Origin of the sequence: Parabacteroides goldsteinii (assembly GCF_020091425.1) — a bacterium.
GTDB lineage: Bacteria > Bacteroidota > Bacteroidia > Bacteroidales > Tannerellaceae > Parabacteroides > Parabacteroides goldsteinii.
In genome coordinates this window covers 2,768,228-2,825,898 of record NZ_CP081906.1, presented here as the reverse complement: position 1 = coordinate 2,825,898, position 57,671 = coordinate 2,768,228, and the positions used below count along the sequence as shown (strand labels likewise).

The following is a 57,671-nucleotide window of genomic DNA, read 5'->3' as shown; positions in this document are numbered from 1 at the left end:
CACAGTCGCCTGTAGAAAAAGGACTGAACACTATCAATAAGGAAAATGCGGAAGCCTATATCGGTTTCTTGGCCAGTGACGAACTGGAAGGGCGTGAAGCCGGTTTCCAGGGAGGACGGATTGCTGCCGAGTATATCGTCTCCAACCTGAAGACAATGGGCATCGCTCCCTTGAATGAGTCTTATTACCAACCTTTCGAGGCTTATAATAAGGAACGCCAGAAGAGGGGACGTTTCCAGGTGCATCCTGATTCGATCGCCCAACTGAAGCAAGGTGTACATCAGAAGTTATCCATGCGTAATATCCTGGGTAGGATAGAAGGGAAGAATCCGAATGAATATGTTATCATCGGAGCTCATTATGATCATCTGGGATTCGATCCGATGCTGGACGGTGACCAGATCTATAACGGGGCAGATGATAATGCTTCGGGCGTATCGGCTGTCCTTCAGGTTGCAAAAGCATTCCTGGCCTCCGGTGAGCAACCGGAACGTACGGTTATTTTTGCTTTCTGGGACGGTGAAGAAAAAGGATTGCTAGGCTCTGAATATTTTGTGCAGAACTGTCCGTTCCTGAAAGATGTAAAGGGATATTTGAATTATGATATGATCGGCCGCAATTCGAACGAAGCGGTTCCCGAGCAGGTCGATTATTTCTATACGGAAGCAAACAAGGCTTTCGGTGACTGGCTAAAGAATGATATCAAGAAATACAATCTGAACCTGAAACCGATTTATCACCCCTGGGACAAGCCGGTAGGAGGGAGTGACAACGGCTCTTTTGCCAAACGTGGTATTCCCATTATCTGGTATCACACCAACGGTCATCCGGACTACCATATGCCGGGCGACCATGTCGAAAAGATCAACTGGGATAAGATCGTAGATATTACAAAAGCCTCTTTCCTGAATATGTGGAACTTGGCGAATGAGAAGAAATATTAGTGTTGAATATAAAAAGGAGAGGATCTTTCAATTTTTGAAGTGAAACAACCTCTCCTTTTTAAAAGCTTAATCAAAACTTTTTACAGTAAAAGTAAACTGCAACGTTGAGCATAATGGAATATACGGATTGGAGTAATTACGATCCCCATATCCCAACTGATAAGGAATTATAGCATCCACCCTTTCTCCTTTACGGATTTTCGGCAAAAGAGCAGCCAGGCCCTTAATCAGATTCGGACTGTCCAATTTTAAAGTCTGATCTATCGGATTACCATCTTTATTACCTACGATAACCGTTTGGGAAACCGGAATTACTCCTAACATAGAAACTTTTACATCAGCATCTATCTTAGGGAAAGAATCTATTTGACTCGTTTCCAGTACACGATACAAAAGCGTATCTTCATCCACGACTAATCGCTGATACAGCAATTGTCCGTCATCCTCTACATCTTCCTTTTTTTCCTGAAAATATTTCTGGTTATCGGCAATCCATATTTTCTCCTCTTCTGTATGAGCCGGTATCGTCTTTTCATCGTCATCACCACAAGCCGATAGGCCGATCACCATCACTATTACCCAATACAGGATCACATTAATCGATTTCATTTTTACTCATTTTGTTAAATTATGCAGTACATTTTATAGTGAATAAAGGCTGTCGAAAAAGTTCCTCGACAGCCTTTGTGTTTATGTAGCATTAAGCTAATGTTTATTACAATGCATTACCATTATGGTTTTCTGCAGGAGTTGTACGTCCTGTCCACCAAACTGGTGTGTCGTATGTATTCTTATGAGCAACTTTTGCAAAGTTATCACCGTTGTTAGTCAACTCGCTGGACGGATAGAACATACGTTCCTGGAATACCACATTAGGAGTGGAGACAAACGGCAGTTCTCCGTCGAAGTCTTTTACCAAACGACGAGCTTCGTTGTAAATTTCATACGGATTCATGATATTCATGTGGCAGAACTTCTGGTCGAAAATGAATTTCAGTTTATCTTTTGTTGAGGCCAGACTAGCAAACTTGTTAGCAGCTAGTTCTTCATAATCAGCCAGATGATCTTCGTCCAATTCCGGAGCTTTAGCCTTTGCCTGAACATACAGAATACTCGGCAGAGAAGATTCATTATAACTCATTGTTTTATTCACATTATAATAGAAGCGAGTAGAAGCATCAATGGCCTTCTTAATACAGCTTTTAACATCGATATTACCTAACTCGCCCGGCCAACGTACAGCGGCTTCAGCCAATAACAAGTTTGTTTCTGTTGAACCCATTACCGGAAATTTCATATCGAAATTGAAGTAAGTACGACGGTTATACATTGTAGGAATACGTTCCGGATTCCACGGATTAGTAACCACATCATTAAAATTATACATATCAGTCAATTCCTTTTCTGTATAATAGTTAGGAAGTTCCGCTTCAGCTTCTTCTATTGTTAATGGCAAACCAATATAGCGTCCGTGGATATCCGGTTGGAACATGGCATACAAACGTGGGTCAAAATCGTGACGAGTGATACCATTTTCATCACCTGGCTGATATTCATAATTCATGATATCTTCAATGATCGTTGCCGGTGCACCTGATTCATATCCACGTTCATCCAAACCACGGAAGAATGTCAGTTCGAAGGCATGTGTTTTATCCTGTTCTTCAAAACCAAGATCATGTGAATATTCTGTCAACATGCGGTTTTCGGCAATCAACTCTTTAATAGTCGAAAGAGCTGCATCCGGTTTCACATGGCAGAGACGCATTGCCATACGCAAACGTAAAGAATTAGCCATACGAATCCATTTGTCCAAATCACCGTTACACAAAATATCTACAGAAGAGAATTTTGACTCTTGTGCATCTGTTTGAAATTGATATTCACTTAATTCAGCAGCCGCATTTTTCAGAGTTTCCATGATATTCATGTAAATCTCTTCTTGTGTATCATATTTAGGATAAAACAGTTCCTGGAAAGCACCTCCGGCTTCTGAATAAGGCATATCATCGTATAAGTCTGTTGCACGTTGGAATGCATAAGAACGGATAATATCACTACAAAGCATATACACTTTGTTTTGTTCTTGCTCTTCTTCTGTCATGTCGGCATACAGCAATTTCATGCCACTGAGTTCCTTGCTGTAATTGGTACAAGTTTGTGTGAATATAAACTCATTAAACGGAGTACCTGACCAGCCATCCCATGGACGGACAATCGTATTGTTTTGAGTTCTATCCAGATACAATGGACTGACACCTAATCCTAACATCTTACCGAAACCTCTCATGTAATGGTAAGTCGCACCGTAATCATACCGGAACAAATGTCCTTTTGTCTGAGCAGAAGCAAACAGCAGACTGAAGTCAGCTTCCGTCAATTTATCCGGATTATAAAATTTCTCATCCAGTGTGTCACATGACACCATTGCTCCGGTTACGGCAACGCCTAAAGCTAAACTGGTTATATATTTTCTGATTGTATTCATACTTTGTTATACTGATTAGAATGAAACATTAAGCCCCAAACCAAAACTGCGGATACCCGGGATGCTACTAACCTCTGTAAATGAGTTAGTACCTTGTGTAGATTCCGGTGTTACATTCGGAATTGCCTTATAAATATAGCACAAGTTGTTTGCAAAGGCATTGATGCGTGCGCTTTGAATCTTGAACTTTGAGACGAAACTTTTTGGTAAATTGTAGTTGAACGACAAAGAACGCAAAGCTATGTAATCACTTTTATAGATTTGGTCTTCAGACAAATCCATGCCTCCCTGCCAATATAACTGACTGTAGTATTGTTCAGCAGAGATCACTTTTTCATTCTGTTTTCCATCACTTGTAACACCAGGAGTAATTACACCATCATGCAAAATAAATGGATAGAAAGAATCAGCAGGTACAGCAGCTGAATGGCTATCCAACTTGATACGTTCGCCAGCCGTATTCACATAATAAGGTAGACCACCCCGGGCTTCATCACGATATTTCAATGATTCAACGCCGGAACCATTACCTAACAAAAACATATTTGTCTGAGAAATCATGGTAGCACCGAACTGGAAGTCGAAGACTGCACTCAAAGAAAAGTCTTTATATGACAGACTTGTAGTCAAACCACCGACAACATCCGGCGTAATCTTACCAACTTTTATCATTTTCGTTTTATCAAAGTCCCAAACACCGGTTCCCTGGTTTACGATACGGTTACCCTGTTCGTCACGCTGATATGGATAAATATAGATTTCACCATATTCACCATTAGGAATACTCCGAACAGAAGCACCGGTAGCGCCCCACATATCCAACTGATTAATACCTTTACCCAATTTCTTTACTTTGGTTGAATAGTTCGCCAGATTGAATCCGACTTCCCATGTCCAATCTTTCGTCATGATCGGCTTTGTATTCACAGAAAATTCAATACCACTTTGGGCGATATCACCTGCATTCATACGAACTTCGGTTAAACCGGAAGAAGAAGGCACTGTTAACTTCGTGATCTGGTCGTATGTATTATTATGGAAGAAAGAGAAATCTACACCGATACGGTTACCCGGTAAGAATGCTCCTTCTAAGCCGATTTCATATTCACGTTTACGTTCAGGCTTCAAGTTCGGAACCGGGAATCCTCCAGTGGCTGAAGCAAAGTCTGCCGGTGGCAAATAATCAGGTAACGACATGGTAGGTTGTCCACCATAAGCACCTAACGAGAAGTCTACGTTACCATAATAACGAGGACCCGGACGACCTACGTCGGCCCAAGAAGCACGTACTTTACCAAAGTTCAAACTTGGAATATCGAATGCTTCCGTGAAGATCCATGACAAGCTGGCACCTGGGTAGAAGTAATGGTTATTTTCCGGAGGAAGGATGGAAGACCAGTCATTACGAGCCTGGATTTCCAAATACACCTGGTTGGCATAAGCTAACTGAGCAGAAGCGAACACACTCAACAATAAGTCATTTCCACGAGAACGGCTGGAACGAGGTCCGAAGTCTTCACGCGTATTACTCAAAGAAAACCAGTTTTCAATAGCGAATGTTTCCGCTACGTATTGTTCCTGATATTCCTCTTTATTATACTTAACAGCACCACCGACCATGGCTGACAAATCCCAAACGTCGTTGAATGTCTGATTGTAGTTGAAAGAAGACTGACCGTACATAATCATGTTACGTTTGTTCGCGATCTGATACCAACCTTGCTTATTTTCGTAAGACAGCGGTTTGCTGACATGTTGCTTAATTTCCTGATCGGATACTGTCCAGTCAATACCACCCAGCGTAGTCCAGGAGAACTTATCATTGAATGTTACATCAACGTTCAATGATTGAATCAAGTGGTTACGGTCAAAGTCATTCGAGTTACGCAACTGTGACCAATAATAACCAGAGAAATAACTGGTATAAGGAGCCATCTGCGTAACAGAATTGTTCATGCTGAAATAATTGTAACCTTCGTCTGTCAGATACATATCTTTGATCAAGTTGACATCCTGTTCACGAGGGAAACCGTAAGTTGCAAAACTTTGCATGGCATACGGAGCATTGTGATCTTTCGTGTTCGAGAAGTTGGTATTCATTTTCACCTTAATCCAGTCATTTGCTTTCAGATCCGCAGCAAAACTAAATGAGTGAGCTTTGTTATCGGCACCATAAGAGATAGCATTGTAATCACGATAGTTGTATGACAAACGGAAAGACCCCAACTCTCCCCCATTACTCAATGCAAAATTTACATTGGTTTGACCACCTGTGCGATATAAATCTCTTTGATTATTCTTTTGAGCAGAATAAGAATGATATTGACCGTCCCACCATAACAACTGACGGCCATCCAAACGTGGACCGAAGTTATAACTGGAACCTCTCCATAAAGACTCGACAGTTTGTCCGGTATGCGGGTCAGTCATTGTATAGAAACCATCTTTAGAGATTTCTTTTAAAGCGGCAGTACCGGCACTCGAACCTGTACCGAATTCATTCTGCAATTCAGGTAAGTACGCAGCCATATTCCAGGAATGGTTGATACCGAAATCAATACCTAATCCTTTTTTACCACCGGTTTTAGTCGTAATCAACATGACCCCGTTAGCACCTTCCGATCCATATAATACGGCCGCTTTCGCTCCTTTCAGGATTTCAATGGAAGCAATGTCCTCCGGATTAATGTCGTTCAAACCAGTACCATGGTCACCACCGGTACGGCTGTTGGTAGACTGTCCGGTATTTTCATCATGAATAGGAATACCATCTACTACAATCAATGGACGCGTAGAAGAATCTTCTGTCAACGAAATGGCATTACGAACCTTAATGTTCATACCGCCGGAAGGACCGGAAGCTGTAGATTGTAATTGTAAGCCTGAAGTTTTACCATACAGAGCTTGCATAGCATTCATCGGTGTACCGGCTTCAGTCAGTTCTTCTCCTTTTACACTACTTACCGAATAACCCAACGCTTTCTTTTCGCGTTTGATACCCAAAGCTGTTACAACGACTTCATCCAGTTTCTGAGCGTCTTCCGCCAGTTTTACTTGTAAAGCCGGTTGACCAGTGTACTTGATTTCCTGGGTTGAGTACCCTATAAAAGAAATCTGAATAATGTCACCGCTCTTCACACCTTCCAATGTAAAGTTACCGTCCATATCGGTAATCGATCCATTTGTGGTTCCTTTTACAACTACAGATGCTCCGGCTACAGGACCGAATTCATCTTCAACTACTCCCGTTACTTTCCCAGTCTGTTGGGAAATACTTGTTTTTGGCATTGCTGCAACCGTATCCGCAAATACATATCCGGGAATACCCAGTGTACCGGCCAACAGCAATAAGCCTACAGGCTTAAAGTTTTTCAACATAATTGATGGTTTTTATTTGAACATACAATAGCCATTGCTTTGGCGAAACAATGGTCTGTTCTAATTCTCATTAGATATAATTTTCAATAATTCTTTAGCACCAAGTGTTTTTTTAGTTGGCGTTGATAACTTAGTACTAAAAGGACTATAGTGTTTTTGGAATCAAATCGTATTGATAATCAATAAGTTATAATTTTAAACTACAATATTTAACTACTTGTGTCAGGGTAAAAACTATATTATTTAAAAGCTTTGGAAGCTTTTCTGATGGGTTAATATTGATTAATAGGAGGACAGAGTTCTGATTTGTGGGAGATTTCTCCTTATTTATATAAATTTTAGTAAATCCGGCGTCATATTTCGGTAGAGATATTTTAACAAGTTGTACCATAGGAATATGGGGGTGACGCCATGGCAGGAGGACGGCATCACCCCGCTTGTTTTATCAGATTTCAATTACATGGTAGTAATTGCCTGTTTTCGTATGTTTTTTGGTTACATTATTCTTTAGCAACAGCCGGCCGAACAGAGCCATGTTGCGGATACCGGATTTTATCTTGCTTCGTTGTTCGATCCGTCTCAATATTTCGGCGGCAGGGAGCAGTTCGCCCTGTTCTCCGGTTTCAGGCAAGCGGAAATATTGGAAGAAGAGTTGCTCTTCAACCGGAATCTAATAGATATAACGTTTTACGTCCCTGTCCCATAGCGGGATACCTTCTTCCTGCGCATTCAGGCTGATACTGTTGAGGACCTGTTCGTTAACAGGAAAGAAATTGAAATAGTACGATTTGCGTTCACGGTATTCCGCATCTCCCTTCATATTATTATATCTGAATTCATACCGGCGTTTCATAAATTCGTCGGCTTGAAAGGCGAGTACCTGCTCCGGACGGATACACGGTTTCCGGCCGAAACCGGAGGACAGGCAGTAGACATTGTGTACGGTTGTCCGTATCTCCGCTTCAAAAATCCGGAAATGGGTATGTACCGGCAACCACTTGACCACCTCTTCTTCCGGGATACCACTGCGGAAGCAATTCTCGACAAGACAAGTAAGGAAAGGCTTGATATCTTCATCCTCTTTTCGATAACCGGTCGCATCTATGGCTTGCCGTAATGAATTTTCGAAAAGTAACGAAACGATCCGGCTTCGTTCATAACCGGGAACGAGGCGTTGTAGCGGGTCTGTCACGGCTGGTGACGGTGCAGAAACCGGTAGCTTTTCCGGCGTCTCCCAAGGTTGTTCGATCCGGATAGGCAGGGCGTCCGGATTGTAGTAAATATCCGGATCGAATGAAAGCCGGCAGACCGCATCCAATTCGTTTTTTTCAACAGTGATCTGTTGTTGCAACTCTTCCCGGTAATAGGCTGCCGCTCTGTCATAGGCCCGGGCATGGAAAAAACGAATAAGCGTATCGTTCTGTGGAACAGTATAATCCGGCAGTGTGAAAGGAATTACAATTTTCACGCTTTTTCCGCTTGATCCGATAAAAGCTGCCATCGTCTGTAATGATCCGGCTGCTTGCCAGCGGACATTTTTTGCCTCGTTGCAGTTAGCGAGATTGTTTATTTTGAGCAGGACCAATCCGTTATATTGGTTTCTGACAAACGTCCCATCCTGCTTTTTTACGGTAGAACAGAAGTAGACGACCGGCAACCGGTTCGCCTCTTTTACCGAAACTCCGGGAATGGTGTAGCGCAATTCTTCACGCAGGGCTGCCACTTGCTTTTCTTTGTAACCGTCACGGATCAGTCCGACCAGTTTTTCCATCTCAATTGTCTTTTGTGCTTTCTGATTTGCACTGAATAAAGTTGCTTTCATTTGTCTTCTTTTTTTATTGATTTTTTCCAAAGGTAAGTATCTGAATGCCGGTTTACAGCATGTAAAGACCAATCATTATCAGGAAGGATACAACTATTTCATCTATTGAAAATAAAGGAGATAACTATTGTTTATCCACTTATATTTTATATCTTTGGTCGTATATTCTTAACCTTTCGACCTGGGTGAACCTTATAGTTGACCTAGGGCAAATTGAAGTTCGACCTGGGGCGAATATATGGTTGACCTGGGTCAAATACTTACTAAGTCCAGTCTTTAGCCATAAAAGTCTATAGGCCGGATGATAAAAACACACTGATATGACAGCAATTTACAAGATGGAGCAGAATCCGCCTAAAAAGGGTTCAGGTAAAAAAGTCGTATTGCATCCCCGTATAGTCCCTTGGGATACAGTGAGTACCGATCGTTTAATAGAGGAAGCGTCTTCGCGATCCACTTATACTAGTGGTGACCTGAAAGGGGCGGTCCGTCTGCTCTCCGACATGCTGAAAGAGAAACTACGCGATGGATATAATGTTTATCTCGACGGAATCGGCTATTTCAGTGTATCGTTGAAATCGCGCCCGGTAGAAGACAAGAAGGAGTTGCGTAGTGAATCCGTTCATTTCAAGAATGTGAATTTTCGTTGTTGTGCCGGACTGAAGCATGAACTGAAAACAATGCCGGTGGAACGTTATAAGGAGCCAAAGGTAACTGATTTTTCACAGGAGGAAAAAGAAAGCCGGTTGTTGCGGTTTCTGGAGCGACATGCATATATTACAACCTTGGCTTATCAGGGTTTGAACGGTTGTACCCAATATCTGGCACGCAAAGATCTCAAACAATTTGTGGCCGATGGCATCCTGGTGGAAGACGGGACGCGAAGAATGTGCATTTATGTGAAGCGTCCGGAACCGACGGAATTACCGGATAGCCTGGTGGTGGATTCGAATATGGGGAGGTAAAATGATTGGTGACGCCATTTGTTAATAATAGCGTCACCATTTAGTGATATGCAAATCAAGAGATAATAATGTCATAAATGAATGTGATACCGCGAGTCAGATATAATTTATAATCCCAGGCAGAAATTAACTAAAGTTATTACATCTTTAGGGGTATTCATATCTGTCTTTTGTTTCTTTATGAAATCTTCTATTTGTGTTTCTTTATTGGGGAAAAGTTTCAGGAGGGTTTTCTTGTTTTTGAATTTGAAAGGCTGACCATCGCGAAAAATACAGTATTCATTCTGGTTTGCTAATTTAAATACCTCCGTATATTGGTCTTCATAAACACCGTATTGCCATTCTGCGGTATTTATTGTTTCTACTTTAGCCTGTTGTACACCATAAGCACCTTTATAGCCTTGTGATTTATTTTTTAATAGCCAATTTATGCCGATAAGTCCGTTGGGAACTGGTATTATTTCATAAAAACTTTCTCTCTTTCCGGCAGGGATAAATTTGGAGTCACCGATATAAACAGTGTCAACCTGCGATAAATTAGTCAGAATCATTTCTTCTGCTCCGCTTTTAAACATCATGACTTGATTACCGCAATCATAATTGAGTTCGGCAGGGGTTTTTGATTTATTTTTCATCAATACGATACCCCTGTTATAGTTTTCAAATAACATCTGACGTTTTTTCTGTGCGTTGGCACTTATTATAGTGACTAAACAACAAATAAAGATAATTAACGAGTATGTTCTCATTGCAGTAGATTATAAAAAAGAGTAGTTGCTCATGGCAACTACTCTTTAGCGGTTATTAATTATATAAATTACTTCTTTGGCCCTTCACCCCATTGCGGAGCATTCTTATCCTGCCATGTACGCTCAGAGTTTAAGATGGTCTTGTTATTATCCCCTGCTGCTGTGACTGTATAGCCTTGTGCTGCGTAAGCATCCAATTCTATCTGATATAACTGGCTGGTTTCGTTAGGAACACCGGTATGGAAACGGCGTGGTATATTGGTAACAGGTATTGAACTATAGTTTTCGCGGCTGATAAATTCGGAATTGAATTTAGGTATACCTGAACGACGAGCTGTTACAAACTGGTCGTAAGGATACATCGTGAAGTGCAATAACTGCTGTAAGTAGACTTTTTCCAATTGTTCATCGACAGAACCTGTGAGTTTATAATCCTTGGATGCAAGCATTGCATCGATTTCTCCATCCTTCAGTTCGATAGAAACCTCGTTCGGATCATAATCATATGTAGTACCGTAATAAGCAATTTGGTTGAGTCCGGCTGCTTTATCATATTCCATAACAGATAGTTTTAATCCTTGTGTGTAATAAGACTCGGCTGTATTGGGCAAATCGGCACCTAACAGTTTGAATTCCGCCAGATAGAGATTGACTTCTCCGCCCCCTAAATACATACCGTACCAAGGACGACTTTCGTTTTTCGTGATAACCGGACCGCCGGGAATTGTCGGCATGGTAAAGTTATAAGTGCGTCCGATAACCATCTGCCGTTGATACATAGAGTAAGGACGGTAAGTTTTGGCACTTTGACCTTTATCATCGGTAATCTTATAACGATTTCCGTAGTCAAACCATTCTCCATAAACTGCACTGTTATTATTTGCATTATATTCAACAGGTAATCCGTAATATCGAACCCAAGGTTCACCCATTCCCTTCCATTTCACAAATGTCTTTTTGCCGTCGGCATTTGTTGTAAACTCGATATTTTCTTCAATATATGAAGGTATACTTTTACCCTGATCGTAAAACTCTTGTACGATCTTTGAGTTCCAGTCGTTCTTATCGTAGCAGAAGCGAACACGCGGGTCTTTATTTTCAAGCATGAAATTTATAACGCGCTGATTAGCTGCAGTCGATTCCATAAATCCGTTACTCCAGTGATAGATGTAATCATCGCTACTTGAATTTATGACAGATTTATTAAACAGTATGGCATCGTCTATGGAATCGATGTAGCCGCAAGATGCATTAGCCACTTCCGACGCGATTTTCAAGGCTTTTGCTTTATCCTGTGAGAGCAGACGGACTGCTATTTTCAATTTCAGGGAGTTTGCAGCTTTGGCCCATTTGGTAAGATCGCCATGGTAAATAGGATCCTGTTTTGTCGGGAATATCTGTTCTGTTGCTGTAGTGAATGTGGTGATGGCAGCATCCAGTTGTTCTAACCATAAATTATATAGATCAGCAATTCTATCGTAGGCCGGTGTCAATGTGCCGCCATGCAATGCATTTCCGGCTTCCGTAAATTGAATATCGCCATTGATATCACTGCTGGCAATAGCGAGATATGTAGTTAGCATATCTACGCATGCAGCTGTTGCTGCATGTTTGGCGGATTCTTCTTCACTCATGTTAGAGCGTAAAAATGTAATCTCGTGTGCCAGTTTTAATACATTCACATAGCCTACACCGCCAACCGCAGTTGTCAAGAAAGAACTTTCTTTAAAACTGCCTGTAGGTACAGCCATCTGACTCCAGGCTGTCAACATCGGTGAGTCGTAGAACCAATAAGTGTAACTAAAAGGTTCAAAATCCATAACGGCCTGTGCGAAAAGATAAGATGGCTCAGCCTTTGTTACTTGAGTAGGACTGGAGTTGATGTCTGAAAATTCATCGCGACATCCGGTTGTGCATACTATCGTTGCACTTAATCCCAATCCCAATAATATATTACGATAATTGTTCATGATTAATCAATTTAATGTTTCTGATTTTAGTTTAGAATCCGACATTAACAGTAAATGTGTAATTCGCTGTCAAACCGCTGAAAGAACGAACACGAAATTCGGAAGCAACTGTACCGCGAACAGATTCAGGATTTACCCCGTCGGGCATTGTATTCAACAGATAACCCAGATTTCGTCCAGATACAGATAAATTCAAATGTTGTGCACCAATTTTATTAGCAAACTTTTGAGGCATTTTGTATGATAATGTAATTTCACGTACAGCAATATAATTCAACTTTTTCAACCATGCATCGTTTACAGTACCTGTCCCCCATGCATTATTCCAATAATGCCATGCTGAAGCGTGCTGTGGATCCAACAGCCCTTTGCTATGCAAAGATTCATAAGTTTCGCCACCTTCGGCTACAGTATAAGAAGTTCCGTCAGGCAGGGGTATGGAAATACCACCTTCGATCAAACCGACTGGAATAATACCGTCATGATATGTTTGACCATCCCAGATAGAAGTATAAGTCATACCTCCATTTTCCGAATCACGCCATTTCAAAGACGTTTCTGTAAACCCGTAAGCTGTACCATAACGATTTGCATAAGAGGCTACATATCCTCCGAAGCGCATATCAAATAATGCACGTAAACTCCAGTTCTTATAGGTTAACGAAGTGCTAACAGAGCCTAAGAAGTCCGGAACCAACGAACCAATGATTTCTGCTTCGCCACTGCGTTGGTAGTACATAGCGTGCATTCCTTTATTACCCCCATAATAATCAACAGCATTTAGGATAGGCAGACCAGTTGCTTTATCTATTTTGGCTTTAGAGTCACTCATCAATACTCCGTACGATTCGCCGACTTTTGCAACTGAACCTACACGATAGTTTCCGTAACTAACTTCACCAGACAATGTAATATAATTTGCTACATTCGGATGCAATTCTATTATCTTATTTTCATTTTTAGTATAGGTGAAATCCAAATCCCATTGCCAGTCTTTTGTTTTGATTGGTGTTGTGTTCAGTGCAATTTCAAGACCTCTGTTCTGGATGTTTCCTGCGTTGATATACTGACTGTTGATGCCGGAAATACCAGGAACGCTGATCGACATGATCTGATTTTTGGTGTTTTCTTTATAATAAGTGAAATCAAGACCGATTCTGTTAGACAAGAAGCGCCAGTCCAAACCTATTTCCCATGCATTTTTACGTTCGGGCTTCAAATCATTTGAGTAGGCTGTAGACGGAATACTTAATGCATAAATATTATCTCCGTTTTGTAGTTGACCCGTCATCAGTGAATAGGCAGAGTTGATAGTATAAGCCTCTGTGTCATTACCAACCTGTGCCCATGAAGCACGTATTTTAGCAAAGGATATCCATTCCGGTAACTGGTCGCGAAGTGTTTCATGTATCAACCATGATCCGGAGACAGATGGGTAAAAGTATGAATAATTTCCATGACCGTCTGAATAAACCAATGAAGAGGACCAGTCGTTACGTCCGGTTACATCCAGGAAAAGTTGGTCTTTCCAACTGGCACTAGCCTGGAATGATAGGGATAACATCCGTTTTTCCCCTTCAATCTTACCGCTATATGATGGTGTGTTGATGGAGTTGGCAATAAAATATTGGTTAGGTACAACCAGACCTCCGTTTGTATTTTCTGCCATTGTTTGTTGCATGTTGTTATAATATTCTCCACGGATAAAACCACCGAATGTGAAATCGCTTACACTTTTATTAAATGTAAATGATGCATTAAAATTGGTCTGTTCTTTTGTGTACAATCCCATTCCGTAATATCCGCTATTAGTATTGGCATATCCGTCTCCTGGCTTTTTGCTTTCATAGCGGGTATAATAATAATTGTAGTTTCCTTCAGCACGGAATTTCATCCAGTCTGTTAAATCGGCCGTTAAAACCAAGGTTGGACGAACAGAAGTTTCCTTTTGTGAGTAATCATTCTCATAAATGTTCCACCAAGTGCTTCGTCCAGGGTTGTTGCCATATTCATCTCCATAATCGGCACTAGCCAATCCACCGTGAGATCCTTTGTAGCGTTTACGGAAGTACTGTGTGTCGTAAGTACGTCCCCATGTGCCGTCTACAAATAGCTCTCCGATATTCGGTTGAGCATTCTTCGGATTTGAATTTGCAAAAGAAATAGATGCTTCAATTTCTACTTTATTGGTTAACTTGTGCGATGCTTTAGCTAGAAAAGATACACGGTCGAAACTATTGTTTGGTAATGTTCCGTTTGCGTATTTATAAGATAAAGAGGTGTAGAATGAAGTCTTTTCAGAACTACCGCTAACGGAAATGTTTGTATTGCTATTGAATCCTAGATTATAAGCATCTTTAAAGTTATTTTCTACAGGACTGTATGCGATTGTGCTATAATCGAAATTTTCAATATCTCTTCCGTCAAAAGCTGGTCCCCAATGACGGCCTGTTCCTCCGACCAAAGTTGGGTTTCCGGCAGAGTTCAGATAGAACTGACCGAGGTTGTCATACAAATAATAATTACCTTCAGCATCGGTTTCTCCATAACCGACATTTCCTGTATAATTACCACGTCCGTATTTGTTCTGCAATCCAGGCTGTTTAAACATGTGGTCGATGCCTAAAGTCTGTGTTACGTTAACTCCGATACCCTTTTGTCCTTTACCTGATTTTGTTGTAATGACAACAGCACCATTCAAACCACGTGAACCATATAATGCAGTTGCAGCTGCACCTTTCAAAACGGAAACTGTTTCAAAGTCGTCCGGGTTCAAGTTCTTTAACTCATTACCGTAGTCATAGTTATTGGAATCCCAGTCGGCATCTCCATTCCTGATGGAATTGTCTAAAATAATACCGTCGACAACATAAATAGGTTGATTGTTTTTACCTAAAGTAGAAGCACCACGAATCTGGATTTTTGTTGAACCGAACATACCTCCGTCTGACCCTGCAATTTCAACACCTGCTACTTTACCTTGCAAAGCTGAAACCGGATTAATAGAATTATTAAGTAACTCTTCTCCCTTTAATTCAGTCACGGCGTAACCTAACGCTTTAGTTTCGCGTTTCATACCTAAAGCGGTAACAACTACTTCATCTAATTTTTGTGCATCTTCAATTAGTTTAATTGGTAAAGAAGGTTGTCCCGTATATTTGATTTCCTGGGTTGCGTAACCTATAAAAGAAATCAGAATAACGTCACCACTCTTTACTCCTTCCAATGTAAAGTTACCGTCCATATCGGTAATTGACCCATTGGTTGTCCCTTTCACTACGACAGACGCTCCGGCAACAGGGCCGAAATCATCTTCTACTGTACCTGTGACCTTCCCGCTTTGCTGAGAAATGTTCACTTCCGACTTAACAGGTGCTGTGTTTGCGTATACTTTAGGAAAACATAACGCTCCAGCAACTAAAATTAAGCTAACCGGTTTAAAGTTTTTCAACATAATTGATGGTTTTTATTATACTCAGATGCTATTTTGGCGTAAAAAGCACCTTTTAATTCATTTTGGTATAAATATAGAGACTTTGAGTAGGAACGCTTGTATGATTTGGCGTTATAAGTCGTTCATAGTACTAAAAGGACTATAGTGTTTTCGGTAAATCAACAAAAGATGGATATAAGTACTAAAAGAACTTAATCCAATATAGCTAATTATATAGAAATGTGCATGTTGGCTAATGTGTTGTTTAGTAGTCAGGTAAGAGATTTATAATATGGTCTGTCTTTTGAATGGAATTATTTGTTGTTAGATTTTTAGGTAAAATATAGCACGTTTATAAATGTTAATGAGAAAATGAAGGAAAGTTTGGTTGAAGAAAAATCATAAAGCTATTTAACAAATAAGACAGAATTTGAGTATTGAATTAACTTAATTACGATTGATTATTGTTAGCCAATGTGTTAAAAACAAAATCCCACGATATTTTTTTGACGAAAAATAACACGGGGTAATAATTATTTCATATATTTGTCGCGGATATAAAATGTACAGAGTTCTTTTAGAACTAAGGTAATAACGCCAACTAAATATACGCCAGGCTCTAAATCGCTTTGTAAAGTTATATCCAAAATAAAGAACAGACTTTTGTTTCGCCAAAACATTGTCTATTAATGTTCAAATAAAACCATCAATTATGTTGAAAAACTTTAAGCCTGTAGGCTTATTGCTGTTAGCCGGTACACTAGGTATCCCCGGATATGCGTCTGCGGATACGGTTACAGCAGGGCCGAGAACTAGTATTTCCCAGCAAGACGGAAAAGTTACGGGAACAGTTGAGGATGAATTCGGTCCCGTTGCCGGAGCATCTGTAGTAGTGAAAGGAACAACAAATGGTAACATTACCGACATGGACGGTAATTTTACTTTGGAAGGTGTGAAAAGTGGAGATATCATCCAGATATCTTTTATTGGGTATGCAACTCAGGAAATCAAGTACACTGGACAAGGAACTATCTCTGTTAAATTAGCAGAAGATACCCAGAAACTGGATGAAGTAGTTGTAACTGCCCTGGGTATGAAACGCTCAGAAAAAGCCTTGGGTTACGCTGTAACTGAATTGAAAGGTGATGAATTGAAAACAAATGCTATTAACCCGGTAGCTTCTTTGCAAGGAAAAGTGGCTGGTGTTGAAATTGCATCTTCTGATGGCGGTATGTTTGGTGCTACTAAAATTCAAATTCGTGGAGCTTCCACTTTGAACGGCAACAACCAGCCTATTTATGTTGTGGATGGCGTTATTCTGTCGAATGATTTGTCTGGTACCGGTTCTTCCGACTGGGATTCGAATGCTAATGACTACGGTAATATGCTGAAGAACCTGAACCCGGATGACTTTGAAACTGTATCTGTATTGAAAGGTGCTGCCGCTACTGCTTTGTACGGTTCACGTGGTTTGAACGGTGCAGTTGTGATCACGACTAAGAGTGGAAAAGGTGCTACCGGTTTCGGTGTTTCTGTTTCTCAGACATTCGGTCTGGATCGTGCACACGGAGGTATGGAGCGTCAAATGCTTTATGGCCCCGGAACGATCGGTGGAGATATCAGCTACGGAGAAGTGAATGCGGACGGCAGCTATAAGAAATGGGATCAGAATCAGTTCCGTTTGAACTCAAGAGGAGAGGGAACGGTTATCGGTGCTTCAACCATGTTGTGGGGACCGCGTTATGACGGTCGTCAGATCGAGAACTACGATGGAACAATGACTTCGTATTCACCGATCGAGAGCAACATGTCGGATGCTTACCAGACCGGGTTGAACTCAAATACCAATGTGTCTGTTCGCGGTGGAAACGAAACAACCAATTATTTTTCTTCCATCTCTTACAAGAAGGCTAAAGGTATTGTTGAAAACAATGATTTTGAACGTTACTCTTTGTTGCTGAAAGGTTCTCATAAGATCAGTAACCGTGTAGATGTAAATGCTTCTATCAGCTTTGCAAACTCTACGCCGAAGAACGCACAGATCAATATTGGTGAAAGTTTCGCAACCGGAACTTATTCAACCATGTACGATACTAATTATTTCCGCGATAAATATCTGGGTGACCATCATACTGGTCTGGCCAGCAATGACTATGGTGATAAGTATGGTAGTGTGCCGGGTAAGAGTTTGTGGTTTAAGATAGACAATAACGATAAAACCCGTAAGGAAACTGTTGTTCGTCCGACTGTTGAGATCAATGTTAAGATGTTAGACTGGTTGTCTTTCCGTGCTGAAGGTAATATGAACTATTATTATACCAGCTGGGAAGATAAACAATTAGGCGAAGGCTACAATAACAAAGGCGGTTTTTACGAAATGGGTCAGGAGTATAATAAGCAGACTACTTTCGGCGGAACTTTCACCTTTAATAAAGATGTAAAGGATTTCCATATCGGTGGTTTCCTTCGTGGTGAATACTATACGACAAGTGCAGCTACTCAGACATCTAAAACAGATGGTGGTCTGGCTGTTCCCGGTCAGTATTTTGTAGGTAACTCTTTGAATACCTCTAAAACGACGGCAGAAATTAAAAATACAAAACGTATTCTTTCCGCAGTTGCTGCTGTGAACCTGAGTTGGAGAAACCAGTTGTTCCTGGATATTACAGGACGTAATGACTGGTCTTCCGGTTTGATCTATACCAACGGAACGGGTAACTACTCCTATTTCTATCCGTCTATCGGTGGATCATGGTTGATCAATGAAACATTCCGTGATCAAATGCCTGAATGGATTAACCTGGCTAAGATCCGTGGTTCATGGGCACAGGTAGGTAACGATGCCAGCCCGTATTCTATTTATTCTTATTATACATTAGGTTCTTTATTGCAGCCGGATGGTTCCAATATCTTTACGAACTATTGGAATGATGATAATAAGAAACTGTTCAGCCCGAACCTGAAACCTGAACGTAAAAATTCATGGGAAATCGGTTTGGACTGGCGTATATTCGACAGCCGTATCGCCTTGGATGCAACTTACTACAAGGAAAATACGACTGATCAGATTATGACAATTGCTATCCCGTCCGAATCAGGTATCAGCAAACAGTTGATCAATGCAGGTAATATTCAGAACTCCGGTGTTGAAATTGCCTTGAATACGATTCCTTTCAAAAACAAAGACTGGGAATGGACATTGGACTTCACATTTACAAAGAACTCGAACAAGATCGTTGAACTTCACCCGAACGTAGCAAACTATATTGCCTTGGAAGGTGATGTAGCTTACGGTAACTATCGTGTAGGTTCTGTTGCGATTGTTGGTGGTTCTTATGGTATGTTGATGTCTGATGCAATGCCTAAAAAGAATGAAAATGGTGAAACCGTATTGACATGGCGTGATTCTTATCGTTCTGCATTTGCTCAACGTAGCGGCACTGCTGAAGAAGTAGGTAGCCTGGTTCCGAAGTTTATGGGTTCTATTGCTACAGGCGTAACCTGGAAAGACCTGAGTTTGCGTGTTGCCCTGGATGCCCGTATCGGTGGAAAGGTAGCTTCTTATTCTAATAAATACGGACAGGCTTATGGATTTACCCAATCTTCTTTAGACTTCCGTGATGAAGAACATGGTGGTATTACCTGGACTTCAAACTACGGAGATTCTAAGGGTATGACATTCCATGACGGTGTGATTCCTGAAGGTGTATTCGAAGCTGGTACAATGGCTACTTGTGTAGACGGTGTTAAACGCGACCTGGGCGGCATGAGTTTTGCTGATGCTGTGAATAAGGGATATTTGGAACCGGTACATGCTTCTGATTATCACTATTGGAGCAACCAGTGGGGTACTGGTACTGTAAACGATTACTGGGTACATGACCTGAGTTATATCGCATTACGCGAAATCACATTAGGATACCGCGTACCGAAGACCATCGCCTCTAAAATAGGTGCAAAGGGACTGAACCTGTCATTCAGTGCAAGAAATCTGGGTTACCTGTATAACTCATTACCAAACAATATTAATCCGGAAAGTGTGCGTAGTAACAAATCGGCTGAGTTCCGTGAACGTTCAAACAGCCCGATCACATCCAGCTATATGTTCACTATCAATTTGGATTTCTAATTAATAAATGAAGCAAATTATGAGATATAAATCTTTTTTAGCAGCAACCCTGTTAGGAACTTCTCTGATGGTAGCTCCGGGGTGCCAGGACGATTTCGCTAAAACAAATACCAACCAGTCTGCTATCACGAAAGCAGATGTGCGCTATTTGTTTACACAGATGTTAAGTGAATTCGAACCGTCGAAATACCAGCAATGGTTTTATAATAATCTGGCTTATACATTGCGTTGGACGCAAGCTAATGTGCCTGATGGCGGTAATACTTCTTCTTTGAACCTGATGGGTGCTTTTGAAGGATCGCAGAGCCAGGTTATTAATGTGAAGTTATATGCTGAAGAAATCAAGCATGTATTATCGTTAATGGATGAAAACGAAAAGGCTACCTATGAAAATATCAATGTCCTCGCAAATCCGTTATTGGTATATCTGGGTATCTTCGGTACGGATATGTATGGTTCAATCGCCTATACGGAAGCAGGCAGAGGATTGCATGAAGAGATCCTGACTCCGGCTTATCAAAGTCAGGAAGAATTGTTCCCTATCTGGTTGGATCAGCTGAATGAAACGATCGATGTGCTGTTGGCTGACAAACCCAATCAGGTGAAGCTGGATGCACAGGATTTCGTTTACAAAGGAGACACCAAGTTATGGGCTAAATTCGCCAACTCCCTGAAGTTGAAGATTGCCGTTCGTATGTTGCATGTTGATAAGGCAAAGGCACTGGCTATTGCTGAAGAAGCTGTGAATAATAAGGCTGGCATCATGTCTGGTTTGGATGATGATTTCATCTATTGCAAAGGTTCTCAGGAATATCACTTTGGAGATGATGTACTGGATGGGCAGAGTAAAGGTATCGGTTCTAAACAACTGATCAACTTCCTGGTTGACAATAAAGACCCGCGTGTTCGTTTTATTTTCCAGAAGAATGACTTTAACTCTAAAGTGGTACAGGCTTTCTTGGATAATAAGAAAGAACTGCCTCCTTATATTAAAGAAGTGGCTGAGATCAAAGACGGTAAATTTGAAGGTTGGAAAGCTCCGGGTGAACCTTGGGTTCGTTACTTCGGTAGTCCGGTGCAGACTTCTGCCAGAGAAAATGCTGAAATAAACAACGCTTATTTCAATTACGACAAATTTAAACTGCCTACAGAAGACGGTGGTGAAAAGCAGTATTATCCGTTGGCTCGTATGAACCGTGAAATGTTGCAGGGGCAGAAAGACTATACTTTCCCTGATGCTCCGGGTGTTTCTGCTACGATCGACGATCAGGACCGTGCATGGTATGGTTTACATTACTCTTCTGCAGAAGTAGCTTTGTATCTGGCCGAATTGAAATTGCTGGGTGCTAACTTGCCTGGTTCGGCTGAAAGCTATTATCAGGAAGGTATCCGTCTGTCTGTTCAGGAATATGACAAACTGGCTTCTTTGAATCAGATTCCGTATTATTCTAGTGTATATGACAAAGAGTTTGAAAAGACTATCAAACTGGAAGATGGTGAAATCGATGCTTTGCTTGCAAACGAGAAATACAAACTGACCGGTTCTACAAAGGAACAGTTGGAAAAAGTATATATCCAGCAGTATGTTCACTTCCTGTTGTTCCCGAATGAACAGTTCGTACAGGTTCGTCGTTCAGGTGTTCCTATGAAAGATAGTAAAGTATTGGCATGGGAAAACTTTACAGATGACGATGCAAACTTCCAGATCCCGCGTCGTTGGACTATCAATACTCCGCTTCAGAGTGATTTGATGTATACTATCAAGAAGACTGCTTATGAAGCACAAGGATTTACGACAGGTACACAAGATCCGGCTACATTGAACCGTGAACGTATATGGTATGATAAGGGAGCACCTAACTTTGGTGAAGGTCCTAATTTTTAAAGGTATATCTTTGTAAATAGATTAAATAATAAAGAAGGAGGTTGTGTCAAAACGCTGGCACAACCTTTTTTTATGCACAAAGCCCAGACTTTCACAAGCCCGGGCTTTGTTATTACCCAAAGTTTTTGTATCTTTAGGCATAAAGTTTTTCATTATGGCAAAGTTACATTTTCGTCCTTACATTCCCAACCAAACAGTTCTTTTTCCCGGAAGAATTGATGAAAACATAGCAGCGAACGATCCGGTTCGCATAGTTAATACTGTTGTTGATAATCTCAATCTTGACAATTTCAAGAAGCTTTATAAAGCAACCGGTCGTTGTCCTTATCATCCTAAAATGATGCTTAAGGTGATTATCTACGCCTACATGAACAATATCTATTCGTGCCGCAAAATAGAGAAGCTTCTCCTACGTGACATTCATTATATCTGGCTTTCCGGTAATGAACATCCGGATTTTATAACCATCAACCGTTTCCGTAATCGTGTAAAAGAAGAGATAAATAATGTATTCACGCAGTTGGTTCTTGTCCTTGTCGACAAAGGTTTCATCAGCCTTGACGTAGAGTATATTGACGGTACCAAGATTGAGTCCAGAGCCAACAAATATACTTTTGTCTGGCGCAAGACAGTCGAAAAGAACCGTACAAAGCTGATGGATAAGATCCGCATTCTCCTGGAGCAGGTGGATGAAGCCATAGCCCAAGAGAACTCCGCCAAAGACACACCCGTAGAGTTCACTCCCGCCATGCTCTCAGATATAGTGAATGAACTTAAAGAGGTGCTGGAACACCAGCCTGTAACAAAGGACAAGGAACAAAAGAAAGTCATCCGGGAAAAGAAGAAACAGGTCCGGGAACTTGAGGAGTACCGTGACAAGTTGATGGAATACGACAACCATCTTGACACTCTTGGAGAACGCAACTCCTATTCCAAGACCGATCCTGATGCCACCTTCATGCGCATGAAAGAGGACGCCATGAGAAACGGACAGACCAAGCCCGGATATAATCTGCAAATAGGTACCCAGAACCAATTCCTCATAGACTTCCGACTGTTTCCCAACCCAACCGATACACTGACCCTCATACCTTTCTTCCACTCCTTTGAGCAACGCTATAACCGCTTACCGACTGTCGGTGTGGCAGACTCCGGTTACGGCTCGGAAGAAAATTACCGGTTCATGCAAGATAATGGGATAGGAGCCTTTGTTAAGTACAACTACTTCCATAAAGAACAGCGTCCCCGTTATACCCCCAATCCATTCCATGCGGAGAGTCTCTATTACAATGCGGAAGAGGATTATTACGTTTGTCCTATGGGGCAGCACATGAACCGTATAGGAACCAGGCGTGACAAAACAGCTAGCGGATACATCACCGAAAGTGCCCGGTATAAAGCACAAAGATGTGAAGGGTGTCCTTTACGTGGCAGTTGCTTTAAAGCCCGGGGGAACCGTATTATAGAAGTCAACCACCGGTTAAACCAATACAAACGGCAGGCACGGGAAAGGTTACTCTCGAAAGAAGGCATCAGGCATAGGGGAAGGCGATGTATAGAACCGGAAGCAGTTTTTGGACAAATGAAACACAACATGGCATACAAAAGGTTCCGGCATGTGGGAGAAGACAAGGTTACAATGGACTTTGCCTTCTTTGCTATAGCTTTTAATATCAAAAAGATGTGTACAAAACTACTAAAAGCAGGAAAGAGAAGGAGTACACACACTATATTTATCTTTATCAGACCACGTGTGGCTCAACATACGACGAATATTAAGCCTTATTACCTAATTACTGAAAAAATAGTCGCATAGACAAAAAAAGAGGAACGACTATTTTTAAGATAAAAAAGGAGATGTGCCTTAGTTTTGACACATTTACCTTTGTCTTTAAATCATACAAATAAATATGAAATATCAGATCACATTCATCATTTTATTGATCTCGCTTATCACTGAGGCCGGTTATGCACAAAAAAAGTCTATTTATCTGCTGGATGATTTCACCCAGGGAGTCGTATTAATGAAAAACGGAGCAAAGACAAATGCCCTGTTGAATTATGACGGAAGTAACAGGAAAATGAAATTTAAACAACAAGATGAGATCATGATCCTGACAAATACACAGGCGATCGATACCGTCTTTATTGCTTCTCATAAGTTTATCCCATACAGCCGGAATTTTCTGGAAGTGGTAGAAATGCCTAATGGCAATTTGTATATCAATTGGTCACTGAGAGAACTTTATAAAGGCAGGCAAGGAGCTTACGGCTATGCAAACCAGAGCACGACGACAACTTCTATTAATACCAGTTTTTATAACAAGGGCTATTATAAGGTAGAAAATCCGGATATAATGGAAGAAATCAATGACAATGATTACTGGTTTTTCCGTACTGATAAACCTGTTAAGTTCCGCAATGAGAAGTCGCTGTTAAAGCTTTTTCCCGGTAAAGAGGAACTAATCAGGAGTTATATAAAAGAACATAATATAAATATGAAAAATCCGGAGCAAGTGATAGAATTATCTAATTATTGCATGGGCTTATAGAGTGTATGTTTTTCTACATTAATATGTAAGTATATCTAAAAAAATATTATTTCACGATTCAGGGGATGTAGAGAAGGACAGTTCTACATCCCCTGAATTGTTTCCTATTTATTGATTTAGTAAAAGAATGAGGAAGAGATATCAAACTTCTTCCCCAATGTTAATCTTGCAACAACTCTTGTTTCTTTCTGTTTATATTACCAAATGACATTGGTTGACGCCAAATGCATAGATCTAATAAATTAAACAAAAAACATCAGTATGTTGAAAAGATTCAAATCTGTCAGCATGATTCTCCTGGCGGGCGCGTTGGGCTTTACCGGAAACGCCGTTGCCAATCCGAATACCGGGAATCCTGCTATTGACATTTCCCAACAGGATACGAAGATTACGGGAACAGTGGAAGACGAGTTCGGACCCGTCGCAGGGGCTTCTGTTGTAATTAAAGGTACCACAAACGGGACAATGACCGATATGGACGGCCATTTCACGCTGGAAGGTGTAAAGAAGGGAGACATTATCCAAATATCCTTCATTGGCTTTGCCACACAAGATATTCCTTACACCGGACAAACCGCTCTCAATGTTAAACTCGAAGAAGATGCTCAGAAACTGGACGAAGTCGTTGTTACTGCCTTAGGTATGAAACGTGACAAGAAAGCACTGGGTTACGCCATGCAGGAACTAAAAGGTGACGAACTGCTTTCTTCACGCGAACCTAACCTGGCCAACTCTTTGTCGGGTAAAGTCTCCGGCTTACAGATCGTACGCTCCAGCAATGGGGTGGGAGGGTCTTCGAAGATTGTGCTCCGTGGTAATAACTCGCTGACCGGTAGTAACCAGCCACTGATCGTTGTCGACGGTACGCCGATGGATAACTTCACAGGCGGGGTCGATGATGTATGGGGTAACTCCGGTGCCGATATGGGTAACGGTCTTTCCGACATCAATCCCGAAGATATCGAGTCGATGACTGTGCTGAAAGGTGCTTCGGCTGCGGCTTTATACGGTTCAAGGGCCGGTAACGGGGTGATACTTATTACGACCAAGTCGGGAAAGAAGAATGAAGGGCTGGGTATTACGGTCAATGCCGGTATCACAACCGAGTCGATTTTCCTGAAACCGGATATGCAGAACAGCTTCGGACAAGGATCGGTCGGCGCTTACGATAACCAGTCACGATTGAGCTGGGGACCGAAGGCGGAAGGACAGACGGTTACCGACTGGATGGGACGCCAGGTTCCTTTGAGGACGTACGATAATATAGATGCTTTCTTTAATACCGGTACTTCTTTTAATGAAGGTATCAGCTTCCAGCAGAATATAAAAGGGACGTCGGTCTTTTCTTCCATCAACCGTTCGGATGATGCAGGTATTACTCCGGAGTCGAAGCTGAACAAAACGAATATCACCTTGCGTGCCACCACTTTCCTCGACGAAGCCGAAAAGTGGAAGGTAGATGCCAAAGTGAACTATATCAATCTGAATGCCCACAACCGCCCGATCCAGGGTGTCAACCCTTCCAATGCTTTCAACACGATCTACAACCTGCCCCGTTCGCTGAATGTGGCTGACTTTAAGAATAGTGTGGACGAAGATGGAAACATGATCTGGTGGGACGCTTCGAAGAACCCGCAGGAAAACCCATACTGGGTGACGAAATACCGCCAGAACAACGATACCCGTAACCGTTTGCTGGGTAACATCGCATTGAAATACGCTCCCACCAACTGGTTCAATATCGAATTGAGAGGCGGTACAGACTATTATACAACGACTAAGAACGAAAAAGTATATGCCGGAGGTAATACAACCCCCAGCGGTTTATACAGCGAAGGTTCCGAGACATTTTACGAAAACAATTACAGCTTCCTGGCTACCGCCAATAAAGATAACCTGATCGACCGCCTGGGTGGTTTCGTTACTTTCGGTGGTAACCTGATGATACAGAGGCGAACGAAGATGAATGCCTCGGCCGGTGAATTGCTCGTGCCAAACCTCTTCTCCCTGAACAATGGTATTAATAAACCGACGGTAACCTCTGAACTGATCCGCCGGAAGATGAATTCGCTTTACGGATCGTTGCAATTGAACTGGGACGGCTATCTGTTCCTGGATATTACGGCACGTAACGACTGGTCGTCTACCATGTCGAAAGCCAACCGTTCTTATTTCTATCCCTCGGTCAGCCTGTCCGGAGTGATCTCCGACATGGTGCCTAAACTGGGCGGACAGATGCCTGAATGGTTTACCTTTGCCAAGGTGAGAGCTTCCTATGCCGAAGTCGGTAACGACCTCGATCCGTATCAGTTATACAATAACTTCACCGTCGGTAAGGATGAGAACGGGAATACGACAGCCGCTCCCGGAAACGTACTTTACGATTCCAGCGTACGCAGCGAGTTGATCAAATCATGGGAAGCCGGTTTCGATATCCGCTTTTTCAACAACCGCCTCGGACTGGATGCCGCCTGGTATAAAACCAATGCCACCCGGCAGCTGCTCAACCTTCCGATGGACCCCTTCTCCGGTTATAGTTCCCGCAAGGTAAATGCCGGTAATATTCAGAATGAAGGCGTTGAAATCTCTCTGAACGGCTTAATTCTCGACAATCCCAAAGGACTAAGCTGGAACTCGACAGCACAGTTCTCCCTGAACCGAAACAAGATCATCGACCTCTATCCGGGTGTTACCCTCTATGATATAAAAACGCTAGATGCCATCCAGATCGTAGCCGTGCAAGGCAGTTATTATGGTGATATCTACGGGCAAACCTTCCAACGTGTGGAAGACAAGAATGATCCTAACTACGGCAAGATCATTGTCGGTGAAGACGGACTTCCATTGATCACGACCGGCAAATCGAAAGTCGGCAACCAGAGTCCCGACTGGATGCTGGGATGGACGAACAGCTTTTCATACAAAGGCTTCAACCTGAGTTTCCTGGTGGACTTCCGTATTGGTGGCGATCTTTATTCGGCAACCGCTTCCAACCTGTACACCCGTGGTAATGCGGCCGGGACAGTAGTAAACGGCGAACGACAGGACTTCATTGTCCCTAATTCGGTTGTCCAGACTCCCAACGGCTATACAGAAAATAAAGTACCCGTCACCCATCAGAATTATTGGGAACGTATCGGATCGACCGGTAATTACGGCTTGCCAGAAATGTACACATACGATGCAACGAATATCCGTTTACGTAATATTACGTTAGGATATGATTTCAATAAAGCAATGCTAAAGAATACTCCATTCCAGCGCCTGCGTTTGTCTGCGACATGCAATAACGTCTGGATGATCCATTATAACCTGCCGGGCATCGACCCTGAATCTGTTTCAGCAACCAATACGAATGCTACCGGATTCGAGAATGGGGCAGCTCCGACAAGCCGTTCATTTACGTTTAATGTAACAGTTGGTTTCTAGTATTAGATAGCAGATATATTTTGTTCCATCTAATGGAATAAGTAATGTAGCAGACATGGAACAAGTAATGTAGCAGACACGGAAGTGGTAATGTAGCAGACATGGAAGTGGTAATGTAGCATACATGGAACAAGCAATATTGAAAATTACGAATAAATATCATCTGCTAAAATCTAATTATAATCATTCATAAATATCAATTATCAACTACTAAGAACAAAATAAGATGAATACAAAGAATATATTGCTTACCGGCATGTTCACATTAGCGGCTTTGTTCTCTTCCTGTAACGATTTTCAGGAGATAAATGAAGACCCTAACCAAGTGGGCGAAGACAAAGTGAAGCCGGAATGGTTTCTCAATGCCTCCATCATCGGGGCGCAGATGAATCCAGAGATTGCCGAACGTATCTTCATTGCCGAATGGAATCGTGCCGCTCGCTTCAACCGAGGTAGCGGATTCACGATCGGTACGGACAATAACGATTATATCACCCTCTACCTCAGCAACTCCTATGCCGTAGGCTGGCTCAATAAGGCTACCCAGGCTATCGAACTGGGAGAAAAGAAGATCGAGGCAGGCGAAGCCGAACAATATCCTTATTATAAAAATGTGGTTCAGATGGCCCGTATCTGGCGTGCTTATCTGAATGCTGAAGTATCCGACGGCTTCGGACCTATCCCGGCTTTGTCGGCTTTCACCGGCGTACCCGGCGAATACGACAGTGTAGAAGCTATCTATGGTTTCATCCTCAAAGAGTTGAAAGAAGCTGAAGCCTCTCTCGATCCTTCTATCAATATGGAGCCGATGGCAGGCGAGGATGCCTTCTATGCCGGAAATGTCAATGAGTGGAAGAAATATGCCAACTCCCTGCGTATGCGTTATGCCATGCGTATCTCGGCCGTATCGCCCGAACTGGCAAAGACCGAATTTGAAGATGCGGCAAGCAAAACCTTTATCTCGTCACTGGATGATCTGGCAGGCGTACAGGAGAAAGATGGTTGGAACGACCTGACAGGTGTCATGTCGCGTACCTGGAATGCACAGCCTATGTCTGTGACTTTCAAGAACCTGGCCGAAGGACTTGGAGGCATTGAATTTCCTCTTCCCGATTCCCTGAAGAGCCATCTGAAAGATCCCCACACCTATATGGGACTCTATCTGAACAAGCATTTCCCGTTGAATACCAACGATCCGTGTGCCGGATTCTATTTTGATGCCATTCCGCAGTATGTAGATCCCCGCGCACCGAAACTATTCAGCGTAGTAGGCTGGAACGACGGTGTGGTTTATTCCGACTATATCGGTGCAGCCAGCGAAGTGCACCCCGTTGAATTGATGGACCCGAACGATAACTCCAAACCGATGCTCACGATCGACCCGCGTTATACCTGGGGTACCTGGGTAGCCGGTGAATGGAACAACCTGTCCGGCCTTGTCAGCGCCTTGACCGGTAAGAACTACAACTATCCTTCCATGGCAAAACAATACCGTATGAATACGCAGAAGCGCGTCTTCTTCGGCCCGTGGGAAAGCTATTTCCTGATGGCAGAAGCCGCCCTAAAAGGATGGACGGTTCCGGGTACTGCCCAGTCGAATTATGAAAGTGGCATCACAGCCAGCTTCGAATATCATGGCCTGCAAAGCCAGGTTTCTCAATACCTGTCCTCTACGGATTATAACCGGGTAGGTACCTCCGTCAGCTTCACCCATACAACGGAAGCGAAGCCTTATACCATCAATTATGTCGATCCTTATACAAAGGAAAATAAGACAATGACCTATAACTTCCCGAAGAACTCAATCTATCGCGGCGGTGCTTACAACAACGATGCATTGACAAAGATTCTTACCCAGAAATATATCGCACAGGTACCCTGGTTACCCGAAGAAGCATGGAGCGATCATCGTCGCCTCGGTCTCCCGTTCTTTGAAAATCAGGCTGTAGAAAAAGACTACAACCCATTGAACCAGGTTCCCCTGACAATGGCAACAGCCAAGGAATGTCGCCTCGATTTCTACCCGAAACGCTACCGTTATCCGGCCAATATCCAGACCAATAACCTGGAAGGATACCAAAAAGCCTTAGAGCTATTGGGCGGCCCCGACGTAGTGACAACGCCGCTTTGGTGGAATCAGAAGTGAGACCTGCATTTCTCTTGATAGAAAAGTAGGCAAAAGATCAAGATTACATCTGTTTCGCTACTTTGATCTTTTGTTACTTTTCTATCAAGGGAAAAGTAAAGAAAACAAACTAAACAAAAACACAATTATGGTACGTAAACTATTAATCCGCGACCTCACCCTCCGTGACGGTCAGCAGTCAGCTTGTGCAACGCGCATGTCGCAGAAACAAATCGACCGTGTACTACCTTTCTATAAAGAAGTTGGTTTCTATGCGATGGAAGTATGGGGTGGGGCAGTGCCCGACGCCGCTATGTGCTACCTGAACGAAGATCCCTGGGAAAGAGTGGAAAAGATCAAAGCCGCAGTAGGTACAACCACCAAACTGGCAGCCTTATGCCGCGGACGCGACCTGTTCGGCTACAATCCTTACCCGGATAATGTTGTCAAAGGCGTATGCCGCAACACCGTCGAGTCAGGAATTGATATCATGCGTATCTTCGATGCCATGAACGATATAGACAATATGAAGCCGGCCATCAAATACACTGACCGTTACGGTGGAATGGCCGATTGTGCCGTCTGCTACGCCATCGACCCTCACCATTCTGCCCTCGAACGGATCGAAGCCGCCTTCCACGGACATTCCCTTCATAAGCCGGTCTTCAAGAACGATTATTTCCTGGACAAAGCCCAGCAGTTGGAGAACTTCCGGGCCGATATCATCACCCTCGAAGATGCCAACGGACTCATCACTCCTGCAAGGACTGCCGAACTGATACGCCTTTTCAAGAAGAACCTGAAATCTCCCGTCGACTTCCACACCCGTTGTACTGCCGGATACGGTCTGGCTTCTATGCTTGCCGCCATTGTCAACGGTGTCGACATTGTCGATACGAATATCTGGTATTTTGCCGGAGGCTGTTGTGCTCCCGCCATCGAGCTGGTCTACGTCTTCTGCAAGAAGATGGGTATCGAACTGGAAATTGATATGGAAGCCGTCGCCCGCATCAACGCCGAACTCCTGAAAATACGAAAAGAACTGAAAGCCTACGATACCTCCCGCGAGTTGCCCAATCCTTTCAATCCCCTGACTGATAAGTTACCTACCGAGATCGACCGCTTCTTCAACGATGCCATCGAAGCCGCCCGCAAAGACAAGGAAGACGACCTGATCATCTTCTGCCGTGCCATCGAAGAATACTTCAACTTCCCCGAACCCAACGAAATGGTCCAGAAATCGCAGATTCCGGCCAACATGTACAATCAGATAGTCGCCTTGCTGAAGCAGCAGAATCATCCCGAGTTATTGGAGAAAGCGATGTCATTAATCCCCCGGGTACGGATGGATGCCGGCCTGCCCCCCTTGGTGACGCCGGTCAGCCAGGTGATAGCCTCGCAGGCAGTTTCCTGTGCCCTCGACGAACTGAACGGTCGCCCGTTATATAGCAAACCCGTTTACCCCTTTATCTCCCTGATCCGCGGAGATTATGGGAAAACCCCGTTGCCTGTCGACCCTGACTTCCGCCAGCAAATAACCGGCAAGCGGGAAGAGCAACTTTATGATGCCTCAGATTATGAGATGCAGGAGAACCCTGTCATTGATGAAGTCGGTATTCTGGTAGCCGAAAATGAAAAGGAGATGCTTCTTCTCGAACTCTTCCCGATGTCTGCCCGCCACTTCCTGACAAAACAGAAGAAAGAGAAGTTCAGAAACGATCTGATGGTTTGATGTTTACCCTCTTATATTTATAAGACTGTTTTAAATAAAAAATCCCGTTGTTTTTACAACGGGATTTTGTTTATTCTTCGTATATGTCGACCGCCTTCGAACGGAGTGTTTAAAAAGGCTTCGACGGTGCGAGTAGCTTCCTCCTGACTGATAAACCGACCGGGCATGACAAGTATGTTGGCATCATTGTGTTCACGAGCCAGTCGTGCAATTTCTTCCTGCCAGCATAAAGCGGCCCGTATTCCCTGGTGTTTATTTAAAGTCATTGCAATACCATTTCCTGATCCGCAGATCGCTATTCCGGGATATACTTCCCCGGCTTCTACAGCGTAAGCCAACGGATGAGCGAAATCGGGATAATCGCAACTTTCTGTTGAACAGGTTCCGAAATCCTTATAGGATAATCCTTTGGAGTCCAGTATTTGTTTCACATACTCTTTTAGTTCGTAACCTGCGTGGTCACAACATAAACCTAGTGTTTTCATCTTTATCTGTTAGAGGTAGTAAAAAAGAGTGTTTTCAAGGCATGCTTGAAGCCTCCTTCAACAGACCCTTGAAAGTAATAGGAACAAACAGCCCTCTTTTACCAGTAGTTTCTTATGCTAATAATTCTTTAACTTGATTGTATACATTCTGTCCTGTGAAGCCCAGCTTTTCGTCGAGCACCTTGTAAGGAGCGGAGAAGCCGAACGATTCGAGCCCCCAAACCTTACCGTTTGCTCCGACTAATCCTTCCAGATTAACGGGCAGACCGGCGGTCAGGCCGAATATTTTGCTTCCTGCCGGAATAACAGATTCCTGGTATTCTTTGCTCTGGCTACGGAATAACCCTTCGGAAGGAACAGATACGACACGAACCTTTACACCGTCGGCACGAAGCAAGGCTGCTCCTTCTTCCAATGTAGCAACTTCCGAGCCGGAAGCGACCATGATAACGTCCGGATTTTCATCGCTTTCTACAATATAGGCACCCTTTTCGGCCTGCAAGGCTTCGTTGTAACGATTACCTTTGGAGGGCAGGTCAGTGATGTTCTGACGGGAAAGCATCAAAGCGGTAGGAGTGGCTGTATTTTCCATTGCCATCTTCCATGCAACGGTTGTTTCAATGACATCGGCCGGACGGAGAACCAGCATAGAGTTGTGGCCCTTATGGTTCTTCAGTTTTTCCATCAAGCGGATCTGTGCTTCCTGTTCAACCGGTTCGTGAGTCGGTCCGTCTTCACCAACGCGGAAGGCATCGTGCGACCAGATGAACTTCACCGGTTGTTCCATCAATGCAGCCATACGGATTGCAGGCTTCATATAATCGGAGAATACGAAGAAGGTACCGCAAGCCACGATCACGCCGCCGTGCAGTGACATACCGATACATACACAGGCCATTGTCAGTTCGGAAACACCGGCCTGGAAGAAGGCACCGCTGAAGTCGCCTTTCACGAATGAATGCGTTTTCTTCAGGAAACCGTCTGTCTTGTCCGAGTTGGACAGGTCGGCGGATGAGCAGATCATATTTTCAACCTTTGTAGCCAGTACGCCTAATACGGTAGCGGATGCGGCACGGGTTGCCTGGTTTGCTTTCTGTTCGATAGCTTCCCAATCCAGTTTCGGGGCTTTGCCGGAGAACCAGAATTTCATCTTTTCTGCCAGTTCCGGGTTAGCTTTCGCCCATGCTTCTTTAGCGGCGTAACGTTCGGCTACGATAGCTTCCAGTTCTTTGGCACGCTTTGCATAGAGTTCGGCAACTTCCGGGAATACGGAGAAGGGGTTCTGAGGATCACCTCCCAGGTTCTTGATTGTTTCTTCGATGGATGCACCGGCGGCAGACAGGGGTTGGCCGTGAGTAGATACTTTGTTTTCGTAGTTACTCTTGTCGGCACCCATGGCACCTTTACCCATGATGGTATCGCCGATGATCAGGGTAGGACGCTGGGTTTCGGCTTTCGCTTCGTCCAGAGCCTTGCGTATTTCATTTACATCGTTTCCGTTGATGCTGATCACTTTCCAACCCCATGCTTCATATTTCATAGCGACATTTTCAGTCGTTACTTCTTCTACGGTTGTAGAAAGCTGGATGTTGTTGGAGTCGTAGAACATGATCAGGTTGTCCAGTCCCAGTGTTCCGGCAACACGGCCGGCGCCTTGTGAGATTTCTTCCTGGATACCGCCATCGGAAATATATGCGTAAATAGTCTGGTTCATTACATCACCCAGGCGGGCTTTCAGGAACTTGGCGGCGATAGCAGCACCTACGGCGTAGGTATGGCCTTGTCCCAGCGGACCTGAGGTATTTTCGATTCCTCGCTTGATGTCAACTTCCGGATGGCCGGGAGTCGGGCTTCCCCACTGGCGGAACATAGACAGTTCTTCCATGGTGAATTTGCCTGTCAGGGCGAGGGCTGAATAAAGCATCGGCGACATATGTCCCGGGTCCTGGAAGTAGCGATCCCTGCCTTCCCATTCCGGGTTCTTAGGATCATAGACCAAATACTCTGAGAATAGTACATTGATAAAATCTGCACCACCCATTGCACCACCCGGATGACCGGACTTAGCCTTTTCTACCATTGAGGCAGCCAGGACGCGGATATTGTCCGCTGCTCTGTTCATTACTTTAATATCGTTCATTTTGATGAATTAGTTTAATTTTTGCACAAAGATAGGGAATCTCTTCTTATAGACCGCCATATCATACAAACAATTCATTTTCTGTAAAGTTTCCTAACGTGCGATATTTCTCGCAGAGAGCCGGATATGCAAGGAAGTTACAAGGAGAAATAGAATCCCTGATTCAGCAGACGGTCATATTTCTCTTTATTGAACATATAATAGAAAGCGCCTCTTTTAGAGCCCTTTTTATCTTTCTCGTCCAGTTTTTCCAGGATATCCATGGAGTTTAGTTTCTTGCGAAAATTACGTTTATCCAATGGAGTTTGATAAATTGCTTCATATAGACTTTGAAGCTGGGGGAGAGTGAATTTCTCCGGAAGAAGGTTGAAACCGATAGGACAGGTGGCTGCTTTTCTTTTCAGACGCGCCAATGTGTCGGCAACCATTTGGTTATGGTCGAAGATCAATTCGGGTATTTCACTGATTTTTACCCATTCGGCATTATGTTCTTTCAGCAGTTCCCGATTGAAGTCATTCATGTTAACTAAGGAATAGTATGCTACGGAGATAACCCGTTCCCCGAGGTCACGGGTAACATCTCCGTAGGCACCTACCTGTTCCATAAAAAGATTATCGATACCGGAGCATTCGGTAAGCACGCGGGATGCCGCTTCGTTTACGCTTTCGCCGGATTTGATAAAGCCGCCCATCAGAGACCATTGTCCTTTCAGAGGTTCGAAATTCCGCTTGTAAAGTAAAACATTGAGTTCACCACTGTTGAACCCGAGGATGATACAATCTACTGCAACGAAAAATTTGACTTCGTTCTGATAAAATGCGGCTGTCATGATTTTATGGATATTGAATTAATTTATTAAGCGAGTTTGCGTGCGCCGTCGCTGATTACTACTTCATATACTTTTGGTTCGTGTCCGAATTTCTTTGTATAAGATTCGAATGCTTCCTTAATGAAGGCATCGTGCAGTTCGTCTTTTACGAGGTTGATCGTGCAACCGCCGAAACCGCCACCCATGACACGTGAACCGGTTACGCCACATTTCTTGGCTACATCGTTCAGGAAGTCCAGTTCTTCGCAACTTACTTCATACAATTTGCTCATGCCGTGATGCGTTTCGTACATTTTCTGTCCTACGGTTTCGTAATCGCCTTTTTCCAGGGCTTCGCAAACGTCGAGTACGCGCTGTACTTCTTCGATCACATATTCGGCACGCATATAGTCTTCTGCGCTGATGTCACCTTTTACTTCGTTCAACATGCCCATTGTTGCGTCACGCAGGAATTCTACTTCCGGATGATTGCGGCGGATAGCAGCAGCGGCATTTTCGCAAGACTGGCGGCGTTTGTTGTAAGCCGAAGAAGCCAGCTCGTGTTTAACTACAGAGTCCAGCAATACCAGTTTATAGCCAACCGGGTTGAACGGGAAGTATTTATATTCCAAAGAACGGCAATCCAGACGGATCAGGCTTCCTTCTTTACCGAATACAGAAGCGAACTGGTCCATGATACCACAGTTAACACCACAATAGTTGTGTTCGGTAGACTGGCCGATCTTTGCTAATTCGAATTTGTCGATACCCAAAGAGAAGAGTTCATTCAAAGCGAAAGCATAGGTACTTTCCAAAGCAGCGGATGAAGACATACCGGCACCCAGAGGAACATCACCAGCAAATACGGTATCAAATCCCTGGATCTGGCCGCCACGTTTGATGATCTCACGGCATACACCGAATATGTATCTTGCCCAGCTTGCTTTTGGAGCATCTTCTTCATTTAGGCCAAATTCCGCATAATCGTTCAGGTCGATAGAGAATGCACGAACTTTACCGGTTCCGTTCGGTTTGATCTCTGCGATCATCCCTTTGTCGATAGCACCGGGGAATACGAAACCGCCATTGTAGTCTGTGTGTTCGCCGATCAGGTTGATACGGCCCGGAGAAGCAAATACAGCACCTTCAGTGTTGAATAACTCTTGAAATTTATCTCTGATTTTTTTCTGCATGATATTATTTCTTTTAAAGGTTATAAATAAAGAAATTATCCGGTTACGAATAAAACCGGATAATTTCATGAATAGACATATTGTTTATTTTATTCTGATTTCTTCGATGGTTTAGAACCGATAGCGGCATAGAACAGAATGTAAGCAGCACTAAAGAGTACAACCCAGTAGCTGGTCATATAATCAGTCATATCGGCAACCCAACCCTGGATGGCAACCATTACAGCGCAACCGAATACCATCGTCATAAAGATACCGCTGGCGATAGCTGTGTATTTTCCTAACCCTTCGACAGCCATGTTGAATATACCGCCCCACATTACGCTGGTGCAGAGACCTACGAGAAGGAATGCCAAAATACCAACGGGAACTTCCTGCCAGATCACACTTAATGAAGCCCAGTCTACACCAGGAACTTCAACTGTATTTGTTTCGGGTGAGAACATACCGAAGCTAACCAATAGAAGAGTTGCGATCGATACGATAGTGATCATCGTGCGGCTGGAAACCTTACCACCGATACTTGCTCCTACAAAACGTCCGATAAGCATCATCAGCCAATAAACAGCTACGATAAGACCAACGGTGCTGGCAGGTATGCCTTTCGCTGTAAGGTATTGAAGAATATAGGTCGGAGTTCCAACTTCAACGCTCATATAAAGGAAGATAGCAAGTGCTCCCAATGCAAAATGGCGATGGCTTAAAGCGCCTTTGATCAAGCTTGTGTCGACAGGAGCCTGTTCCGGTTCTTCGATTTTAGTAAACATGATAACTACGAATGCGATAACGAAAATAGCAAGGGCGATCATTAATGCCGGCGTTGCGTCGGCAATATGTGCTTTGGCTGCATCACCGATAAGAGCTCCCATCAGGATGTAGCAGGCAACAGCAGCAGTACTGTTGAATACACCACCGAGCTGGATAAGCTGGTTACCCTTGTTTCCACCGCCACCGAGCAGGTTAAGCATCGGATTAACCACACAGTTAAGAATACACATTGTGAAACCGCTGATAAATGCTCCGATCAGGTAAACCAGGAAAGCGCTATCTTTGCCCACATGGCCACTCAACCATTGAACTAAAATACCTATGACACCTACGGCAAGACCGATAAGAGCTGTTTTCTTGTAGCCGTATTTGGCGATAAGCATACCGGCAGGGATACCCATTACCAGATAGGCAATGAAGTTACCATAGTTTCCAATTTGAGCAAGAACATTACTTGCTCCAAAGTCGTTCTTTACGATAATAGCCATTGGTGAACAAAGGTTAGTCACGAATGCAATCATTGCAAAAAGTGCAATCATAATGATGATGGCACCCCATTGTTTTTTTTCTTGAGTCATTGATTGATCTTTTTTATTGTTATTGATATATTAATTTTGTTATTTGTTATTCGGCTGAGAATTTATAGATAGTCTTGCTTTCGAAAACTTCTCCCGGACGAAGTACGGTCGACGGATATTCCGGTTTGTTCGGACTATCGGGGAAATGTTGTGTTTCCAGGCATAAGGCTGCTCTTGCCGGATAGCGTTGTCCGTTCTTTCCTTCGAAATTGCCGGTCATCCAGTTACCTGTATATAATTGTACCCCCGGTTGAGTAGTATATGTTTCCATGATGATACCGGTCTTGGGAGATTGACAGCGGGCACAGAAACCCAGTTCGCCTTCTTCCTTATTTAATATATAGGTATGGTCATAGCCTCTTGCCCAGGTCAACTGGTCGGTCGGTTCGTCGATGCGGGTACCTACCAGATAAGGAGTGCGGAAGTCCATCGGCGTACCTTCTACTTTTTCGGGGGCACCGTAAGGAATGGCAGTTTCATCCGTAGGCAGATAATAGTCTGCATTGATGGTTAACGTATGGTCTGCAACTGACGGGTCACCGGCTCCTGACAGGTTGAAGTAGGAGTGGTTGGTCAGATTTAATACGGTAGGCTTGTCTGTTACGGCCTGATACATGATCACGACTTCATTGTCGTCGGTCAGGTGATAAGTGACAGTAGTCTGTAGTGTGCCGGGGAAACCTTCTTCGCCGTCGGCTGAGGTATATTTCAGTTCTACGGTCTGGTCGTCGGTTTGATTAGCGTCCCACACAACGGAATTGAAACCTTTTAGTCCTCCGTGGAGGCTGTTGGGGCCGTTGTTGATAGCCAGCTTATCGTATACAATACCATCCAGTGTAAATGTTCCACCAGCAATGCGGTTACCGTAGCGGCCGCAGATTGCTCCGAAGTAAGGTTCTTCAGAGACCAGATAATCATCGAGGGAATTATGTCCGGTAACTACATCGGTTAACTTGCCGGACCGATCCGGTACCATAAGCGATACAATTTTTGCACCGTAGTTGGTAATGGTAAGTTCTGCACCTTTTTTATTGGTCAGGATACATAGCATCGTCTCCTTCCCGTCTATTTGCTTGCTGAAATTTGCAACAGCCAAGCCAGACAGTGTATTCTTGTTCTTCATGTATGTAATGTTATCAAAATTGCGTGTAAAATTAGCCTACTTCTTTGTAAGTAGGATGCGCGAAAAGATGTTATAAAGCATAAATCGGCTTTTTGTCTGTCAAAAGAGTGTATTATCCACCTTTCTGGAAGCGAAGAATACGTTTTGCAATCCCAGTCAGGTTGTCCTTGTTGTATCATTTCCTGCTGAGAGGTCCTTACTCATTCGAACTGCTCCTGGTTGAGGGAGTAATATTTCCCTTTCAGTGCCAGTAATTCCTGATGGCTGCCTTGTTCGATAATCTTTCCATGTTCGAGGACGAGGATAAGGTCGGCGTTTCTCACTGTCGAGAGACGGTGGGCGATGATGAGGCTTGTACGTCCTTGCATCAGTTGGTCGAGACCTTTCTGGATAAGGATTTCGCTGCGGGTGTCGATATTGCTGGTCGCTTCATCCAGTAGCAGGATGGGAGGGTCGGCAATGGCGGCACGGGCGATGTTGAGTAACTGGCGCTGTCCCTGGCTCAGGTTGGCACCGTCGTTTTCAAGGAGCGTGTCATAACCTTGGGGGAGGCGCTTGATAAAGGAATGGGCAGCCGTTAGTTTGGCGGCGGCAATGACTTCCTCGTCGGTCGCATCGAGACGGCCGAAACGGATATTTTCGCGTACGGTTCCGGTGAAGAGATGCGTATCCTGGAGGACGATTGCCATGGATTGACGCAGGTTGTTCCGTTTGATCCGGCGGATGGGATGACCGTCTATCGTGATTTCTCCCGACCGGATATCGAAGAAGCGGGGGAGCTTGTTCAGGATGGTTGTTTTTCCGGCTCCGGTGGCACCGACCAGGGCTATTTTGCCGCCGGCTTTTGCATGCAGGGAGATTCCTTTCAGAATCGTTTTCTCCGGTTTGTATCCGAAATAAACGTCTTTCATGGCTACATCGCCTTGTACATTCTGTAATGCGATTGCATCGGAAGTATCCGGTGTTTCGGGTGTTTCGTCTATGACTTCAAAGATACGTTCGGCACCGGCAATAGCTGCCTGGATACTGTTGTAGAGGCTGGCGAGTTCGTTGATCGGACGCCCGAACTGGCGGGAGTATTGCAGGAAGGCGGCCAGTCCGCCGACATCGAATCCGCGGAAGATGGCGAGCAGGGCGCCGACGATGGTGATAAATACATAATTCAGCGTATTCAGGTTCTGCATGACGGGCATCATCAGTCCGGAGTAGAACTGGGCCTTTTGCGACTTTTCTTTCAGATCGCTGTTCTGCACTTCAAAGTCGGCATTTACTTTCTTTTCATGGCCGAATACTTTGACGACCTTTTGTCCGCTTATCATTTCTTCGATATAACCGTTCAGTGTACCGATAGATTCCTGCTGTGCTTTGAAATATTTGCGGCTTCGCTTTACAATTTCTTTTGCGCTGAGGAACATCAGCGGGACAGTAATCAGGGTTACAAGCGTCAGGACCGGACTGATATAAAGCATCAGGTAGAAGATACCAATCAGCGTCAGAGCGCTGGAGAGCATATCGGAGAGGTCGGTCAAGGCGTCGCTGATCTTGTCGATATCATTCGTATAACGGCTCATCAGGTCGCCATGCTGATGGGTATCGAAATACTTGACCGGCAGGTGTTCCATCTTCTCAAAAAGGTCGGAACGCATCCGGGTGACTGTTCGCTGGCCGATCTTGTTCAATAATATATATTGGATATACACGGCTGCGACCCCTGTCAGATACACGACAGCCAGCATAATCAATATCCGTATTAATCCGTGGAAATCTCCCGGAATGATATAGTCGTTGATGGTGGGCCGTAACATATAAGAGCCCAGCAGGTTGGCTATGATGCTGACAATAATCAGGAAGCCAATCACGAACAACAAGCGCCGGTCGCATGACAGGTACGGTATCAGCCGACAGAAGGTTTTTCGTCCTTCTTTGGGTTTTGCATTATCTTTCAAGTGATCTCCGTGTGCCATAACTTAAAACAATACTTGTTGTGAATGATAGATTTCCTGATAGACGGTCGAATTCTTGATTAGTTCGTTCGGTGTTCCGATAGCGTTGATCTCGCCGTCTTCCAACACGATGACACGGTCGGCAGACTGCATGGTGTTGATTCGCTGGGTGATGATGAATACGGTTGTATCGTGTAGCATGGCATTCAGGTTGTTCCGTATTTTCAGTTCCGTTTCGGTATCGACGGCACTGGTGCTATCGTCCAGGATAAGGATTTTCGGTTTACGGAGCAAGGCACGGGCAATGCAGATACGTTGTTTCTGGCCGCCGGAAACATTGATGCCTCCGCGTCCCAGCAACGTATTGTAACCCTCGGTGAAGGAGCAGATGAAATCGTGTGCTTCGGCGGCACGGGCGGCTTCTTCGATTTCTTCCATCGAAGCGTCCGGCTTTCCCCATCTCAGGTTGTCGATAATGGTACCGGTAAACAGTTCGTTCTTTTGCAGAACCATGCCGATGCGGGCATGCAGTTCATCCAGGTTATAGTTTTTTACCGGGATGCCGTCGATCCGTATTTCTCCCGAAGTGGCGTCGTATAAACGCGGTATCAGTTGCACCAGGGAGCTTTTGGCAGAACCAGTGGCACCGACCAGCGCAATTGTTTCGCCCGGGTTGGCCCGGAAACTGATATGTTGCAAGACATCGTTTTCCCCGCCGGTGTAGCGGAAACCGACATCGTCGAAAGTCACTTCTCCTTTCTCTATCCGGTATTTATCCTGCAAACCTTCTTGTGTGTTGGTCAAAGAAGGTTTCGTATCCAGTACTTCCAGAATACGTTTGGAAGAGGCGGAGGCCCGGGCATACGACATAATAATCATGGAAAGCATCATCAGTGACATCAAAACCTGCGCCAGATAATTGACGAACGAAATCAGTTCGCCGACCTTCAACTCGCCGTACATCACTTTTTGTCCGCCCAGCCACAGGATAGCCAGGATGGATAAGTTCATAACCAGCTGCATGACCGGAAATATGGAAACGACAATATTGGATGCCCGGATAACCATATCGCGTAACTCTTCGCTGCTCCTGGTAAATTTCTTTGTCTCGAAATCTTCCCGGACGAACGATTTGACAACACGGATATTAATGAGATTCTCCCTGACCACTCCGTTCAGTTGGTCCACTTTCTGCTGTACTTTCAGGAAATAAGGAAACCCTTTGCTAAGTATCAGGTAAACGCTTCCGCCCAGAATGGGGATGGCGGCTATCAGTACAACAGCCAGCTCCCGGTTAATCCTGACAACGAAAAAGACAGCCATCGCCAACATAAGGGGAGAACGGAGCAGAAGCCGCATAGACATCAGCACAATTTGCTGTATACGGGAAATATCGCTTGTCAACCGTGTCACCAGCGAAGCCGAACTGAATTTATCTATATCGAAAAAGGACAGTTGTTGTATCTTGTCGAAAAGCCTGGTCCGCAAGTCGGTTCCGAAGCCGATACCGATGCGGGAAGACACATACACATTAATGATATTAACGAATAATCCCGCCAACGAAATCAAAATCATAAAGGTACCGACCCGTGTAATAACCGAAAGGTCACGAGGCATAACCCCGTTGTCGATAATCTCAGCCATAAACATCGGCTGAACAGTTTCACACAGTACAGTTATCAGTACAAGCAGCGGACTGACTGCCAGTCCTCCTTTATATTGTTTGAGTATTTGCCAATATTTCTCCATGTTGTTCTGCAAAGATAGAACATAATTGGGAAAAGAGTTGTTCGATGTGTTAAATACACTTCTGCTTACCCGGTGAGGCTTTTTGGTTATCCGATATAGTTTTCTTTTAATATTTCGGCGAAAGGTCTGTTTGTCAGTTTACTTTCTATCCATGAAAGTATATCGAATGTTTTAAGCAGTTGCTTTTCATATTTGTCTTCCCTGATTTTTACTATTTCTTTTTGAAATTGCATCCACAGTTTGTTTTGCGCTTTCTGATAAGACGGCAATGGATAGGACATGACAAAACGGAACAGTAGCTTTTCTGTACGGTATATATGTTTTTCATAATGAATATTACGCTTGATGGAGTTGATTTCATTTTCGAAAAAGCTGTAATCCCCCAGTTCAGCCAGTATCAGCAGATTTATCAACCGGGCCGTTTTATACGAAGGCAATGTATGAAATAGTTTGCCGGAGCTGAATATTTTCTTCATGCTTTTGCGTGCTCTCTCCGGTTCTTCCAGGCACAGATAAAGAATGGCAGTATTCAAATACAGTTTTAGTTGTGTTTCCAACCTGAGCAGGCCGATCTTTTTAAACAAATGATCTTCATAGTTGCCGGATAGTTCCAAGGCAATTTCGAACTTGCCTGTATTTATATAACTAACTTGCTCATATTGATAGATGGAAGCATTTATTTCCAAAAAAAATTCTGTTGCGTAGTCGCCCTGCTGCATTTTTCTCAGGCGGTCTATGAAAAAAGGCATTTCCTGGTACAGTCCTGCCAGATGAAGACTATCGAGAATGCCTTTTAGGGCACTCAAATAGTAAATCGGAGGATTCAGGATCAGGTGCTGATTCGATTCGAAAAGAGTAATAAGTTCCTGATAAAAACGGATGGCTGATTTATAGTTACCTGTATTCAGATAATAAGTGGCCTGAAACAGGAGATGTAGTTTTCTGGCTTCAAATCCTTTGTAGGAATTATTGGCTATTAGATTCAGTTCGCTTAAAACCAGGTCATTCAGGTTGTCTTTTTGTTTCTCGGAGCGTATATATCCTTTATTGGCAATCCGATGTTTTAAAATATCATATAGTTGCAGGTGAAGATTGATATTTCTTGAATATTTCATGATGTCATTGATCTTCATCTGTTTATTGACCAGTTCCCGTTCAGATATTTCATTGAAGCCGAGTGAACTGAGATATTTAAGTTCAGTCCGGCGTATCAGAAGGAGGAGCGGATCGTTTTCATAGGTCGCTGCAAGTTTTTGGGCTTTATTCAGTTGATTGAAGGCTTCTTCAAACAATTCTCTTTCGAACAGAATGTCTGCTTTTGTTATATAGTTGAAAATAGTTGCCTGTACATCTTCTTTCTTCCGTAAATGTACCAGGCAATCCATAATCACCCGGTAAAGATGCTTGGCTGCCATATCGAAATTGTTCTTGTTTTCCTCCTGGCAATAGAGCCTGTAAACTTCGTCGGAAGGAATCCCTTTATTGATCAGGTCGAACAGGAAAAGATAGTTCTTTTCACCACTTTGCAAATTGGCATATAAACGGAAGTATCTTTTTTCTGCCTTTGTCAGAGACTGTATAAGCTGTATGAGATGATCAGGATTCGTGTATTTCATGTCAATACCGGATTTATTTATAAAGTGTTTTTGAGGTAACATCAGTGCACGAATTTAGAAATTTTTTTTATTTGGGATTATCTGTATGGATAAATTATTTATGGAATAGTAGAGAATATAGAGCTATATTTGTATCGCTTCATTGCAGACTTTAAATTCGTATAGATATGGATACAGAACAATTAAGGCGGCATAATATCCTGGTGGTGGGCAGTAGCAACACCGACATGGTAATCAAGGCCGGACATCTTCCCCGTCCGGGGGAAACCATTCTGGGAGGAACTTTCTTTATGAATCCCGGAGGAAAAGGTGCAAATCAGGCGGTCGCTATTGCCCGTTTGGGAGCATCTGTAACTTTTATATGTAAGACAGGCAGTGATATTTTCGGACATCAGTCTCAGCAACTTTTCGAAGAGGAGGGGATTAATACTTCCTATATCTTTTCAGACTCGGAGTATCCTTCCGGCGTAGCTCTGATAACAGTAGATGAGCAGGCCGAAAATTGTATAGTGGTGGCTTCCGGTGCAAATGCCAATTTATTACCTTCGGATCTGGCAAAAGCGGAAGAGGCTGTCGATCTGGCAGATATTGTTTTGATGCAGTTAGAGATACCGATGGAGACTGTAGAATATGTTGCAGAGATCGCATATTATAAGAATAAAAAGGTGATATTGAATCCGGCTCCGGCACAACCGTTATCTCCGTCGTTATTAAAACATCTTTATATGATTACGCCTAACGAAACAGAGGCGGAAATGATTTCCGGAGTTAAAATAACCGGGCAGGAGTCAGCGGTTAAGGCAGCACGTGTTCTTTCTGAAATGGGCGTGCAGAATGTCATCATTACGCTGGGTTCAAAAGGGGCGCTGGTCTATTGCGACGAAGGAGTGGAGTTTATCCCTGCTTTCAAAGTAGAGGCTGTGGATACGACGGCAGCAGGTGATGTCTTTAATGGCGCCTTGGCTGTTGCTTTATCGGAAGGGCGGAACCAGATCGAGGCTGTCCGGTTTGCCTGTAAAGCTTCCGCTATTTCCGTCACACGGGTCGGGGCACAATCGTCCGTCCCTTACAGGAGTGAAGTCGATATATTTGAATAACAACTATAATCTGTATATTATGAAAAATCTAATTATTCCTGTTTTATCAGGTTGTTTTCTCCTGTTGGCTTCTACGGCTTGTTCCGAACGAGCGTCGACAACAGGAAAACAAGTTGTTTTACCATCGGAAATATCGATCAGCAAAGACAAACTGATGGATAAGATCAAAGGAGGCTGGGCCGGACAAACGATTGGTTGTACATACGGAGGGCCGACGGAGTTTCGCTATAACGGGACGATGATTCAGGATTATGTTCCTATTGTCTGGCCGGACGGGTATATAAAATGGTGGTATGAGAATGTTCCGGGATTATATGACGATGTTTATATGGACCTTACTTTTGTTGATGTCTTCGACCGTCTGGGCTTGGATGCACCTGTCGATTCTTTTGCGATGGCATTTGCGAATGCCGGATATACGCTATGGCATGCCAATCAGGCTGCACGCTATAATATCCTGCAAGGTATCATGCCTCCCGCTTCCGGCCATTGGCTGAACAATCCGCATGCGGATGACCTGGATTATCAGATCGAAGCCGATTATGCCGGTTTGATGTCGCCGGGGATGCCGAATACAGCTTCGGAGATCTCGGATAAGATCGGGCATATCATGAATTATGGCGACGGTTGGTATGGTGGCGTTTATGTGGGAGCCATGTATTCACTCGCATTTGTTTCGGATGATATAGCGTTTATAGTTTCCGAAGCCCTTAAAACGATTCCGGAAGAAAGCCGTTATTATCAATGTATGAACGATGTGATCCGCTGGCATAAAGAGTTTCCGGATGATTGGAAACGTACCTGGTTTGAATGCGAAAAGAAATGGAGCGAAGATATCGGTTGCCCGGATGGCGTTTTTGTCCCGTTCAATATCGATGCTGTAATTAACAGTGCTTATATCCTGATCGGTTTGTTGTATGGTGAAGGTGATTTTTATAAAACGATGGATATTGCCACCCGTTGCGGGCAGGATTCCGATTGTAATCCGGCTTCGGCCGCTGGAATTTTAGGGACAGTTTTAGGGTACAGCAAGATTCCTGAATATTGGTTGAAAAACCTGAGAGAAGTGGAGGATATGGACTTTGCCTATACTACGATCTCTCTGAATAAGACCTACCGGATGAGTTTTAACCAGGCTTTGCAGGTCGTAGAACGGAATGGAGGGAAGATAGAAGGAGATAATGTCTTTATTTCCTGCCAGCAACCTGTTCCGGTAAGATTGGAGAAGGCTTTCGAAGGATTATATCCGGTAGACCGTATAGGTGTTAATAAACAAGTGGCAAAAGTGGGTGACGTTACATTTGAAGGGACAGGCATTGTCTTTAAAGGGAATGTGCAGGCTAGGGATAACGAGTATGTTGCCCGTGTGGAAATGTACATAGATGGGGAATTAGTGGAAACAGCCAATTTGCCCGCTTCATATATTACCCGCCGCCATGAATTGTTCTGGAAATATCAGTTGCCTGAAAAACAGCACACCGTCACTTTTAAATGGCTGAATCCCCATCCGGATGCATCAGTCAATTTCGGTGAAGCGATTGTTTATTCGGATGCACCATTGAAAATAAACCATCAATAATATCATATCATGAAACATCTATTTTTGTTAATCTGTGTATTATCCCTGCTGGTCTCCTGTAACAGTACACCGAAGAAAACCGTACAGGAAACCGCCATGCAGCCTGTCAGTCTGATCCTGGATACTGATTTGGGGCCTGATTATGATGATGTCGGTGCAATGGCTGTCATGCATGCCCTGGCTGATAGCGGATATGTCGATATTCTTGCAACTTTGTCATCCAACCATGATGAATCAGTCGTCCCCTGTATCGAAGTATTGAATACCTATTTTAATCGTCCTTCCATTCCTGTCGGGGCGCCCAAAAGCGAAGGCGGTGTAACGATGACTTCCGGTCATAAGATCAAATGGACGGAGGCTTTGCCTGATAAATATCCTCATAAAACAAAGAAGACGTCGGATGCTCCTGATGCCGTTCAGGTATATCGCAAAGTGCTGAGTGCGCAGCCGGATAAAAGTGTGGTGATCTGTACAATCGGCTTTTTTACCAATCTGAAAGACCTGTTGCATTCAGAAGGTGACGAATATAGCCCTTTGTCAGGAAAAGAACTGGTCGCTAAAAAGGTGAAACAGGTTGTCGCTATGGCTGGCTTTTTCCCAAAAGGACGGGAGTTCAATGTCTTTTGTGACACGCCGGCTTCGAAGACTGTGGCAGAACAATGGCCTACTGAAATTGTCTTTAGTGGTTTTGAGATCGGAAATGTCGTTTTGACAGGCAAGAAGCTGGTCGCTTCCGATATAACGGATAGTCCCGTAAAGGATGCTTATGCCTTGTGCTTTGCGGAAGGAGATCCGGACGGACGGATGAGTTGGGATCTTACGGCTGTCTGGGTCGCCATTAAAGGATATGACCCTTATTATAATGTGGAACGTGGAATATTCAAAGTGATCGATGAGGAAGGTACTAACACTTGGATTCCGGACGAGAACGGAAAGGACCTTCGTCTGATAGAAAAGATGCCGGCCGGTCAGATGGCTGCCTTGCTGGAAAATTATATGATGCATCAACCTGGTTCTAAATAGTAAAGATATGTTTATTGTACAAAGTTATACATTGGCAATTGTTTTTTGTGTTGTCACCATGTTGTGTTGGGGCTCATGGGGAAATACACAGAAACTGGCCTCCAGGACATGGAGGTATGAGTTCTTTTATTGGGATTATGTGATCGGAGTTCTTTTGTTCTCCGTTATCTCTGCTTTTACCTTGGGCAGTATCGGTTCCGAAGGCCGCAGTTTTATTCCCGATCTGATGCAGGCCGATCCGGTCAGCATCGGCAGTGCGTTTTTGGGAGGAATCATTTTTAATGCCTCGAACATATTGCTTTCGGCAGCAATAGCCATATGCGGTATGTCCGTCGCTTTTCCGGTAGGAGTTGGTTTGGCTTTGGTTTTGGGCGTCCTGATCAATTATTTTGGTGACGCTAAAGGAGAGCCATTGTTTATTTTTGTCGGTGTGGCATTGATTGCTGTTGCGATCCTTCTGAACGGGCTGGCTTATAAAAAAGCATTGGTCGGCTCAAAAAAAGTTTCCGGAAAAGGAATATTTATTTCTGTTGCAGCCGGCGTGATCATGGCTTTCTTTTACCGTTTTGTTGCTGCTTCCATGGATCTGGAAAACTTTGCCTCTCCCGCAGCAGGCAAGTTGACACCCTATACGGCTGTTTTCATTTTTGCCCTCGGCGTATTTGCCAGCAATTTTCTCTTTAACACGATTGCAATGAAAAAAACGGTAGAAGGCGCCCCTGTCTCTATTGCCGGTTATTTTAAAGGGAATATCCGTACCCATTTTGTCGGGATATTAGGTGGAGTGATCTGGTGTATAGGGCAGTCATTCAGTATGATTGCTTCTGAAAAAGCCGGAGCCGCCATTTCTTACGGCCTGGGGCAAGGTGCAACATTGGTTTCGGCCCTGTGGGGAATCCTGATCTGGCATGAATTTAAAGGAGCGCCCAGATCTTCCGGTTATCTGAATTTGGGAATGTTCCTGTTTTTTGTTGTCGGTTTGGGTTTCCTGATCTATGCAGGCGTTTGATTCGCATAATTTGAACTGATCTGGGGGATAAAAGGTAAATAAAAATGCCATTTATCCCCGTTTTTATGCTCTAATGCCAAAAATATCGGGAAAAAGCCTTACTTTTGTCTTAGTTTCTTGTTTATTGGGTATAGTATATAACTAAAAAAACAGGTCTATGAAAGAAGAAGGTGATGTATTCAAGAAGTTCCGTGACTCTTTTAGCAAGATGGACGGACATTTCCATATATTAGAACAGCGTGTTCCGGTTGAACTTCAGATGGAATATTTCAAGTATTCCGAACAGGTTCGTAAAGAAAGGGCAAAACCGGATTTAAACGATATGGATTATACAGCCTTCCGCGAAAGTCTGTCTAATCCGGAGTCGACAACCGATTATAAGAAATATATTTTATCCATGCTGGCAACTTCCCGCGAGGTGAAAGCCTACCGGATGCTGGAAGATTATGTGCAGCACCCGGACGAAGATGTGAGCAACTGGGCTTATATGGCTTTGATGGAAAGTCGCATCTCTTTGGAGTCGGAGTTGTCGGATGAGAAACAAATATATATTTCGACAGGGCTGGGAGGCAAAGGTGAGAAATTGCGCTTTTACGTATTGATGTTATCCAGGGATCGTAAACCTTTCCTGGAGTATCAGCGTAAAGTCATAGAACGTGAGTTCGCTTATTTCCTGCCGAAGGCCGACTGCGAGATAGAGCGCCTGACGATCGGGGAGCAATATGTGGAACTGGTGTTTTTGATACCGGTACGTGCAGACATCAAGTTAACCCTTGACAAGGTTATCAATGAATGTAACCAATACGGCGATTTCCTTTCAGACATCTTTACAATAACAAATGTAAAGGAACTGACCGAGCAGGAAGTCACTGATATTATAAATAAGAATGGAAACAGTAAAACAAGCCATTAAGTATGGTATAGTGGGAGTGGGGAACACCGTTATAACAGCTGTCGTTATCTGGATAATGATGAAGCTGCTCGGTTGTTCGGATATTGTATCGAATATAGTCGGTTATGCGGCGGGGGTACTGAACAGTTTTATCTGGAACAAGCAATGGACGTTCCATAGCGATGCGGGCTGGATGAGCAGTGCCGTTCGTTTCGGTGTTGTGTTCGGTATCTGTTATCTGATGCAACTGGGGTTGCTGATGTATCTGAATGCCAACCTGTCGATCGATCCTTATTATAACCAGTTGCTGGCTATGGCTTTTTATACGGTTATTAATTTCGTAATGAATAAGTTTTATACATTCAAGTCATAAAAAGCAGATGAAGAAGCTTGCAGTTATAGTGCCGTGTTACAACGAAGAGTTGGTTATATCCGAATCATACCGTCGTACAAAGGAAGCATTGCAGTCGGTGCCTATTGCTACTGAAATTATTTATATAAACGATGGAAGCCGGGATAAAACCCGGGAATTGCTGGATGGTATAGCTGCCTCCGATCCACAGGTAAAGGTAATCCATTTTTCAAGAAACTTCGGACATCAGCCGGCCGTAACGGCAGGTATCAATAACTGTGACGCTGATTTGGCCGTCATACTCGATGCCGATATGCAGGACCCTCCCGAACTGATTCCCGGTATATTGGAATTGCAGGAAAAAGAGCATGCAAACGTAGTTTATTGCGTACGAAAATCGAGGGAAGGGGAAAGCTTTTTCAAAAAAATTACCTCAAAAGCATTTTACCGTTTACTTAATTATATGAGTGACGTCAGCTTTCCGCTGGATACCGGTGACTTCCGTATGATCGACCGGAAAATTATGGATCAATTCGACCGTTTTCAGGAACGGGGTAAATATATCAGGGGATTGATAAGCTGGCTCGGTTATAAGCAGGTGCCGTTTTATTATGAGCGGGAAGCCCGGATTGCCGGTGAAACGAAATATCCTTTCAGCAAAATGTGGAAGTTTGCTTCGACGGCCATGTTGTATTTCTCTAAAAAGCCGCTTCGGTTGGCAACAAGTTTGGGATTTATAGCTGTGGTGGTCGGTATTGTTTTGGCCGCCTGGTTTACACTGGGAAAAATCTACGGGTTCAGTAATGCCGAAAGCGGTTGGACTTCCATTATGACATCTGTTATTTTCTTCGGCGGTGTCCAGCTGTTGACGGTGGGTGTTTTAGGACAATATGTAGGGATTCTGTTCGATGAAATTAAAGCGCGTCCCGAATATATTATTGACGATAAGAAAAACTTCTGATAGTATATTTTTAGTTTCTTCCGGATGAAACAGTTGTTTCTCCCGGAAGAAATTTTAGTTTCCTTAGGATGAAACAAAATCAATCATTGAATATCTTCCGATAAATATGACAATAAGGAGTTTCTCCTTTCTTGTCGTAATAATGTTGGTGATAGTCTTCTCCTATCCAGAATTTCTCGGCAGGTTCCAATGCCGTAGCTACTTTAAATCCCATTCCAAATAATTTACCGATATATCTTTCCGCGATCTCCTTCTGCTCTTCATTGCAATAGAAGATAACGGAGCGATATTGGCTGCCTATGTCCGGGCCTTGTCCGCCTACCTGTGTGAAATCGTGGGTCTCGAAGTAAAGACGCAGCAATTGTTCGAAGCTGGTTTGTGCAGGATCAAAGATGACTTCAACGGTTTCTACATGGCCGGTTGTCCCTGTTTTTACTTCCGGATAGGAAGGGTTATTTACTGTTCCGCCCATGTAGCCGACATGCGTATATTCTACGCCTTTTACTTTTTCCAGGTGATATTGGGTTCCCCAAAAACAGCCGGATGCAAAATAGGCTGTTTCTTTATGAAAGTTATTCTGTGTCATATTCTTATTCAGCGTTTGAATTATTCTATTTATATTTGTGCAAATATAATCTTTTATTTCGCAATGGACAGCAAAAAATCACTGAGCCCCGCTCAAAAAACAATAGTGGGCGTTCAATTTCTCTTTGTAGCCTTTGGTGCAACAGTATTGGTGCCTTTATTGGTCGGTCTTGATCCTTCGACAGCCCTTTTTACTGCCGGGCTGGGTACATTGATCTTTCATCTGGTTACAAAAGGAAAAGTTCCTATTTTCCTGGGAAGTAGTTTCGCTTTCGTTGCTCCCATCATTAAAGCGACAGAATTATATGGTTTGCCGGGTACGATGTCGGGACTGGTTGCCGTAGGTGCCGTCTACGGACTGATGAGCGCATTGGTTAAATGGCGTGGCATCGGTTTTATTAAAACGCTTTTCCCTCCGGTCGTGATCGGGCCGGTTATTATACTGATTGGTTTGTCGCTTGCCGGTTCCGGTGTGAATATGGCGAAAGAGAACTGGCCGCTGGCCCTGATCGCTTTGCTGACGGCTATTCTGGCATCCTTGCTCGGGAAGGGGATGATCAAGCTGATCCCTATCTTTTGCGGGATCATTGTAGGGTATATTGCCGGGGCAGTCTTTGGTGTGATTGATTTTGAACCGATTGTTGCCGCTCCCTGGTTTGCGTTTCCCCAGTTCGTTAAACCGGAATTATCCTGGGGAGCTGTGATTTTTATGATTCCGGTTACCATCGCCCCGATCATTGAACATATCGGCGATGTATATGCCATCAATGAGGTGACCGGCAAAGATTTTGTGAAAGATCCGGGTTTGCACCGTACTATGTTGGGTGATGGTCTGGCATGTATTGCTGCCGGCCTGATCGGAGGACCTCCTGTAACGACCTATTCGGAAGTGACTGGCGCTATCTCGCTGACAAAGATCACAGACCCTACCGTTATCCGTATTGCTGCGGTGACAGGTATTGTCTTTTCTGTCTTTGGGAAGATCAGTGCTTTTCTGAAATCGATTCCGCCGGCCGTGTTGGGCGGAATAATGTTGTTGCTGTTCGGTACGATTGCGGCTGTCGGTATAAACAGCCTGATACAAAACCGGACGAATCTGGGCGATACACGCAACCTGATTATTGTTTCGCTGATCCTTACCTTCGGCATAGGTGGCGCAGCAATTGAATTTGGCGGTTTTACAATGGCCGGTATCGGGTTGTCCGCATTGTTGGGAGTTTTACTGAACCTGTTGTTACCCAAGGGAAATAAATAAAGTTCGGCAACGTTCTTTTATATATCCATCTCTTAACGGTTCAGACGTTTTGAAAGTCCCTTAAAATGTATACCTTTGTGCCGCTTTTTATAAAAGCGAGCGATTATATGTTTAACTTGTAAGGAAAAGGGATAAATCTATGCAAAAGTCCGACTGCATTATCAGTGTAGAACATGTATCCAAGTTCTTTGGGGACAAGGCTGTGCTGAATGATGTAAATTTGTTTGTCCGTAAGGGCGAGTTTGTTACTATTTTGGGACCTTCCGGTTGTGGTAAGACCACATTGTTACGTCTGATAGCCGGATTTCAGACCGCTTCGGAAGGGGAGATCTCCATTGCAGGAAAGGAGATTACGCAAACGCCGCCACACAAAAGGCCGGTCAATACGGTGTTTCAGAAATATGCATTGTTCCCGCACCTGAATGTTTTCAATAATATCGCTTTCGGTCTGAAATTAAAGAAACTGCCTTCCGCCGTGATCGAAAAGAAGGTAAAGCAAGCCTTGAAGATGGTCGGTATGACCGATTACGAATACCGTGATGTCGATTCCCTTTCCGGCGGACAACAGCAGCGTGTCGCCATTGCCCGCGCCATTGTGAATGAACCGGAAGTGTTGCTGCTCGACGAACCGCTGGCTGCCCTCGACCTGAAGATGCGTAAAGATATGCAGATGGAATTGAAGGAAATGCATAAGTCGCTCGGCATTACCTTCGTCTATGTAACCCACGACCAGGAAGAAGCATTGACTTTGAGCGATACGATCGTTGTTATGAGCGAAGGCCGTATCCAGCAGATAGGAACCCCGATCGATATCTATAACGAACCGATCAACTCGTTTGTAGCCGACTTCATCGGTGAAAGTAATATCCTGAACGGATTGATGATAAAAGATAAGCAAGTCTCTTTTGCCGGACACGATTTTGAATGTGTCGATGAAGGGTTTGGAGAACAGGCACCGGTCGATGTTGTAATCCGTCCGGAAGATATTTATATATTCGACCCGTCGGAAGCTGCCATGCTGACCGGAACGGTTACTTCTTCCATCTTTAAAGGAGTCCATTACGAAATGATGGTGCAGACTCCCGAAGGATACGAGTTCATGGTACAGGATTATCATTGTTTTGAAGCCGGACAGGAAGTCGGATTGCTGGTAAAACCATTCGATATTCATGTTATGAAGAAAGAACGTGTCTGCAACACGTTTGAAGGTAAAATGATTGATTCTACCCATGTGGAATTTCTTGGAACCACTTTTGAGTGTAACGAAGTTTCCGATATGGAACCGGACGCTCCTGTAAAAGTGGAAGTCGATTTCCGTCATGTTATTCTGGAAGATAACGAAGAAGACGGCAAGCTGACAGGTGAAGTGAAATTTATCCTGTACAAAGGGAACCATTATCATCTGACAGTGTTTACTGACTGGGACGAAGATATTTTCGTCGATACGACAGATGTCTGGGACGATGGTGACCGGGTCGGTATACGGATTGCCCCTGAGAATATACGTATTATTCATAACTAAAAGGAAAGGAAGTGATAAATAAAGTCTCAGCATTTTTCATGCGGCGCAGGAACTGGACGATTCCTTACGCATTATTTCTGGCGGTATTCGTAGTGATGCCATTGCTCCTGATCGTTTTATATGCCTTTACGGATGCCGAGGGAGCATTTACTTTCGCCAACTTCCGTAAATTTATGATGCATCCCGAGGCATTGAATACCTTTGTCTATTCTATTGGGATTGCGATCATTACTACTTTGGCCTGCCTGCTCTTAGGATATCCGGCAGCCTATATATTGAGTCAGGCCCGTTTTAATACTTCCCGTACGATGGTCGTGTTGTTTATCCTGCCGATGTGGGTGAACATTCTGATCCGTACGTTGGCTACAGTCGCCCTGTTCGATTTCCTTGATTTGCCTTTGGGCGAAGGAGCCTTGATCTTCGGTATGGTATACAACTTTCTGCCCTTTATGATCTATCCGATCTATAACACCTTGCAGAAGATGGACCGCAGCCTGATTGAAGCCGCACAGGATTTGGGTGCCAATCCTTTCCAGGTATTTATGAAGACAATTTTTCCTTTGTCGATGCCCGGTGTGATGAGCGGTATCGTGATGGTCTTTATGCCGACCGTTTCGACGTTTGCTATTGCCGAGTTGCTGACAATGAACAATATCAAACTGTTCGGTACGACCGTACAAGAGAATATCAATAATGGGATGTGGAACTATGGCGCCGCCCTGTCTCTTATCATGTTGCTGCTGATCGGTGTCACGATCCTGTTTACCAACGAGGAAGACAATGCCTCAAATGAAGGAGGAGGTGTGATATGATGACGAAAATAATGGCGAAGGCCTATCTGTGGTTGCTTCTTATCCTGCTTTATTCTCCGATCCTGATCATTATGATCTTTTCATTTACCGAAGCGAAGGTGCTGGGTAACTGGACGGGATTTTCAACAAAATTGTATACTTCCTTGTTTACCGGAGGCGTGCAGCGTTCGCTGGTAGGTGCTTTGTGGAATACATTTGCCATTGCCATGCTGGCTGCATCTATCTCGACAATCCTGGGAAGTATTGCTGCTATCGGTATATTCAACCTGAGAAGCCGTTCGCGTAGAATCATGAACTTCGGAAATGCCATACCGATGATGAATGCAGATATCATAACCGGTGTTTCTCTGTTCCTGTTGTTTGTCAGTTTTGGTATTTCGCAGGGATTTACTACAGTCGTGCTGGCGCATATTTCATTCTGTACTCCTTATGTTGTATTGAGTGTGATGCCCCGTCTGAAAAAGATGAACCAGAATGTGTATGAAGCCGCGCTTGATCTGGGTGCAACCCCGTTTCAGGCACTGCGCAAAGTGATTATGCCGGAGATATGGCCTGGAATGATCAGTGGTTTTATCCTGGCTTTCACGCTTTCGATCGACGACTTCGCCGTCACGATCTTTACTATCGGTAACGAAGGACTGGAGACACTTTCAACCTTTATCTATGCGGATGCCCGGAAGGGAGGACTTACTCCTGAACTGCGTCCGTTGTCCACAATCATCTTTGTCACTGTACTGGTGTTGCTGATTGTGATAAATAAGAGAGCTGATAAAGCCGCTAAATAATGTCAAACAGGAGTAGGGTATGAACAGACTAATTAAAATAATATGCGTACTTGTCGCTTGCCTGGGCGTTTTTTCGTCCTGTGCACGTACGGAAAAAGAGCGCAGTAAGATATTGAAAATTTATAACTGGGCGGATTATATCGATGAAGATATTCTGGATGAATTTCCGGTCTGGTATAAGGAGCAGACGGGAGAGGATATTCGTATCATTTACCAGGTATTCGACATTAACGAGATCATGTTGACCAAGGTGGAGCGTGGTCACGAAGATTTCGACCTGATATGTCCTTCGGAATATATCATCGAACGTATGCTGAAGAAAAAGCTGTTGCTTCCCATCGACCGTAACTTCGGAAAAACGCCCGATTACCTGAATAACATTTCTCCGTATATCCAGGAACAACTCAATAAACTGAGCCAGCCGGGAATGAAAACGACCGACTACGTTGTCCCTTATATGTGGGGCACGGCAGGCTTGCTCTATAATAAGAAATTTGTTTCAAAGGATGAAGTGATGACCTGGGATTGCCTGTGGAATCCCAAGTATAAGAACAAGATCCTAATGAAAGACAGTTATCGCGATGCCTATGGTACTGCTATCATTTATGCTCATGCCAAGGAACTTGCCGACGGAACCGTTACGGTAGAACAATTGATGAACGACAACTCCCCTGAAGCAATCGCTATTGCTGAGGATTACCTGAAACGCATGAAACCCAATATTGCCGGATGGGAAGCCGACTTCGGTAAGGAAATGATGACCAAAAACAAGGCCTGGCTGAACCTTACCTGGAGCGGAGATGCCGTCTGGGCAATGGAAGAAGCCGATGCAGTGGGAGTGGAGCTTGGTTATGAAGTGCCGCTCGAAGGTAGTAATATCTGGTATGATGGCTGGGCAATCCCCAAATATGCCCGCAATGTGAAGGCTGCCAGTTATTTTTTGGATTATCTTTGCCGTCCGGACATTGCCTTGCGCAATATGGATGCCAATGGTTATGTAAGTGCCGTTGCCACACCGGAGATACTGGAGGCAAAAATAGATACGACAATCGAGGAGTTTTCTGATCTCAGCTATTTCTTTGGTACCGGAAACGACAGTATCCGGATCAATCCGGTACAATATCCCGATCATAAAGTGGTGGAACGTTGTGCTATGATCCGTGACTTTGGCGATGAGACGGAGCTTGTGCTGGAAATGTGGAGCCGTGTGAAAGGCGATAACCTGAATACCGGTATTGTCCTGTTGATCTTTGCTGTGTTCGGTTTGTTATTTGTCTGGGTAGTCTACCGCAGAATACGTGATTATAAACAAAAACAGCGTCACCGCAGACGTCGCAGACGCTGGTAATTATTATTGATGAGTATGGAAGGAATAAAGAATCTGATTATAGACTTTGGCGGAGTGATCATTAATCTGACCCGCAACCGCTGTGTGGAGGCCTTTGAAAGTTTTGGTGTGCCCGATGTCCGCGACTGCATCCTGAACAGTAAAGACCTGTTTATGCAGATAGAGATGGGAACTATCACCTCTGCCGAGTTCAGGGACGGTATCCGTCACCTTACCCAGCAGCGCCTGACCGATGAACAGATCGATGCTGCCTGGATTGCCATGCTCGATGATATACCCGCCTACAAACTCGATTTATTGATGGACCTTCGTTCCAGATACAATACGATGCTTCTCAGTAATACGAATGAGATCCACTGGCAATGGGCCGAGAAGAATAGCTTTGCCTATAAAGGACATCATGCCGAAGACTTTTTCGGAAAGATATACCTTTCCTATGAGTTGAA

General features: G+C 43.8%; 40 protein-coding genes (2 of these 40 running past the window's edge). 22 read left to right on the top strand and 18 right to left on the bottom strand.

All coding sequences use genetic code 11. From position 1 onward, the window contains the following. Positions 1-944, top strand: the 3' portion of a protein-coding gene (locus tag K6V26_RS12755; RefSeq protein ID WP_224265505.1) for a M28 family metallopeptidase. Its footprint begins 55 nt before the window's first position; 944 of the gene's 999 nt are visible here — the last part of the coding sequence; the start codon falls outside the window, past its left edge; the stop codon is at positions 942-944. Between the two features lie 66 nt (positions 945-1,010). Here the strand turns inward: K6V26_RS12755 and K6V26_RS12750 are convergent, their stop codons facing one another. From K6V26_RS12750 to K6V26_RS12730, 5 genes are all read right to left on the bottom strand, one after another. Further along, positions 1,011-1,553, bottom strand: coding sequence for an FKBP-type peptidyl-prolyl cis-trans isomerase (locus tag K6V26_RS12750; protein ID WP_007658299.1), 543 nt, complete (start codon positions 1,551-1,553; stop codon positions 1,011-1,013). Between the two features lie 106 nt (positions 1,554-1,659). Beyond that, the gene (locus K6V26_RS12745; RefSeq protein ID WP_186959181.1) at positions 1,660-3,432 is read right to left on the bottom strand and encodes a SusD/RagB family nutrient-binding outer membrane lipoprotein; all 1,773 of its coding nucleotides are present in this window, start codon (positions 3,430-3,432) and stop codon (positions 1,660-1,662) included. Between the two features lie 15 nt (positions 3,433-3,447). Further along, the gene (locus K6V26_RS12740) at positions 3,448-6,810 is read right to left on the bottom strand and encodes a SusC/RagA family TonB-linked outer membrane protein (RefSeq protein WP_007658297.1); all 3,363 of its coding nucleotides are present in this window, start codon (positions 6,808-6,810) and stop codon (positions 3,448-3,450) included. A gap of 445 nt (positions 6,811-7,255) precedes the next feature. Beyond that, complete coding sequence (locus K6V26_RS12735) at positions 7,256-7,441, bottom strand: DUF3874 domain-containing protein (protein WP_262905169.1); 186 nt, start codon at positions 7,439-7,441, stop codon at positions 7,256-7,258. Positions 7,442-7,480: 39 nt separating this feature from the next. Further along, positions 7,481-8,632 (bottom strand): BT4734/BF3469 family protein, encoded by a 1,152-nt coding sequence (locus K6V26_RS12730; protein WP_224265504.1) that lies wholly within the window; start codon positions 8,630-8,632, stop codon positions 7,481-7,483. A 320-nt stretch (positions 8,633-8,952) separates the two neighbouring features. On the opposite strand from K6V26_RS12730, the gene K6V26_RS12725 reads away from it, so the two are divergent. Beyond that, positions 8,953-9,597, top strand: coding sequence for an HU family DNA-binding protein (locus tag K6V26_RS12725; RefSeq protein WP_224265503.1), 645 nt, complete (start codon positions 8,953-8,955; stop codon positions 9,595-9,597). A 107-nt stretch (positions 9,598-9,704) separates the two neighbouring features. Here K6V26_RS12725 and K6V26_RS12720 read toward each other — a convergent pair whose 3' ends face one another. The 3 genes from K6V26_RS12720 to K6V26_RS12710 form a co-directional block, all read right to left on the bottom strand. Further along, a complete protein-coding gene (locus K6V26_RS12720) occupies positions 9,705-10,346 on the bottom strand; it encodes a hypothetical protein (RefSeq protein WP_044214343.1) in 642 nt (213 codons plus the stop codon). A 68-nt stretch (positions 10,347-10,414) separates the two neighbouring features. Further along, complete coding sequence (locus K6V26_RS12715; RefSeq protein ID WP_010802674.1) at positions 10,415-12,316, bottom strand: SusD/RagB family nutrient-binding outer membrane lipoprotein; 1,902 nt, start codon at positions 12,314-12,316, stop codon at positions 10,415-10,417. Positions 12,317-12,347: 31 nt separating this feature from the next. Then, the gene (locus K6V26_RS12710) at positions 12,348-15,770 is read right to left on the bottom strand and encodes a SusC/RagA family TonB-linked outer membrane protein (protein WP_224265502.1); all 3,423 of its coding nucleotides are present in this window, start codon (positions 15,768-15,770) and stop codon (positions 12,348-12,350) included. Between the two features lie 691 nt (positions 15,771-16,461). Here K6V26_RS12710 and K6V26_RS12705 point away from each other — a divergent pair. The 7 genes from K6V26_RS12705 (at position 16,462) to K6V26_RS12675 (ending at position 31,601) form a co-directional block, all read left to right on the top strand. Beyond that, complete coding sequence (locus K6V26_RS12705; protein WP_007658296.1) at positions 16,462-19,878, top strand: SusC/RagA family TonB-linked outer membrane protein; 3,417 nt, start codon at positions 16,462-16,464, stop codon at positions 19,876-19,878. Positions 19,879-19,897: 19 nt separating this feature from the next. Continuing rightward, entirely contained in the window at positions 19,898-21,763 is a 1,866-nt protein-coding gene (locus K6V26_RS12700; RefSeq protein ID WP_195437923.1) for a SusD/RagB family nutrient-binding outer membrane lipoprotein, read from the top strand. A gap of 154 nt (positions 21,764-21,917) precedes the next feature. Then, positions 21,918-23,579: an IS1182 family transposase gene (locus K6V26_RS12695; RefSeq protein WP_224263243.1), complete on the top strand. Its 1,662-nt coding sequence runs from the start codon at positions 21,918-21,920 to the stop codon at positions 23,577-23,579. Positions 23,580-23,673: 94 nt separating this feature from the next. Continuing rightward, the gene (locus tag K6V26_RS12690; RefSeq protein WP_195437922.1) at positions 23,674-24,315 is read left to right on the top strand and encodes a hypothetical protein; all 642 of its coding nucleotides are present in this window, start codon (positions 23,674-23,676) and stop codon (positions 24,313-24,315) included. A 261-nt stretch (positions 24,316-24,576) separates the two neighbouring features. Next, positions 24,577-27,744 carry a SusC/RagA family TonB-linked outer membrane protein gene (locus tag K6V26_RS12685; protein WP_007658287.1) on the top strand — a complete coding sequence of 1,056 codons (3,168 nt, stop codon included), beginning with the start codon at positions 24,577-24,579 and terminating at the stop codon, positions 27,742-27,744. A gap of 226 nt (positions 27,745-27,970) precedes the next feature. Next, a complete protein-coding gene (locus K6V26_RS12680) occupies positions 27,971-29,890 on the top strand; it encodes a SusD/RagB family nutrient-binding outer membrane lipoprotein (RefSeq protein ID WP_224265501.1) in 1,920 nt (639 codons plus the stop codon). Positions 29,891-30,017: 127 nt separating this feature from the next. Further along, the gene (locus tag K6V26_RS12675) at positions 30,018-31,601 is read left to right on the top strand and encodes a carboxylase (protein WP_224265500.1); all 1,584 of its coding nucleotides are present in this window, start codon (positions 30,018-30,020) and stop codon (positions 31,599-31,601) included. Between the two features lie 53 nt (positions 31,602-31,654). On the opposite strand, the gene rpiB is transcribed toward K6V26_RS12675, so the two are convergent. The 9 genes from rpiB to K6V26_RS12630 all read right to left on the bottom strand — a co-directional run bounded on the left by rpiB (position 31,655) and on the right by K6V26_RS12630 (position 44,005). After that, complete coding sequence (gene rpiB / locus K6V26_RS12670) at positions 31,655-32,086, bottom strand: ribose 5-phosphate isomerase B (RefSeq protein WP_010802680.1); 432 nt, start codon at positions 32,084-32,086, stop codon at positions 31,655-31,657. A 112-nt stretch (positions 32,087-32,198) separates the two neighbouring features. Further along, on the bottom strand, positions 32,199-34,226 hold the full coding sequence (locus K6V26_RS12665; RefSeq protein WP_224265499.1) for a transketolase family protein: 2,028 nt from the start codon (positions 34,224-34,226) through the stop codon (positions 32,199-32,201). A gap of 137 nt (positions 34,227-34,363) precedes the next feature. Then, positions 34,364-35,056 carry an NUDIX hydrolase gene (locus K6V26_RS12660; RefSeq protein WP_195437918.1) on the bottom strand — a complete coding sequence of 231 codons (693 nt, stop codon included), beginning with the start codon at positions 35,054-35,056 and terminating at the stop codon, positions 34,364-34,366. Positions 35,057-35,082: 26 nt separating this feature from the next. Then, positions 35,083-36,228, bottom strand: a complete 1,146-nt coding sequence (gene galK / locus K6V26_RS12655; protein ID WP_010802683.1) for a galactokinase — start codon at positions 36,226-36,228, stop codon at positions 35,083-35,085. 89 nt (positions 36,229-36,317) lie between these two features. Continuing rightward, positions 36,318-37,574: an MFS transporter gene (locus K6V26_RS12650; protein WP_007658274.1), complete on the bottom strand. Its 1,257-nt coding sequence runs from the start codon at positions 37,572-37,574 to the stop codon at positions 36,318-36,320. Between the two features lie 46 nt (positions 37,575-37,620). After that, on the bottom strand, positions 37,621-38,697 hold the full coding sequence (locus tag K6V26_RS12645; RefSeq protein WP_224265498.1) for an aldose epimerase family protein: 1,077 nt from the start codon (positions 38,695-38,697) through the stop codon (positions 37,621-37,623). 200 nt (positions 38,698-38,897) lie between these two features. After that, a complete protein-coding gene (locus K6V26_RS12640) occupies positions 38,898-40,661 on the bottom strand; it encodes an ABC transporter ATP-binding protein (protein ID WP_224265497.1) in 1,764 nt (587 codons plus the stop codon). Between the two features lie 3 nt (positions 40,662-40,664). Further along, positions 40,665-42,389, bottom strand: coding sequence for an ABC transporter ATP-binding protein (locus K6V26_RS12635; RefSeq protein ID WP_224265496.1), 1,725 nt, complete (start codon positions 42,387-42,389; stop codon positions 40,665-40,667). An 86-nt stretch (positions 42,390-42,475) separates the two neighbouring features. Continuing rightward, positions 42,476-44,005: a hypothetical protein gene (locus tag K6V26_RS12630; protein WP_224265495.1), complete on the bottom strand. Its 1,530-nt coding sequence runs from the start codon at positions 44,003-44,005 to the stop codon at positions 42,476-42,478. A 167-nt stretch (positions 44,006-44,172) separates the two neighbouring features. Between K6V26_RS12630 and rbsK the strand changes: the two genes are divergently transcribed. From rbsK to K6V26_RS12595, 7 genes are all read left to right on the top strand, one after another. Next, positions 44,173-45,102, top strand: coding sequence for a ribokinase (gene rbsK / locus K6V26_RS12625; RefSeq protein WP_224265494.1), 930 nt, complete (start codon positions 44,173-44,175; stop codon positions 45,100-45,102). 19 nt (positions 45,103-45,121) lie between these two features. After that, positions 45,122-46,681: an ADP-ribosylglycohydrolase family protein gene (locus K6V26_RS12620; protein ID WP_224265493.1), complete on the top strand. Its 1,560-nt coding sequence runs from the start codon at positions 45,122-45,124 to the stop codon at positions 46,679-46,681. A 9-nt stretch (positions 46,682-46,690) separates the two neighbouring features. Beyond that, complete coding sequence (locus K6V26_RS12615; protein WP_007658250.1) at positions 46,691-47,704, top strand: nucleoside hydrolase; 1,014 nt, start codon at positions 46,691-46,693, stop codon at positions 47,702-47,704. Positions 47,705-47,711: 7 nt separating this feature from the next. After that, positions 47,712-48,713: a GRP family sugar transporter gene (locus K6V26_RS12610; protein WP_224265492.1), complete on the top strand. Its 1,002-nt coding sequence runs from the start codon at positions 47,712-47,714 to the stop codon at positions 48,711-48,713. 157 nt (positions 48,714-48,870) lie between these two features. After that, positions 48,871-49,626, top strand: a complete 756-nt coding sequence (locus K6V26_RS12605; RefSeq protein ID WP_007658243.1) for a hypothetical protein — start codon at positions 48,871-48,873, stop codon at positions 49,624-49,626. Then, positions 49,601-49,978 carry a GtrA family protein gene (locus tag K6V26_RS12600; protein WP_007658237.1) on the top strand — a complete coding sequence of 126 codons (378 nt, stop codon included), beginning with the start codon at positions 49,601-49,603 and terminating at the stop codon, positions 49,976-49,978. Before K6V26_RS12605 ends, K6V26_RS12600 begins: the two co-directional genes overlap by 26 nt. 7 nt (positions 49,979-49,985) lie before the next feature. After that, a complete protein-coding gene (locus tag K6V26_RS12595) occupies positions 49,986-50,918 on the top strand; it encodes a glycosyltransferase family 2 protein (RefSeq protein WP_007658236.1) in 933 nt (310 codons plus the stop codon). A gap of 79 nt (positions 50,919-50,997) precedes the next feature. Here K6V26_RS12595 and msrA read toward each other — a convergent pair whose 3' ends face one another. Continuing rightward, positions 50,998-51,504, bottom strand: a complete 507-nt coding sequence (msrA, locus tag K6V26_RS12590; protein WP_007658235.1) for a peptide-methionine (S)-S-oxide reductase MsrA — start codon at positions 51,502-51,504, stop codon at positions 50,998-51,000. 63 nt (positions 51,505-51,567) lie between these two features. Here msrA and K6V26_RS12585 point away from each other — a divergent pair, with 63 nt between their 5' ends. The 6 genes from K6V26_RS12585 to K6V26_RS12560 all read left to right on the top strand — a co-directional run. Then, positions 51,568-52,758, top strand: a complete 1,191-nt coding sequence (locus tag K6V26_RS12585; protein ID WP_010802692.1) for a uracil-xanthine permease family protein — start codon at positions 51,568-51,570, stop codon at positions 52,756-52,758. A gap of 139 nt (positions 52,759-52,897) precedes the next feature. Further along, positions 52,898-54,280 (top strand): polyamine ABC transporter ATP-binding protein, encoded by a 1,383-nt coding sequence (gene potA, locus K6V26_RS12580; protein WP_007658233.1) that lies wholly within the window; start codon positions 52,898-52,900, stop codon positions 54,278-54,280. Between the two features lie 38 nt (positions 54,281-54,318). Next, on the top strand, positions 54,319-55,092 hold the full coding sequence (locus tag K6V26_RS12575) for an ABC transporter permease (RefSeq protein ID WP_007658232.1): 774 nt from the start codon (positions 54,319-54,321) through the stop codon (positions 55,090-55,092). Further along, a complete protein-coding gene (locus tag K6V26_RS12570; RefSeq protein WP_007658229.1) occupies positions 55,089-55,877 on the top strand; it encodes an ABC transporter permease in 789 nt (262 codons plus the stop codon). The genes K6V26_RS12575 and K6V26_RS12570 overlap by 4 nt, the downstream gene beginning before the upstream one ends. Before the next feature lie 19 nt (positions 55,878-55,896). Continuing rightward, positions 55,897-57,225 carry an ABC transporter substrate-binding protein gene (locus K6V26_RS12565; protein ID WP_224265491.1) on the top strand — a complete coding sequence of 443 codons (1,329 nt, stop codon included), beginning with the start codon at positions 55,897-55,899 and terminating at the stop codon, positions 57,223-57,225. Positions 57,226-57,240: 15 nt separating this feature from the next. Further along, positions 57,241-57,671 carry the 5' portion of an HAD family hydrolase gene (locus K6V26_RS12560; RefSeq protein ID WP_007658225.1) on the top strand. Its footprint extends 175 nt past the window's final position, so 431 of the gene's 606 nt are visible here — the first part of the coding sequence; it begins with the start codon at positions 57,241-57,243; its stop codon lies off the right edge, out of view.

Coding starts and splice junctions, on each gene's coding strand:
- K6V26_RS12750 (WP_007658299.1), bottom strand. CDS start 1,553: ATGAAATCGATTAATGTGATCCTGTATTGGGTAATAGTGATGGTGATC.
- K6V26_RS12745 (WP_186959181.1), bottom strand. CDS start 3,432: ATGAATACAATCAGAAAATATATAACCAGTTTAGCTTTAGGCGTTGCC.
- K6V26_RS12740 (WP_007658297.1), bottom strand. CDS start 6,810: ATGTTGAAAAACTTTAAGCCTGTAGGCTTATTGCTGTTGGCCGGTACA.
- K6V26_RS12730 (WP_224265504.1), bottom strand. CDS start 8,632: ATGAAAGCAACTTTATTCAGTGCAAATCAGAAAGCACAAAAGACAATT.
- K6V26_RS12725 (WP_224265503.1), top strand. CDS start 8,953: ATGACAGCAATTTACAAGATGGAGCAGAATCCGCCTAAAAAGGGTTCA.
- K6V26_RS12720 (WP_044214343.1), bottom strand. CDS start 10,346: ATGAGAACATACTCGTTAATTATCTTTATTTGTTGTTTAGTCACTATA.
- K6V26_RS12715 (WP_010802674.1), bottom strand. CDS start 12,316: ATGAACAATTATCGTAATATATTATTGGGATTGGGATTAAGTGCAACG.
- K6V26_RS12710 (WP_224265502.1), bottom strand. CDS start 15,770: ATGTTGAAAAACTTTAAACCGGTTAGCTTAATTTTAGTTGCTGGAGCG.
- K6V26_RS12705 (WP_007658296.1), top strand. CDS start 16,462: ATGTTGAAAAACTTTAAGCCTGTAGGCTTATTGCTGTTAGCCGGTACA.
- K6V26_RS12700 (WP_195437923.1), top strand. CDS start 19,898: ATGAGATATAAATCTTTTTTAGCAGCAACCCTGTTAGGAACTTCTCTG.
- K6V26_RS12695 (WP_224263243.1), top strand. CDS start 21,918: ATGGCAAAGTTACATTTTCGTCCTTACATTCCCAACCAAACAGTTCTT.
- K6V26_RS12690 (WP_195437922.1), top strand. CDS start 23,674: ATGAAATATCAGATCACATTCATCATTTTATTGATCTCGCTTATCACT.
- K6V26_RS12685 (WP_007658287.1), top strand. CDS start 24,577: ATGTTGAAAAGATTCAAATCTGTCAGCATGATTCTCCTGGCGGGCGCG.
- K6V26_RS12680 (WP_224265501.1), top strand. CDS start 27,971: ATGAATACAAAGAATATATTGCTTACCGGCATGTTCACATTAGCGGCT.
- K6V26_RS12675 (WP_224265500.1), top strand. CDS start 30,018: ATGGTACGTAAACTATTAATCCGCGACCTCACCCTCCGTGACGGTCAG.
- rpiB (WP_010802680.1), bottom strand. CDS start 32,086: ATGAAAACACTAGGTTTATGTTGTGACCACGCAGGTTACGAACTAAAA.
- K6V26_RS12665 (WP_224265499.1), bottom strand. CDS start 34,226: ATGAACGATATTAAAGTAATGAACAGAGCAGCGGACAATATCCGCGTC.
- K6V26_RS12660 (WP_195437918.1), bottom strand. CDS start 35,056: ATGACAGCCGCATTTTATCAGAACGAAGTCAAATTTTTCGTTGCAGTA.
- galK (WP_010802683.1), bottom strand. CDS start 36,228: ATGCAGAAAAAAATCAGAGATAAATTTCAAGAGTTATTCAACACTGAA.
- K6V26_RS12650 (WP_007658274.1), bottom strand. CDS start 37,574: ATGACTCAAGAAAAAAAACAATGGGGTGCCATCATCATTATGATTGCA.
- K6V26_RS12645 (WP_224265498.1), bottom strand. CDS start 38,697: ATGAAGAACAAGAATACACTGTCTGGCTTGGCTGTTGCAAATTTCAGC.
- K6V26_RS12640 (WP_224265497.1), bottom strand. CDS start 40,661: ATGGCACACGGAGATCACTTGAAAGATAATGCAAAACCCAAAGAAGGA.
- K6V26_RS12635 (WP_224265496.1), bottom strand. CDS start 42,389: ATGGAGAAATATTGGCAAATACTCAAACAATATAAAGGAGGACTGGCA.
- K6V26_RS12630 (WP_224265495.1), bottom strand. CDS start 44,005: ATGAAATACACGAATCCTGATCATCTCATACAGCTTATACAGTCTCTG.
- rbsK (WP_224265494.1), top strand. CDS start 44,173: ATGGATACAGAACAATTAAGGCGGCATAATATCCTGGTGGTGGGCAGT.
- K6V26_RS12620 (WP_224265493.1), top strand. CDS start 45,122: ATGAAAAATCTAATTATTCCTGTTTTATCAGGTTGTTTTCTCCTGTTG.
- K6V26_RS12615 (WP_007658250.1), top strand. CDS start 46,691: ATGAAACATCTATTTTTGTTAATCTGTGTATTATCCCTGCTGGTCTCC.
- K6V26_RS12610 (WP_224265492.1), top strand. CDS start 47,712: ATGTTTATTGTACAAAGTTATACATTGGCAATTGTTTTTTGTGTTGTC.
- K6V26_RS12605 (WP_007658243.1), top strand. CDS start 48,871: ATGAAAGAAGAAGGTGATGTATTCAAGAAGTTCCGTGACTCTTTTAGC.
- K6V26_RS12600 (WP_007658237.1), top strand. CDS start 49,601: ATGGAAACAGTAAAACAAGCCATTAAGTATGGTATAGTGGGAGTGGGG.
- K6V26_RS12595 (WP_007658236.1), top strand. CDS start 49,986: ATGAAGAAGCTTGCAGTTATAGTGCCGTGTTACAACGAAGAGTTGGTT.
- msrA (WP_007658235.1), bottom strand. CDS start 51,504: ATGACACAGAATAACTTTCATAAAGAAACAGCCTATTTTGCATCCGGC.
- K6V26_RS12585 (WP_010802692.1), top strand. CDS start 51,568: ATGGACAGCAAAAAATCACTGAGCCCCGCTCAAAAAACAATAGTGGGC.
- potA (WP_007658233.1), top strand. CDS start 52,898: ATGCAAAAGTCCGACTGCATTATCAGTGTAGAACATGTATCCAAGTTC.
- K6V26_RS12575 (WP_007658232.1), top strand. CDS start 54,319: ATGCGGCGCAGGAACTGGACGATTCCTTACGCATTATTTCTGGCGGTA.
- K6V26_RS12570 (WP_007658229.1), top strand. CDS start 55,089: ATGATGACGAAAATAATGGCGAAGGCCTATCTGTGGTTGCTTCTTATC.
- K6V26_RS12565 (WP_224265491.1), top strand. CDS start 55,897: ATGAACAGACTAATTAAAATAATATGCGTACTTGTCGCTTGCCTGGGC.